Here is a 57,671-nt window from a genome sequence, read left to right on the forward strand (position 1 = left end):
GGGTCCTGCCGTACGCCTCGAGGCAACGATCAGACGGTGGTGACGGCCTGGTCGTACTCCAGGCGCGGGCTGCGCGGGAACCAGGCGTCCTGGCCGGGGTGGCCGATGTTGACGACCATCAGCGGGGTGTGGTCGTCGTCGAGGAACTCCTTGCGGATGCCCTCGAGGTCGCAGCCGGTCATCGGGCCGGCGGCCAGGCCCGCGGCGCGCACGCCGATGATGAAGTACGCGGCCTGGAGGGCGGCGTTCAGGGAAGCCTGGCCCTCGCGCATCGAGCGGTCGCCGGCGAACATGTCCTTGGCCCCGGGGAAGTGCGGGAAGAGCTGCGGCAGCTCCTCGTGGAACTCGTTGTCCGCGGAGAGGACCGCGACCAGCGGGGCGGCGGCCGTCTTGGCCTGGTTGCCCTCCGCCATGTGCTGGACGAGACGCTCGCGGGCCTCGGGGGAGCGGACCAGGGTGACGCGCAGCGGCGAATTGTTCATGGAGGTCGGGCCGTACTTGACCAGGTCGTAGATGGCCTGCACCTGCTCGTCGGTCACCGGCTCGTCGGTGAAGGTGTTGGCGGTGCGCGCCTCGCGGAAGAGCAGGTCCTGGGCGGCGGAGTCAAGAACGAGAGACATGCGTGAACTTTCTGGGGGGAGCGTCAGCTCCGCGCGATCGGCGCGAAGCCCTTGACGGGAAAACATTACGACAAGAAAGTTCAAAGTTCAATCAAAAGTGGAATGGGGTGACCTGCTTCACGGTTCCGCTCTCCGGGTGACGCGGATCACGCCGATTCCGCGCTCACTTCACCGCACACCCGCAGTCCTGCAAGTAGTACGCCACCACTTGCACGGACACGGAGAGGACCACCCCGACATGACCGACACCGTCAAAGGCCCCGCCGCCTACTTCCCGTCGATCGAGAAGAAGTACGGCCGTCCGATCGCGGAGTGGAAGAAGCTGATCCGCTCCTCCCCGCTCGTCAAGCACATGGAGCTGGTCGCCTGGCTCAAGACCGAGCACGGCCTGGGCCACGGTCATGCGAACGCCCTCGTCGCCCACACGCTGGCCGAGGACAACGCCAAGTAGCCCCGACCGCCGGGGCGGGCCGGGGCGGGACCGCCCCGGCGGACCCGGATGCGGGCGGACCCGGATGCGGGTTCGCCGGGCGCGCGGGCTACAGCTCCCCGTCCCCGTTCTTCGCCCCTCCCGCTCCAGCGGTCTCCTCCGCGAGTGCCGCGTCCAGCCGGGCCCGTGCGCCGTCCAGCCGGCTCCGGCACACCCTGGCCAGCTCCTCGCCCCGCTCCCACAGCGCGAGCGACTCCTCCAGCGTCGTACCGCCCGTCTCCAGGCGGCGTACGACCTCGATCAGCTCGTCCCGCGCCTGCTCGTACCCGAGAGCCTCGGCCGCGGCCTCCGCCTGCCCCGTCTGCTCCGTCTTGCTGGTCATCCGCCCACCCTACGCATCGACTCGGACACTGAACTCACCCTCGGACACCCGTGCCCGCAACGCCTCACCGGCCTCCACCTCGCCCGGATCACGCACGGCGTTTCCGTCGGCCCGCTGCAGCACGGCGTACCCGCGCTTCAGCGTCGCGGCGGGGGACAGGGCCACCACGCGCGCGTGCGTGTGCGTCAGCTCGGAGTCGGTCCGGTCCAGCTGGTGCCGCAGAGAGCGCCGGGCCCGGTCGAGCAGCGCGCCGACCTCCTCGGCCCGCCCGTCGATCATCCGGTGCGGTTCCTCCATCGAGGGCCGGGCCAGCGCCTGCGCCAGCCCCCGCTCCTCCCGGTCGACGAACGCCTGGACGCAGCGTCGCGCACGGTCGCGCAGCAGCCGCACCCGCTCGTACTCCTCCCCCACGTCCGGGACGACCCTCTTGGCGGCGTCCGTCGGGGTGGAGGCCCGCACGTCGGCGACATGGTCCAGGAGCGGATTGTCCGGCTCGTGCCCGATCGCGGAGACGACCGGCGTACGGCAGTCCGCCACCGTCCGCACCAGCTGCTCGTCGGAGAAGGGCAGCAGGTCCTCCACGCTGCCCCCACCCCGCGCCACGACGATCACGTCCACCTCGTCGATCGCGTCCAGCTCCTTCACGGCCTGGGCGACCTGCGGCACCGCGTGCACGCCCTGCACGGCGACATTGCGCACCTCGAAGCGGACGGCGGGCCAGCGGCGGTGGGCGTTCTCCAGCACGTCCCGTTCGGCGGCCGAGGCGCGTCCGCAGACCAGCCCGATCAGCCGCGGCAGGAACGGCAGCGGCTTCTTCCGCTCGGGGGCGAAAAGGCCCTCCCGCGCGAGGGACTTCTTCAGCTGCTCAAGCCGCGCGAGCAGCTCCCCGACCCCGACCGGCCTGATCTCGGCGGCCCGCAGCGACAGCTGCCCGCGCGGGGCGTACCACTCGGGCTTGCAGTGCACCACGACCCGCGCGCCCTCGCTGACGACGTCGGCGACGGCGTCGAACACCTGCCGGTAGCAGGTCACGCCGACGGAGATGTCGTACGAGGCGTCCCGCAGCGTCATGAACACCACCCCGGCGCCCGGCCGCCGCGACAGCTGGGTGATCTGCCCCTCGACCCACACCGCGCCGAGCCGGTCGATCCACCCCCCGATGAGCCGGGACACCTCACCGACCGGGATGGGCGCTTCCGCAGACGTGTTGACAGCCATGCCGCGAGACTAGTCCGAGCCGCCGACATCGCAGGCCGCCACCGCGCGGCCCCCGTGCCCGGACACCGCTCGGCCCATGCGCCCGGTGCGCCCGTACGCCCTGCTCGCCGCCCCCGTGCACCCGGAACCCGGACCGGTCCGGGGCCTCCCCGTGGACGCGATCACGGGGCTGTCGGATGTGGCCCTTACGATGGGACGCATGACCGCTTCGCCTGGCCGCCGTGTCCTGCTCGCCGCCCCCCGGGGCTACTGCGCGGGCGTGGACCGCGCCGTGATCGCCGTCGAGAAGGCCCTGGAGCAGTACGGGGCCCCCGTCTACGTCCGGCACGAGATCGTGCACAACAAGTACGTCGTGCAGACCCTGGAGAAAAAGGGCGCCGTCTTCGTCGAACGGACGGAGGAGGTGCCGCCGGGCAACATCGTCATGTTCTCCGCGCACGGCGTGGCCCCCGTCGTCCACGAGGAGGCCGAGCGCGGCCGGCTCGCCACCATCGACGCGACCTGCCCGCTGGTCACCAAGGTGCACAAGGAAGCGGTCCGGTTCGCGAGCGAGGACTACGACATCCTCCTGATCGGGCACGAGGGCCACGAAGAGGTCATCGGCACCTCCGGCGAGGCCCCCGACCACATCCAGCTCGTCGACGGCCCCGAGGACGCCGCCAAGGTCGAGGTCCGCGACCCGTCGAAGGTCGTCTGGCTCTCCCAGACCACGCTCTCCGTCGACGAGACCATGGAGACCGTCGACGCGCTCAAGGGCAAGTTCCCCCAGCTGATCTCCCCGCCCAGCGACGACATCTGCTACGCCACGCAGAACCGTCAGCTCGCGGTCAAGCAGATGGGCGCCGAGGCGGACCTGGTGATCGTGGTCGGCTCGCGCAACTCCTCCAACTCCGTGCGACTCGTCGAGGTCGCCAAGCTCGCGGGCGCCCGCGCGGCGTACCTGGTGGACTTCGCTGACGAGATCGACGAGGCCTGGCTGGAGGGCGTCTCCACGGTCGGCCTGACCTCGGGCGCCTCGGTGCCGGAGGTCCTGGTCGAGCAGGTTCTGGAATGGCTCGCGCAGCGCGGCTTCGAGGACGTCGAGATCGTCAAGGCCGCCGAGGAGTCCATCATCTTCTCGCTGCCCAAGGAGCTGCGCCGCGACCTGCGCGAGGAGGCGGCGACCCTGGTGGCAGAGCGCGGTGGCACCGGGCCGGGCGGGGCCTCGGCGTAGTGCGGCCGGCGTAGCGCGGGTCGGTGTGGTGCGCTGACGGGCGAGGAACCGGGGGGATGTGACGGCGTCACGTCCCCAATCCTCACCCTGTGTCCGATTGGTGACGGCGTCCGGTTCGGTGACCGTTCATGGTCCGGCTTAACGTGGTCCCATGCAGATCTTCGGTGTGGACATCGGCGGGTCCGGGATCAAGGGTGCCCCGGTCGACCTGGACAAGGGGGACCTGGCGCAGGAGCGCTGCAAGGTCCTCACCCCGCACCCGTCCACGCCGGACGCGGTGGCCGACGGGGTCAAGGAGGTCGTCGACCACTTCGGCTGGACCGGCCCGGTCGGGGTCACCTTCCCGGGTGTGGTCACCGACGGCACCACGATCCGCTCGGCGGCCAACGTCGACAAGAGCTGGGTCAACACCGACGCGCGTGTCCTGCTCGGTGACCGCCTCGGCGGTCTGCCCGTGACCGTGGTCAACGACGCGGACGCGGCGGGTGTCGCCGAGGTGCACTTCGGCGCCGGCCGGGGCCGCCGGGGCACGGTCATCCTGCTGACGTTCGGTACGGGCATCGGCAGCGCCGTGTTCGTGGACGGCGTCCTGGTCCCCAACACGGAGCTCGGCCACCTGGAGCTGCACGGCCACGAGGCGGAGAAGCGGGCCTCCAGCAAGGCCAGGGAGGACCACGAGCTGACGTGGGAGCACTGGGCGCGCCGGGTGCAGAAGTACCTGGCCCACGTGGAGATGCTGTTCTCACCGGAGCTGTTCGTGATCGGCGGCGGTGTCAGCCGCAAGTCCGAGCGGTTCCTGCCCCACATCCAGGGCATCAAGGCCGAGATCGTCCCGGCGCAGCTGCAGAACAACGCGGGCATCGTGGGAGCGGCGATGCGGGCGGCCACGGGCAGGTAGGCACCGGGGCGCCCGGGGACCCTTTTTCCGGAAGGCCCGGCGCGTCCGGGGGTCAGGCCTGGGCCCGGCTCCGGGCGGCGGCGGTCCGCCGGTTGATCGTACGGATCGTGCGCATCCGCCGGCCGAGCACGATCGCACAGGTGATCAAGGTCCCCCCGTACAGCCAGCCGGCCTGGGTGGCGAGCCCCGTCACCATGCCCATGAGCCGGCCGCCGGTCCCGCCGTCGCCTTCGTCGGCGACCGGGACCAGGCCCAGGGCGAAGGCGATCGGGACGACCACGGGCGCGGTGAGCAGGTCCCCCGTGCGCACCCACAGCGCGGTCAGCACGCACACCGGCAGGAACAGCACGCCGTACGCGGTCGAGGACATCCCGAACAGCAGCGCGACGAGGAACCCGAGCGCCAGCATCACGAGCCCGCAGAAGAGGCCTCCGCCCAGCCCGGTGAGCCGGGGATTCGGCAGTCGCCGGCTCGCGGGGGAGGGGGCGGGCCGGGGGACCGGCGCGGGCCTGCGTTGTGCCGGGCGGGTGGGCCGGGCGGAGCGCGCGACACCGCCCCCGGGGGACCGCCCTGCCTGCGGAGGCAGCGGAGGCAGCGGAGGCAGCGGGGGCCGGGGCGGCCCGGGCGGCCGGGTCGGTTGGTCACGTCGCGGTCCGTGCTGAGCAGGTCGCGTGCTGTGTTGCTCCACTGGACCAACTTAGGTCTGTTTATGTGCTGAACGGGCTGTCAGACACGCCGGAGAGTGAGGGTTGTCCATGCGTTCGATTTGCTGACGGGGTGGGCGGCGGGTACGCCGTAGACTGGTGGATCGGCCCACGCAGCCCAGTCGGCCAGTCCTCAACCTCACGTACGGGAAGTCGCAACGTGTCGCTCACGATCGGAATCGTCGGTCTGCCGAATGTCGGCAAGTCGACCCTGTTCAACGCCCTGACCAAGAACGACGTGCTGGCGGCCAACTACCCGTTCGCCACCATCGAGCCGAACGTCGGCGTGGTCGGTGTCCCCGACGCCCGGCTGACGAAGCTCGCGGAGATCTTCGGCTCCCAGCGGATCCTCCCGGCCACGGTCGACTTCGTCGACATCGCGGGCATCGTGCGCGGCGCCAGCGAGGGTGAGGGACTCGGCAACAAGTTCCTGGCGAACATCCGCGAGTCCGATGCCATCTGCCAGGTCATCCGCGCCTTCCAGGACGAGAACGTCGTCCACGTCGACGGCAAGGTCTCGCCGAAGGACGACATCGAGACGATCAACACCGAGCTGATCCTCGCCGACCTGCAGACCATCGAGAAGGTCCTGCCGCGCCTGCAGAAGGAGTCGCGGATCAAGAAGGACATCGCGCCCAAGGTCGAGGCGGTCGAGGAGGCCAAGGAGATCCTGGAGAAGGGCGACACGCTCTTCGCGCACGGCATCCTCCAGGGCAGCGAGCGCGCCGAACCCCTGCACGACCTGCACCTGCTCACCACCAAGCCGTTTCTCTACGTCTTCAACGTCGACGAGGACGAGCTGACCGACGAGGACTTCAAGAACGAGCAGCGCGCCCTGGTCGCCCCCGCCGAGGCGATCTTCCTCAACGCCAAGCTGGAGGCGGACCTCGCCGAGCTGGACGAGGAGGACGCCATGGAGCTCCTGGAGTCGGTCGGTGCCGAGGAGCCCGGCCTCGCCACCCTCGCCCGCGTCGGCTTCAACACCCTCGGCCTGCAGACGTACCTGACCGCGGGCCCGAAGGAGTCCCGCGCCTGGACCATCAAGCGCGGCGCCACCGCCCCCGAGGCCGCCGGAGTCATCCACACCGACTTCCAGAAGGGCTTCATCAAGGCCGAGGTCATCTCCTTCGCCGACCTCGTCGAAACCGGCTCGGTCGCCGAGGCCCGCGCCAAGGGCAAGGCCCGCATGGAGGGCAAGGACTACATCATGCGCGACGGCGACGTGGTGGAGTTCCGCTTCAACGTCTGATTGGACGTGGGTAAACGGCCTGACCTGTGAGAAAGCAGGTCGGGTCGTTGTGCTGTCCGCAGTAGTCCGTAGGACCTGGAGCAGCTACGTCTCGTAGACCGTGGAGCGGTGTCCGATGCGTGCGACCCACGCCGTCGGCTCCCCGTTGTCGATCGTGTAGACGACACGGTAGTCGCCGACCCGTAGGCGGCGGCGCTCAGGCTGGGATACGAGTGCGGTGGTGGTGAAGCCGAAGGGGTCTCTCTCCAGCTCCGTCAGTTCGGCCAGGATGCGAAGCGCCGTGTCACGCGGGATCTTGCGCAGCTCGGCCTGGGCCTCGGGCCGGAACACCGCGCGGTGGTCACTCACTGCGTGCCAGCGTCTCCCTCATCACGTCCTCGATCGGAACGCCGGCGGCCGGGCTCGCCATGCGCTCGTCGATGATGCGGTTGATCTCGCGCTCTTCCCACTCCTGGTACCTGCGCAGCACTTCGATCGAGACCACGGCGGCGACCTGCTTACCGCGACGGGTGATCACAGTGGGCACGTCGTCGCGGTCGGCCCGTTCGACGACTTCGGCCAAGTGGGCGCGTACGTCGCGGATGGACTCTATGGGCAGCGGCTGAGTCATGCCTCAAGAGTACCGAGTGTGCCATGTGTACACAACGCCTGCGGGCCCCGGTCGGTGCCGGGGGCAACGGTGGCAGTATGCGGGGACATGGCGAGAGGGGCCGGGGCGGGATGGGGCGCAGTGAGCGGGAGGCGGTTGCCGCAGGAGAGCGGCTGTACGAGGCGGCGCAGGCGGTGGCCGGTGACCACGGGCGGGCTGTCGAGGCGGTTCGGACGGCGCTGAAGCCGATCTGCGATACAGCGGTGGAACAGGCGCTGGACGCCATCCCGGTGGCCCGGTTGAAGGAGGTCACCGAGGGTCGGCTGAGGCTCGGGGAAGTCGAGAGGAGCGGGCTACGGTCGGTCCGGCAGGTACTCGATGCCGGTTCCTACCGGTTGCGGCAGATTCCTGGCGTGGGGCAGCGGACCGCCGATCAGGTCATCGCGGCGGCACGTCAGATATCTGATGCCGTTCGGGAGACCATCGCCGTCCACATCGACGTGGAGCGGCCGGAGCCGCGAACCACCTCACTCGTCATGGCCCTGCACGTGCTGGTGGAAGCGGGGCCCGATGCGCGGCGAGCCGTCGACACGGCCGTGGCTCTCTCGGAGCGGCTCGGGCCGCTGCTGGCCGAGGCCAAGCCGGCCGCCGGGCGGCTGCGGATGCTGCTGGTGGGGCAGGCCAAACGAGCTCGGGCACTGGAGGCCGTGGCAGAGGTCCGCAGGCTGACCGAGGAAGCAGTGCAGGACGGTGTGCCGGAGCTGCTTGCACAAGCCTCGGTGGATCTGCTGCGCGGTACCTCGACCGAGGTCGCGGCCTGGGTCGACTTCGAGCTGCGTTCCGCCGAGTACTACAGCCTGCTCGCGGAGATCTCCGGCCGCAGACCCGACACTGCCGCTGCCGAGGGGTTCCTGCCCGACGAAGTTGCCGAGCGGGTCCGCGACCAGATGCTTGATGCCACTCACCGGCGGGTGTCGCTGCGCGGCTATCAAGCCTTCGGGGCGCGCTTCGCCCTGGCGCAACGCAAGGTGATTCTTGGCGACGAGATGGGGCTCGGCAAAACCATCCAGGCCATCGCTGCTCTGGCTCATCTCGCTGCCGAGGGGCAGAGCCACTTCATGGTCGTCTGTCCGGCCAGCGTCCTGATCAACTGGACGCGCGAGATCGAGGCCCGCAGCAAGCTGCGCGTGATGCCTCTTCACGGCCCCGACAGGCAGGAAGCGTTCGCCGACTGGAAGGGCCGGGGCGGCGTAGGGGTGACTACCTTCGACGCCTTGCGCGGTTTCCCGGCCCCCGGAGGCGGCGAGCTGGGGATGCTGGTCGTGGACGAGGCGCACTACGTGAAGAATCCGAAGACGCGTCGTTCCCAGGCCGTGACCGAATGGTCCGGGCGCTGCGAACGCGTTCTCTTCATGACCGGCACGCCCATGGAGAACCGAGTCGCCGAGTTTCGCAGCCTTGTGCGGATTCTTCAGCCGCACCTGGCAGGGATTGTCGGTGACCGTGACGGAGTGGCCGGCTCCAAGGCCTTCCGGAAGGCCGTCGCCCCGGTCTATCTGCGCCGCAACCAGCAGGATGTTCTGACCGAACTGCCCGCGCTCCAGCAGACGGACGAGTGGGAGGAGCTGAGTGCGTCGGACGAAGACGCCTACCGCGAAGCCGTGCGCGCCGGCAACTTCATGGCGATGCGCAGAGCGGCGTACGCGCGCCCCGAGCAGTCGGCCAAGCTGAACCGGCTGCGCGAGATCGTCGAGGACGCCGCCGAGAATGGGTTGAAGGTGGTGGTGTTCTCCAACTTCAGGGATGTCCTTGGAGCGGTGAAGGACATGCTGGATGGCGCGCGGAGCAATGGTGGCGGTCAGGTGTTCGGTCCGGTCTCGGGAAGCGTGCCGCCCGCGCGCCGTCAGTATTTGGTGGACGAGTTTGCCGCCGTGCCGGGTCATGCGGTGCTGGTGGCGCAGATCGAGGCGGCGGGGGTGGGGCTCAACATGCAGGCCGCGTCCGTCGTGATCATCTGTGAGCCTCAGATCAAACCGACCATCGAACACCAGGCGGTGGCGCGGGCCCACCGCATGGGGCAGGTGCGTCCGGTCCGGGTGCACCGACTGCTCACCACCCGCGGGGGGGACGAGCGGATGGTGGAGATGCTGAAGAACAAGAGCCGCCTGTTCGACGCGTACGCACGTCGCAGCGCAGTCGCCGAGTCGACGCCGGACGCGGTCGACGTTTCGGACACGGCGATGGCCCGTCGGATCGTCGAGGAGGAGCAGGCGCGGCTGGGAGCGGTCCGCGAAGAGTCCGCAGGAGACCCGTGAGCGACCGTCGGAACCCGACGCACGCCAACGGGGAAATGCCTGGGTCAGGGTGTTGCGCGTGCGGCTCCGCCACAGGTCAGGATCGGGACGCAGGCGTTCCGCTTCGGCGTGTGAGTGGATGATTCGGGCTGGGACACGGCTTCGGCGGTGACCTTTCCGGTGACGTCGTGGACAGGGGGGAGAGGACTCGCCCGGTGCGGGGCGGGCGGGTCCGCTCGTTCACGGTCGCTCAGGGGCCATCTCCTCCGCCCGGACGCGATGCCGGGTGTCGATGAAGGAGTACGGGGGCCAAGGGCCCAGGAAGCGGATGCGGACGGCGGGCTGCCGGGCCCGCAGCTCGGTCAGTACGGTGCCGACGGTGTCGATGTCCTCCCGCCGGACGAGCAGGGCGGCGCACAGGACGTCCGTCTCGCCCGCGACACGGTGGGTGGGGCCGCGGTCGCGGTAGTCCTCGGCGACGGTCAGCAGACGGTGCCTGGTCTCGGCGTGCAGGGTGTCGGCGAGCTGTCCGGCCGCGTTGCGGGCCTGGTGCTCCCGCTGCTTGGCCATCAGCCTGCGCATGCCGGGTGACAGGCCGTCCGGCCGGCCCTCCGGTGTGTCCTCGCCCGCCTCGCCCGCGGTGACGGCCGTACGGTCCACGGTGATGTCGACCCGCAGTTCGCACCGGCCGGCCAGGCCCTCCAACTGGCCACCGATGTCCGCCGCCTCCTCGGTGATCCACTCCGTCAGGCGCCGTTCGGCGCTCCGCCCGGCCGCGGGCCGGTCCTCGGGCGACGGTTCGTCGGCGACCAGGACGTTGAAGGTCATCGGCAGGATGCTGCCGGTGCGTTCCCACACGGTTTCCACCGCTCGGCTCTGCTCCTCCACCCAGCGGCGCACCTGGTCGTCGCTGCCCTGGAGAGGGGCCGGCGGAGCGTCGTGCACCAGTGCCGCGACGGAGGTGCCGGGAACGCGCACCAGCCGCAGGGGGCGACCGTCGATGCCGGTGACGCCGTCGGCCGCGTCCCGCCGGTCCGGTCGGTCCGGTCGGTCCCGCCGGTCCTGCTGGTCCGGTCGGTCCGGGAGCAGCGCGTACACGTACAGCGCCGTGTGCTCGGTCATCCGTCTGTCTCCTCCGCCCAGCGCCGCGGGTTGATCAGCTTGTCCACGACGTCGTCGACGACCTCGTCCAGGCCCCTGTGCAGGTCGGCGACCGAGGAGACGATGCCGTGGTCCTCCTTGATCTGCTCCATCGCCTCGTCCAGTTCCAGCAGGGCGTTCGCCAGGCGTTCGGCCTCCTGCGGGGTCAGGTCGTGGCCGTTCATGCGGCGCAGCGCCTGGCGGTCCAGCGCCTCCTGGATGACCTCCACCAAGGTGACCACCAAGGACAGCACCCCGTGTTTGAGGCTCTTCTCGTCGACGGTCAACGGCATGTCGGCTCTCCATCCTCCTGCTGTCGTGCCTCCTGTTGGCGTGCCCGGTCGCTCATCCGGTCGCCGCCACGGGCCCCGTCGCGCGCAGCCGTTCCGTCCAGGCCGCCGGATCGTCCGCGGCCAGTCTCACCTCGTCGCCCGCGGCGGTGTGCACCGCGATGACGCTGTCCTTCCCGGCGGGGCCGTACGCGGGTGCCCGCCGCACCGCGGTGATGTCCGCCGTGGACAGTACGAGCGCCGGCCGGGAATCCACGGGGGACTTCCAGATCAGCCTGTCGGCGGTCAGCCGTCCCTGACCGCCGCGCCACAACGGCCCGCCCCGGCGCGGTTCGTGGTACCACAGGTGCCCCTCGGCGAGAGACGGTTCCTCCTCGACGGGGGGCGTGAACGCGAAGGGGAGGGCGGGCGTCGCGCGGCCCGCGCACGCCTCGGTGAGGAGGGCGTGCAGCTCTCCGGGCTCCCGGGCCGAGAGGCGTTCCTGACTGCCGTCGGCCAGAGTGACGTCCAGGCGCAGCCGTTCCTCGCCCCCGACCGTCCTCTCCGGTTCGAGACGTACGGCGGTGACGGCGTCGAGTCCGGTCTCCCACAGGATCTCCCGTGGTTCGTCACGCAGGACGACGAGGCGCCGGTCGGTGAGGTGGACGGTGCCGGGCCGCCATCCGTGGTAGAGGCCCTCCGTCAGGAGGTGGCCGCCGCTCATCCGGCAGACGATGTTCTCGTCCTCCCCCAGCTCGAGGGCGCGACGGGCGACGGACCGCTCGGCCCAGGCGCGGGTGTCCTCGTCCCAGTGGCGCATCATCCCGTACTCCAGCATCGTCTCCATCCCGGCGATGGCCGCTCGGAGGGAGACGCCGATCAGCGGGATGTCGGCCACGGCGACGATCAGGTCCAGGTGCAGGACCGCGCCTTTGTTCAGCAGGACTTCCACCAGGTCGTCCAGGGTGACCCGCGGATCCCGCGTGGGGCGCATCGGGGACAGGTCAGCCGTCACGCCGTTGCGCCTCGCCCTCGGTCGGGGACGGTTCGGCCGCCCGGTGGTCCTGGTCCTCGCCCTCGTCCCCGCCCTCGTCCTCATCGTCGGCGGCGGGCTCCTCCCGGTGCTCGGCCAACGCCGCCGGCTGTGCGTGCTCGGGGCGGCTCTGCAGCTGGGCCTGCGCGCTGCGCCACCCGCACCAGGGGCACCACTCGTGCAGCAGTTGCTCGACCGGGGCGCGCTTGCCGCAGGCCGGACAGGTCTCCTTCTCCTCGCGCGTGTCACGCCACGCGGCGGTCTCCGTGTCCGTGCCGGACGGGAACTCCAGCCCGTAGCGGGCAGCCGTCTCGAAAGAGGCCAGCGCCGCGCGCAGACGGATGCCCAGCAGTTCCACCCCGGCCACCGAGACCATGATGTCGGCGTTGAGCACGAGGCCCTTGTCCAGCAGGGTTTCCACCACGTGCGCGAGGCTGCCGTCGCCGTCCCGCCGGGGCTGCATCGGGGACAGGCCCGCACTCGGGACCCCGCCCTGCGACGGGCCGCGCCGCGAGACCGTGGACGGGAACCCGCTGTCGCTCGGGGTGATCCTCTCGGGGTAGCTGCTCATTCCGCGCGTCTGTCCGCTCTCCTGTCACTTACACACCCGGGCCCGGGTGTGAGGGTGCGGGCCCGAGGGGCTGGATGCCGTCGCGGACGTGGCCGGCGGACCAGGGTTCGAACGGCTCCTGCCCACGCTGCGCGACGGTGCCCGCCGGGTCATCGCCGGAGCCGTCGCCGGGCCCGTCGTCACCTTCGACCCGCGTCGCCTGTACCCGCACAACCTCAGCCTCATCGGCTCCTCGACGCACACCCGCGCCCACTTCGCGTCCTGGGCGGACCTGGCCCGGACCGGCACCGTACGGCCGCGCATCGCCGGCGGCCATCGACTGACCGAACTCCACGCCGCCCAGGAGGAATTCCGGCGCGGCACACACGTAGGAAAGATCACCGTCACCCCGTGAGGACCGTCGGCACCTCGCGACCGCGGAAAGGACCTTGCGCGCTGCTCTGCCCGTACGAACCGAAGCCCGCCGGTTCCCCCTGACCGGACGGTGTCGTCGTGGTCGGTACCTCGGCAGCCCCCCCGTACCGCGCCGGCCGTGGTCGGCGGACGGGGCCGGCCCCGTCGGCACGTGCCGAAGCAGGCGATGTCGATTTAGCGCAATTCGGGCACCTTGCTCGCGATGGGATGTCCGTAACGGGGAGTCCGCGTCAGTGGTGCCGGCCGTTTTTCGGGGCGTCGTCGCAGGGTGGGCGGGCCGTGTCGGGCGTCCGATCCGCTTCCCGTGAATTGTTTTTTCGTGGTGTCAGTTTCATTGACGCCATGTAAAGCGAATGGCTACCTTGACATCAGCCACAAGGGTGCGGTGCGCCCCTGCGGAGTTCCCACCCCGGACACGTGAGGCAGGCATGAGCGTCGAGAGCAACACTGTGAACACCGTCCTCGGCCCGGTGGCGGCCGAGGATCTGGGCGTCGTGTCGGTCCACGAGGCGCTGCTGTCGGTGGTGCCGGGTGCGGAGCACGCCTACGACGTCACCTTCGACCGTGCCGAGATCTTCGAGACGCTCGCCGCCAAGCTGAAGGACTTCCGCGCCCACGGCGGCGGCACCGTCGTCGACAGCACCGGCATGTTCCACGGCCGGGACGTCCGGCTGTACGAGGCCCTCTCCCGTACGACCGGCGTGCACATCGTCGCCTCGACGGGCCAGGGCCCCGAGGAGATGCTCGGCGGCTACTTCCTGACGCCGCAGACCAACCCGCCGACGCCGTGGCCGGCCGAGAAGTTCGCCGACCTCTTCACCAAGGAGGTCGCCGAGGGCATGGTGGTGCCCCGCGTGGAGCGACGCGGCTCCGCCGGCCTGGTGGCCACCACCGCGACCCTCGAGGGCATGACCGCGACCGACGAGAGCCTGTTCCGCGGTGCGGCCCGGACCGCTCTGAGCACCGGCGTCGCGGTCTCCATCCGCTACGGCGCCGACGCCCTCCACGACCTCGACGTCGTCCTGGACGAGAAGCTGTCGGCCGACCGCGTCGTCGTCGGCGGACTCGACCGCAAGGACGCCGTCGCCGCCGGCGCGCCCCTCGGGATCGCCCGACGCGGGGCCTACGTCGCCCTGGACCACGTCGGTGCGCAGGACGACACCCACATCACCGATGACGAGCGCGCGGCTCTGGTCGCCGACCTCGTGCAGGCCGGCTTCGGCAACCGGATCCTGCTCTCGAGCAGCGCGACCGGTGTGGCGAAGGGCCACCCCGGCAACGACCTGCCGTACAGCTACGTCCTGACCACCTTCGTCCCGCTCCTGAAGGCACAGGGTCTCAGCGACGAGGACACGCGGCGGATTCTCGTGGAGAACCCGCGCGACCTGCTGTCGGCGCGCTGAGCGCCAGCACGAGCGACCATCAAGTTTCTTTTCTCAAAGGTGAGTGTTGTGTCGAGAGTGAACACCGTTCTGGGGCAGATCCCGGCCGAGGAGCTGGGTCTCGTGGCCATCCACGAGCACATCGGCTACGGCATGCCCGGCTCCGAGCTGGACACGAAGTGGTGGAAGACCCCCGAGCAGCGGTACGAGGAGACCGTCCCGAAGCTGCGGACGTTCCACGAGTACGGCGGCGGTACCTTCGTCGACGCGACCGGGATCTGCAACGGCCGTGACGTCGACTACTACAAGTCGCTGTCCGCGAAGACCGGCGTCCACATCGTCGCCTGCACCGGCTTCGTCGGCGGCGACACCGCCCTGCCGCACTTCGCCCGGGCCGACGTGGACTACCTGACCCGCCAGTTCGTCCACGAGATCACCGTCGGCATCGGCGACACCGGCAGCCTCGCCGGTGTCATCAAGGTCGGGGTGAGCCGCGGTGGCCGTATGACGGACCTGGACAAGCGCATCTACCGGGCCGCCGCCCGCGCCTCGCTCACCACGGGCGTGCCGATCCTGACCCACCTCGCGATCGACGCCGAGAACGCGATCGCGATCTTCAACGAAGAGGGTCTCCCCCTGGACCGCGTCCTGTTCGGGCACGTCGACGACGGCGTGAACGCCGACAAGACGCGCGACGTCTGGATCGCGGAGCAGGGCGGGCGCATCGGCTTCGACACCTTCGGCTACGAGACCGAACTGCCGGACCCGCCGTTCTGGGCCCGCCCCCGCCAGGAGCGGCTGGACCACTTCCTCCGCTTCATCGGCGACGGCCGGCTGCACCAGGTCCTCGCCTCCGCCGACGCCAACTGCAGCCCCCTGGGCTGGCCGGGCGTGAAGGGCCACACCGTCAACTACATCTTCGAGGACCTCATCCCGGACCTCCGTGCCGCCGGTCTCGACGAGGCCGCGATCAAGACGATCTTCGTCGACAACCCGGCCGACTTCCTGACCCTCCAGAAGTCCTCCTGACCCTCCCAGGTCTTCCCGACCCTTCAGAAGTAAGAGAGAACCAGCCATGCAGCACTCCGAGCTGAAGAACCTGAAGATAGCCGTTGTCGGTGCGGGGTACGGCGGTGCGGCGGCGGCCAAGGCCCTCAGCCTGCTGGGCGCCGAGGTCGACGTCTACGAGCAGGCGAACCAGATCCGGGAGGTCGGTGCCGGTATCGGTCTGCGTCCCGTCACCATGAACCGGTTCCGCCAGTGGGGCATCTTCGACGCGATCGCGAAGGTGACCTCGCCGAGCGAGTACTTCGAGATCCTCACCGCCACCGGTGACCCGATCATGAAGGAGGCGTGGCCGGTCGACGGCGAGCAGACCCACACCCACCTGGTCCACCGCGGCGACTTCATCGAAGCCCTGCTGGGCGTGCTCCCCGAGGGCATGGTGCACCTCGGTCACAAGCTGGAGAGCATCCAGGACAACGGCGACCGCTCCGTCCTGACCTTCGCGGGCGGCAAGACCGTCGAGGCCGACCTGGTGGTCGGTGCCGACGGCATCAAGTCGGTGGTGCGCAGGGAACTGTTCAGCGACAAGGGCCCGGTGTTCTCGGGCGAGCACGCCTACCGCGCGGTCATCTCCGTCGACGACGCCCACGGGATGGTCACCGACGACAACCTGCGGATGTACATCGGCAAGGGCACGAAGATCTACCTGCTGCCGCTGCGCCACCGCGGCCAGGTGTCGTTCGACATCACCGCCCTGTGCCCGGACGGCGCCTGGAACCCCGAGGTCACCAAGGACGACATCCTGGCGACGGTGGAGGGCTTCGACGAGCGCCTCGTCAGCATCACGCGCGGCCTCGACATGGACACCGTGAACATCCGCGCGGTCTACGACATCGACCCGGTCGACACGTGGCACTCGGACTCCGTCGTCCTGGTGGGCGACGCGGCCCACTCGATGCTGCACCACCAGGGCCAGGGCGCGAACTCCGCCATCGAGGACGCCGGCGCCCTCGCCGACGCCCTGCGGGACGCGGACTCCCTGAAGGAGGCGCTGGCCCGGTACCAGGCCATCCGCAAGCCGGAGACCGACAAGCTGCAGGCCATCTCGCGCCAGGGCTGGTCCGAGGAAGAGATCGACGACGTCTTCCCCGGCCAGAAGCCCGCCGACGCCGCGCCCAAGGAGTAACGGAATGCCCCTGCACCCTGAGATCGCCACGTTCCTCGCCGGCCTGCCCACCCCGCCCGAGGGCCCGCTCGACCCGGCCGCCATGCGCGCCGGGGACGAGGCCCACGTCGCTCCCCTCGAGGAGCGCCTGCCGCTCCACGCGGTCGAGGACGTGACCGCGCGGACCGCGTCGGGCGAGGTGCCGGTACGGATCTACACGCCGGTCGAGGCCGACAGCCACGGCGTGCTGGTCTACTTCCACGGCGGCGCGTTCTTCCTCGGCAGCCTGGAGACGCACGACCACGTCGCGCGCTCGCTGGCGAAGGAGACCGGGCTCAAGGTCGTCTCCGTCGGCTACCGCCTGGCGCCCGAGGCCGCCTTCCCCGCCGGTCTCGACGACTGCTCCGCGGTCGTGCGCTGGGTCGCCGAACAGGGCGAGAGTCTGGCCTGGGACGGCACGACCCTCGCCGTCGCCGGCGACAGCTCCGGCGGCACCTTCGTCGCCGCCGTCGTGGCCAAGGCGCACGACGACGGTTTCGACCGGATCACGCACCAGATCCTCTACTACCCCTCGCTCGACCTGGACTTCGACGTCGACCGCTACGCCTCGCTGCGGGAGAACGCCGTGGGCTACGGCCTGGAGACGGCGGGGCTGAAGCCCTTCAACGCCTTCTACATCGACAGCGGCGCCGACCCCGCGGACCCGCTCGTCTCGCCGATCAAGCGGGCGGACCTCACCGGGCTGCCGCCGGCCCTCGTCGTCACCGGGGAGTACGACCCGATGCGCGACGAGGGCGAGCTCTACGGCCGGCGACTGCGGGAGGCCGGCGTGGAGGCGACGGTGAGCCGGTACGAGGGCGCGGGCCACGGATTCGTCCAGCACTTCTCCTGGATCCCGGAGTACCACAGGGTCTTCGAGGAGACGCGCGACTTCCTCGGCCGGCGCTGACCCGGCCGACCGCGTACGAGTTCAGAAAGAGGACCATGACGCACGCAGCCCCCGTCCATCCCCTGGTCTCGCCGTGGGGCCGGTTCGGTCTCTACAGCTTCTTCATCGACGCACCCGAGCCGGCCGTCGTCGACACCGGGATCGGCTCCTCGCCCGCCGAAGGGATGGCTCCCGCCCTCGAGGCGATCGGGCGCCGGATCGAGGATGTGCGCTGGATCCTGCTGACCCACGGTCACATCGACCACGTCGGCGGGGCGTACGCCCTGTGGGAGCTCACCGGGCGGCGGGCCCAGGTGGTGATCCACGAGGCCGACGCGCCGATGCTCCGCTCGCGGCGGGCCCACGTGGAGGAGTACCTCGCGGGCCGAGGCCGGTACCTCGGCGACCCGGAGGGAGAGGCGAAGGTGACGGCCGCCGCGAACGCCGTCATCTCCGGCGAGATGGAGCCCACCCTGCTCGTCAAGGGCGGCGAGACCCTCTCCCTCGGCGGCGGCGTCACCGTCTCGGTGCACTCGATACCGGGCCACACGCCCGGATCGGTCGCCTACGTCGTCGACGGGCAGCGCTCGGTGTTCGTCGGCGACTCCGTCCAGGTCCACGGGGCCGCCAACGGCTTCCCGGGCTACACGGACCCGGCCGCCTACCGCGCCAGTCTGGAGTACCTGCGGGACGAGATCCGTCCGCGGCACCTGTACCTCGGACACCCGTACCGCCGCGCCGACGGCACGCCGTACGGCGTCGAGCTCGACGCCGTCCAGGCCCAGGAGGCCATCGAGCAGAGCCTCGCCGTCGAGGGCCGGGTCGCCTCGGCCGCCTGCGGCTGCCTGGAGGCCGGCCTGCGGGAGACGGACTCGCCGTACTCCCCGTTCGCCCGTACCGCCGAGGAGCTCGGCTACACCGGCGACCCCACGCTCGAGCCGTCGCCGTTCTTCACTTCACTGCACGGCTACCGCACGCAGCACAACCAGAACTCGTACAGCACTGTCCTGGGGGACGCCCCCCAGACCCCCGGAGGAGCTTCACACTCATGACCGACTTCCAGACGATCCGGTCGGGCCGGCAGGAGATCGCCGTCCGCAAGGATCTCCGAGTGCCGATGCGCGACGGTGTCATGCTGGCGGCCGACACCTACAGCGGCGTCGACGACAAGCCGCGTCCGGCGCTCGTGGCGCTCAGCCCGTACGGCAAGGAGCTGCAGGCCCTCGCGCTCACCACGCCGCCGCAGCGGCGCCCCAGCCCGATGTGGGACGGCTGCATCGAGGCCGGTGACATCGCGCGCGTGGTCCAGGAGGACTACGTCCACGTCATCGGCGACCTGCGCGGCTCCGGCGCCTCCGAGGGCGAGCACATCGGCAACTACAACGCCGGTGGTGTCTCGCTCGGACAGGACGCGTACGACTTCATCGAGTGGGTCGCCCGGCAGCCGTGGTGCGACGGCAACGTCGGCATGATCGGCATCTCCTACTTCGGCTCGATGCAGGTGCTGGCGGCGGCCGAGCGGCCGCCGAGCCTCAAGGCGATCTTCGTCAGCGGCGGTCACTACGACTTCTACGAGACCACCTACCACGGCGGCGTCATGTGGTTCATGCCGCGTGCCGCCCGTGAGGGCCGCGGTGGCGACTCCGGCTGGGCCTTCACCGACGGCGTCAAGTCCCGCATGCTCGAGACCTTCTCCCCCGAGGAGATCAAGGAGCGTGTCGCCAAGCGGCTGCAGGACCCGGACGTGGCCGCCTGGCCCAACCTGGTCCATGTGCTGAACTACCCGAAGAACCACGAGGCCTGGTTCGACATCGTGATGAACGAGGTCGACGGCGACTGGTACGAGGAGCGCAACCCCATCACGCTCGCGCCCCGGATCGACATCCCGGTCTGGCTCCAGATCGACCAGGGCCGCGGCTGGACGATGGACGGCACCATCGAGGTGTACAAGGCGCTGAAGGGTCCGAAGAAGCTCGACATCGGCCCCTACCCGCCGATGCAGTCGCGCCCCTTCATCGAGGAGCACGACAAGATGTTCCGCTGGTACGAGTACTGGCTCAAGGGCATCGACAACGGGATCATGGACGAGCCCGCCGTCACCGTCCACGTCGAGGGCTCGCGCGAGACCGTCACCGGCGCCCAGTGGCCGCCGAAGGACGTGGAGCACAAGTCGCTCTACTTCCGCCCGCGCCGGGGGCTGTCCTTCGAGCCCGAGCTCATGGGCGCCGAGTACGCCGCACCCGACGGCTTCTACCAGGCGCCGCTGACGGTGACCGACAAGGTGGAGATCCTCAGCTGGAGCACCGCCCCGTTCACCGAGCCCACCGAGATGATCGGTCAGGGCGCGGCGCACCTCTTCGTGGAGATCGACCAGCCCGACACGAACTTCATCCTGCGCATGTGGGACGAGGCCCCGAACGGCAAGCGTCAGCTCATCACGACCGCCTACCTCAAGGCCTCGCACCGCGAGCTCGACGAGGAGCGCACCACGGAGGGCGACCCCCACCACCCGCACACGCGTGCGGTGCCGGTCGAGCCGGGGAGGATCGAGGAGTACGTGCTGCGCGTCTACCCGTTCGGGGCGACGTTCCTGCCGGGACACAAGCTGGTCGTGGAGCTCTCCAACGCCGAGCCGCTGGCCGACGAGCACAACGCCCTGCTGCCGCCGGACGCCTTCCACCTGCCGGTGGGCCGCCCCGTCACCCACAAGATCTACCGCGACGCCGCGCACCCTTCCCGGCTCGTGTTGCCGTTCACGAAGGTCGCGGTGCCGGACGCGACACGGTAGGGCTCTGCCCGCACCCCGAAGGAGAGCGGCGCAGCGGTTCTTGACGCGCCCTCATGACACCGGCCGGTCGGCCGCCGTACCCTCGGCGGCCGGCCGGCCGCTCGGGTCGTGCACGGCTCGCCACACCGTCTCGGCGCTACCGCTCTCCTGGGCTCCCTGGGCTCCAAGGGCTCCCTGGGCTCAAAGGCTTCAAGGGCTCCATGGGCGGGGGAGGCCGGCGGGTCGGTGAACATGTCCCCTGCGTGGCGATGGTGTTTCGTCCATGTGGGCCCTCTTGTGCAATTCCTGTGGAGCCCTCAATCTTTCGGCTGACGCACGCAGTTGTTCCGACGATAGTCATTGTCATGATCGCGTCATAAGCGATCGGCTGCGCCACACGCGCGGTACGTGCGTCGACGGCACCACCCCCCCCCACGGCAACGCACCCCGACTGAGGAGGAACCCTCACATGGCGTTGATGCGTCACCCCCACCGAAGACTGGCCACTCTCGGCGTCGCGACCAGCGCGGCGCTCATGGCGGGCCTCGTCTCCGCGCTCCCCGCCGGCGCTGCCCCGGCCGCCGCCGAAGGCAGCATCCAGTACGAGGGCGCTGCGAACGCCGTCAGCGACAGCTTCATCGTGACCCTGAAGGCGGACCGGGCGAAGGCCGGCTCCGCCGAGGGCCGCGCCGTGGCCAAGAAGTACGGCGCCGACATCGAGCGGACCTACACCAAGGCGCTCAACGGGTACGAGATCGAGGCCTCCGAGGCCGAGGCGAAACGTCTCGCCGCCGACCCGGCCGTCGCCTCGGTGGTCCAGAACCGTACCTTCCACATCACCGGTACCCAGACCAACCCGCCCTCCTGGGGTCTGGACCGCATCGACCAGGCGAGCCTGCCGCTGAACAGCTCGTACACCTACCCGGACTCGGCCGGGCAGGGCGTGACGGCGTACATCATCGACACCGGTGTCCGCATCTCGCACAGCGACTTCGGCGGCCGTGCCTCCAACGGCTACGACGCCGTCGACAACGACAACGTCGCCCAGGACGGCAACGGCCACGGCACCCACGTCGCGGGCACCGTCGCGGGCACCGCCTACGGCGTGGCCAAGAAGGCCAACATCGTCGGCGTCCGCGTGCTGAACAACTCCGGCTCCGGCACCACCGCCCAGGTCGTCGCCGGCATCGACTGGGTCGCGCGGAACGCGGTCAAGCCGGCCGTCGCCAACATGTCCCTCGGCGGCGGCGCCGACAGCGTCCTCGACGCGGCCGTGCGCAACGCGATAAGCGCCGGCGTCACCTTCGTCGTCGCGGCCGGCAACGAGTCCACCAACGCCTCCACCAAGTCCCCGGCCCGGGTGACCGAGGCGATCACCGTCGGCGCCACCACCTCCACCGACGCCCGCGCCAGCTACTCCAACTACGGCTCGGTCCTGGACATCTTCGCCCCGGGGTCCTCCATAGCCTCCACCTGGAACACCAGCGACACGGCCACCAACACCATCTCGGGTACGTCCATGGCGAGCCCGCACGTCGCCGGTGCGGCCGCCCTGCACCTGGCCGCCAACCCCTCGGCCACCCCCGCGCAGGTCTCCTCCGCGCTGACCTCCGCCGCCACCAGCGGCGCCGTCGGCAGCCCGGGTACCGGCTCGCCCAACCTCCTGCTGCGGGTCGGGCAGGGCGGCACCACCCCGCCGCCCACCGGTGACCGCTTCGCGAGCACCGAGAGCGTCGCCATCGCCGACAACTCCACCGTCGAGACCTCGGTGACCGTCTCCGGCGTCTTGGGCAACGCGCCCTCCGCCCTGGGCGTCGAGGTGGACATCACCCACACCTACATCGGCGACCTCCGGGTCCAACTGGTCGCCCCCGACGGCACGGTGTACACGCTGAAGGCGTCCGGCACCGGCGGCAGCACGGACGACATCAAGACCACGTACACGGTCAACGCCTCCTCAAAGACCGCGAACGGCACGTGGAAGCTGCGGGTCACCGACACCGCGACATGGGACACGGGCCGGCTGAACGGCTGGGCCCTGCAGTTCTGATGTGACGGGGCCGGCCCGCGGGCAGGTGCCCGGCCCTCGTCTCGTTCCTCGTCCTCGTCCTCGTGGTCGGGCTCCGGGTCGGTGATCCGGCCGTCCGCCACGGGGACGAGGCAGGTGTGCGAGAGGTGCGACGGGCCCGGTCCGGTCCGAACAGGGGTGCCCCCCACGGCCCCGTCCGGCCGCGCTTACGATGCGCGGAGCCGCATGTCGGCCCGCACCAGCGCATGCACCTCTCCGCAGCAGCACGGCAGAACCAGGAGCACGGTACTCGTGTCCATACCCCCGCCCTCCGGGCCCCAGCAGCCCGAGGGCTCCCAGGGGCAGCACCCCCAGGGCCAGTACCCCACTCCCCAGCCCCAAGGAGCGTATCCACCACCGCAGTTCCCCCAGGGTCCGCAGTTCCCCCAGGGTCCGCACAGTCCCCAGGGTGCGTACGGCCCTCAGGGCTCCCACGTCCCCTACGGCCCGTACGGGTTCCGGCCACCGCCCCCCACCAACGGTCTCGCCATCGCCTCGCTCGTCTTCGGCATCCTGTGGATCGTGCCGTTCCTCGGGCTCGTGCTGGGGCTCGTCGCGCTGCGGCAGATCCGCCGGCGGGGGGAGCAGGGCCGGGGCATGGCGATCGGCGGGGCCGTGATGTCCGCCGCCGGGATGGTGGCGTGGGTGGGGATGGTCCTCTCCGGCGCCGCGGCCGACTTCTGGGACGACCTTCAGAGGGTGGGCGTCAACGAGATCCTGACCCTCGAGAAGGGCGAGTGTTTCGACTCGCCCGGCGGCCTGATGGGCTGGGCGTCCGAGGCCGACCGGGTGCCGTGCGCGGGGGAGCACGACGGAGAGGTCTTCGGCGTCGTCCTCCTGTCCGACGGCGCCTACCCGGGCGCCGACGACATCGCCGAGACCGCCGACGACCGGTGCTACGCCCTCCAGGACGCCTACGCCATGGACGGCTGGGCCCTGCCGGCCGACGTGGACGTGTACCACCTCACCCCGTCCAGGGACAGCTGGCGCTACGGCGACCGCGTGATCACCTGCGTGTTCGGCAACCGGGACGAGAACGCCACCCTCACCGGTTCGCTGCGCCGGGACGAGACCACGCTCGACGCGCACCAGGTGGCCTATCTGAAGAGCACGCACGTCATCAACGCGGCGCTGGAGAAGGCTCCCGAGACGGATTACGTCCAGGACGACCTGCCCGGCCACCGGACGTGGGCCCGGGAGGTGTCCGAGGCGCTCGCCGAGCAGAGCGCGATGCTGCGGGAGCACAAGTGGCCCGCCGGTGCCGAGGGGCCGGTGAAGGACCTCGTCGGCGACCTGGAGAAGGCCGAGACGGCCTGGTCGAAGGCCGCCGGGACCGACGATCCGGACACCTTCCTCGAGCACTACGACCGGGGCTGGGACCTCGTCGACCCGTACCGGTCGGTCGCCCCACGCGCGGCTCTGGGGCTGGCCGTCACACCGCCCACGCTCGACGGGAGCGAAAAGGAAGGGGAGGTCGAAGGCGAGGACGGGACGGAGGACGGGACCGGGGACGGCGGTGCCGATGAGGACCGTATCGAGGTGTGAGGCCCGCCATAGCGGGGAGAAAGAGCCTGCGTAAAGACCCCCGCCGGGATCTGTCATCACATCGAGTGATTCTTTGGCCTTCGCTTGCCTGGTACAACCTGCGGTTGCCACGCTGTCGCTGTCTGTACAACCTGATGGGAGCGGCCAGTGACATTCGGTGAGCAGCCGGCGTATCTGCGCGTCGCGGGTGATCTCCGTAAGAAGATCGTCGACGGTCGGCTGCCCCCGCACACCCGCCTCCCGTCCCAGGCGAGGATCCGTCAGGAGTACGGCGTCTCCGACACGGTCGCGCTGGAGGCGCGCAAGGTGCTCATGGCGGAGGGTCTCGTGGAGGGCCGCTCCGGTTCGGGGACGTACGTCCGTGAGCGGCCCGTGCCCCGGCGCGTGGCCCGTTCCGGGTTCCGTCCGGAGCGTGGCGCCACCCCGTTCCGGCAGGAGCAGGCGGACGGGGACGTGCGCGGCACCTGGGAGTCGAGCAGCGAGCAGGCCGACGCCTGCGGGGCCATCGCCGAGCGGCTCGAGGTCGAGCCGGGGGACAGGGTGATGCGCACCCGGTACCTCTTCCGGGAGGCCGGCGAGCCGATGATGCTCTCCACTTCCTGGGAGCCGCTCGCCCTGACCGGCCGGACGCCCGTGATGCTGCCCGAAAAGGGCCCCCTCGGCGGCATGGGCGTGGTCGAGCGCATGCGCGCCATCGACGTGATCGTGGACAACGTGACCGAGGAGGTCGGCGCCCGCCCCGGCCTCGCCGAGGAACTGGTGCTGCTCGGCGGTGTTCCCGGCCATGTCGTCCTGGTCATCCAGCGCACGTACTACGCCTCGGGCCGCCCGGTCGAGACGGCCGACGTGGTGATCCCCGCCGACCGGTACCGGGTCGCGTACCACCTCCCGGTGAAGTAGCCGAACCGGCGGCCGTCACGGACCGCGACCCCGAGCCGTCGCCGACCCCGAAGCGCTCCCTCTGCGCCCCGTCCGGGCGTCCGCTCGCCCGGACGGGCGGCGGCATGCCCGTTCGGGCACCGTACGAATCTGGCCGTTCTCGCAGGTGACCCCCGAGTCGCGGGCGTGGGGGCGGCATGCCCCTGACCGGATACGTCGAACTCACGTACGGCGCATTCGCCGCGATGCGCCCCCTGCGTACTGGCTAATTGCGTATCTCTTTGTGTAAAGCCATATTCGCTGCGTGAAGGTAAGGCGTAGGCTCGGGCATATGCGGACTGGGGATTCCTTATCGGGTGGGGCGCGGCACGGGGCGCGGACGGGAAGCGGAGGGGCGCGATGAACGACAGCACGGCCACGCTTCCCTGGCTCGTGGTGCGACAGGACGACAACGGCAACCGCTATCGCGTGGGCCGGTACGCGACCCGCGCCGAGGCGCAGAAGATCGCGGACAGTCTCGACGGCCGCGGGCACAAGCAGCTGTACTGGGTCGAGCGCATCGGGCGGAACGCGACACCCGCCGACTGATCTCCCGAGGGCCGAGCGCCCCCGTCGGCCGGCCGCGCCCCGCTAAGGTCCTGCCTGACCAGGTTTCCCATGGCGAAGGCGGAGTGATGTCGGCCCTGATCGACACAGTGGCGTGGGTGCGTGTGGAGGGCGGCAGGATCCTCTGCGCGCGGCCACGGGGAAAGGACGTCTTCTACATCCCCGGCGGCAAGCGCGAGGGCGCGGAGAGCGACCTGGAGACCCTGCTGCGTGAGATCGAGGAAGAGCTGACGGTTCTGCTCGACCCGCAGACCGCTGCCCATGTGGGGACGTACGAGGCCGGCGCACCCGGCCTCCCGGACGGTGCCGTCGTGCGGATGGCCTGCTACACCGCCGAGTACCGGGGGGAACTGATCCCGAGCAGCGAGATCGAGGAGGTGGCCTGGTTCTCGTACGCCGACCGGGACCGGGTGCCTCCTGTCGACCAGTCGCTCTTCGACGACCTGGCCGCTGCCGGCGAACTCGCGTAGCCCACCTGCTTCGCGTAGCCACCCGTTACCGCCCCTGTCCCCTGTCCCCACCCGAGGGTCGTACTGCCTGCTCGCAGATCCTCATGGGTGTCCGGGGGTACGCGTGTCCCTACGGCTCCGTCAGTTACGGTGCCGAAGGTTGGCTTCCGCGGCACCGCGGCGAACGCGAACAAGGGTCCACGGACGCACCCCGGACGACGCCCGAACTGCCCTGGCCGGCCCAGGGGGAATGGGCGTGGGGGCGTCCGGGTGGCGGCTCGCCCGGACCGTCGCGCGGACCGGGCGGTCGGGTGTCGTCCCCGGTACGGCTCTCGACACCCTGATGAGGGGGCCGGCCGGATTCGTCGTGGAGGGGCGCGGTGCGGGCGGCCGCAGCGCCCTGCCCCGCGGACCCCTGCGCCCGGACGAGCACGGTGACCCCGTCTACGGTCCCCGGGACACGCCCGACTTCGCGAGGATGGCCGCTCTCGGTCTGCCGTTCTGGATCGCGGGCGGCCCGTGCGGACCGGGGCAGGTCAGCCGGGCCGGGGTGGCGGGCGCGGCGGGCGTTCAGGTCGGCAGTGCCTTCGTGCTCTGCGGGGGTCGGGCCCGGGGGAGGGGCGGGGCGGGAGCCGAACGAGCGTGAACTCACGGGCGAGCTGATGGCGCGTGATGATCCGGCGGTCTCCCGACCTCCTTCTCGTTCCAGGTCGCCGGCCTGCCGGGCACCCTCGCCGACGCGGGGACGAGTGCCGTCCGTACCCGCGTCGGCGACCTGGGCTGTCTGGGGACCCTGTACCTGACCGGCCGTGGCACCCTCGGCCACCGCTGCCCGGCGGAGCCCCCGAGGAGGCGGAGGGTCGGCAGCGGCTGTGTAACCGGCTGCTCGCCGCGGCCGGGGTCGTGCCCCGCGTCGTGGTGAGGGGGATCAGGCGTGACGCGTTCCGGTACGAGGCCCCTGCCGATCTCCGAGGAGGCGGCGGTCCACGAGGTGCCCCGCTGAGGCGGGTTGAACGCCCGGTCCGGCGGAGCCGCCGTCCCCGGCCTGCGGATTCCGACGCCTCGACCGGCCGCACCACCCGGCGGGACGCCATCGCGGCCGGACTGGGCCGGCGCTGCCCGAGGGGCGTGGTGGGCCACCCGTCGTCACCATCGGCCAGGATCCGGGCTTCCTGCGGCACATCGCCCCGGACGGCGGTGAGTGCGGCCCCGAGGCGGGGGTGCGCCGGCTGTCCGCCGGACTGGTGGAAGAAGCCTCCGCGCCGTGTGAGCACCGGAGCGCGGATCAGCCGGTGGCGACCGGGGCGCGGCGGCGCGGCAGGGCGGTGAGGCGGGGCGGTGAGGCGCGGAAGCCGTCCCGCGCGGCGGCTGCCATGATGCGCCATCGCGGACGGTAATCGGCCCTGAAGGTCGGGTATAAGGCTATTAGTCCCTATGAAGCCCGATATGGGTTGACTCGCCGACCGGGAAGTGACGGAAGTGATCCACGTGATCGACATCGAGGGCGACCACGCCACGTGGACCTTCCCCGCGGACCCGGGCGCCGTGGGCGCCGCGCGCTCCATGGTCCGGGCCCAGCTGCACGACTGGGGCCTCGACGGCGTCGGTGACCTCGCGGCCCTGCTGGTCAGCGAACTGGTCACCAACGCCCTGCGGCACGCCACCGGCCCCATAGAGGTCTGCCTGCTGCGCCCCTCCGACCTCGACCGGGTCCTGCGCGTGGAGGTCTCCGACCCGCTGCCGGAACTTCCGCACGAGCGGGCCGCCCGGCCCGAGGACGAGGGTGGACGCGGACTGCAGCTCGTCGCCCGCACCACCCGCCGCTGGGGCACCCGGCCCGGCGACGTCGGCAAGACCGTGTGGTTCGAACTCACGGTGCCGAAGTGAGCGTTCGCCCCCGGCTGAAACGAGGTGCTGTGCCGCTACTCGCCGGTGTACGCACGGGCCATCTCTGTCGAACGGACGGTTCAAGCCCCTGATGGTTGCCGGTGAAGGGGGTTCGATGCCGTGTCCGCTGGTTAGAAGACTGGGAGTGTTCTCACAGTCCGGACCGAAAAGCATCGGGACCGTGCTGTGATCGTGAACACCGTGTTGTGCGGCGCCGTAGTGCTGGATACTGCGGGCAGCCGCCCCCGGTGACCGGTGCCGGACGCGGTGAGCTGGAGGGGACGGTTCGCGTGAGCGAGATACCAGCGAAGGCCACGGGGTCCAAGGACCCGTCGGACGGCGCGAGGACCGAGGCCGCGGACGGCCTCTCTTCCGGCGATGCCTCGTCCGCTCACTTGTCGGCCACGGACGACCCGGCCCCGGGCACCTCGGCCACAAGTACCTCCTCCGTCGGCGTCACGTCCGGTGGGACCTCGTCCTCCGCCACTCCTTTCCGCGACCTTCTGCCCGCCGGTGACATCCCGTCGGCCGGCGGGACGTGGCAGGTCAGTCCTCCCGGATCCATGTACGACTACATCAGGGTCGCGTCCTTCTCCATCGGCCCCGACGGACTGGTCGACCAGTGGGGCCTGCGCGCCGAGCAGATCTTCGGCATCCCGGCGGAGCGGGCCGTCGGGATGGACCCCATCGCGGCCTTCATCGACCCGGACCGGCGCGAGCAGGGCCAGCGCAAGATGGCCGAGATCCTCGACGGCCGGGAATGGACCGGGGTCGTCCCCTTCCGGCTCCCCGGGACAGGGGAGGGCGGCGAGCCCGGCGGGGAGGCCCTCGCCGAGGTCTACGTCATGCCGACGCGCACCGAGGAGGGCGAGAGGGCGGCCGTCTGCATCGTCGTCGACGTGCGCACCCTGCGCAGCATCGAGACGGATCTCGCCGCTTCGCAGGCCATTTTCGGCCAGTCTCCTTTCGGGTTCCTGCTGATCGACCCCGACCTGCGGATTCGCCGCGCCAACGAGCGGTTCGCGTCCATCTTCGGCGGTACGCCCGACGACCACCGGGGCAAGAACGTCCACGACTATCTGCCGCGCGGTGAGGCCGAGCGGGTCGACGCGACCATGCGCAGGGTGCTGGACACCGGCGAATCCATCACGGACATGCACGTCACGGGTTTCGTGCCGGGCACCGACGGGCGCCGTCACTGGTCCATCAACCTGTACCGCGTGCACAGCGGCAGCGGCCGCCCCATCGGCATCGCATGGCTGGCGACGGACATCACGGCCCGCCGCGCCGCCGCCCGTGAGGCCGCCGCCGCGCGGCGCAACCTCGCCCTGCTCAACGAGGCCGGTGCCCGGATCGGCAACTCCCTCGACCTGGAGACCACGGCCCGCGAACTCCTCGACGTCGTCGTCCCCGGCTTCTGCGACCTGGCCACCGTCGACCTCTACCAGGGGCTGCTGGCCGGCGACGAGACCCCGCCGGGCCTCGCCGACGGCAGCGCGGAGGTGCGCCGTGTCGCCTTCGCCAGCGCCGTCTCCGACGCGCCGTTCAGCGTCACCGGGGAGCCCGTCAAGCTCGGCGCCGTCCACCACTACGCGTTCAACTCGCCGTGCGCGGACGCCCTGCGCACCGCCCGCCCGCGAGCCGTGCCGGGCGAGGAGGGCGGGCTGGTGCGGTCCACGCTCGCCGTGCCGATGGTCGCCCACGACACGGTGGTCGGCCTCGCCCAGTTCGCCCGGACCAAGGGCAGCGAGCCGTTCGGGGATCGCGACCGCGACCTCGCCGTGGAGCTGGCCGCGCGCGCCGCCGTCTGTATCGACAACGCCCGCCTCTACCGGCGCGAGCACGAACGCGCCCTGATACTGCAGCGGTCTCTGCTCCCGCCCGGCGACCCGGAAGCGTCCGGTCTCGACATCGCCTGCCGGTACCTGCCCGGCAGCGCGGCGACCGGCCGGGCCGGCGAGGTCGGCGGTGACTGGTTCGACGTGATCGAACTGCCCGGACACCGCACCGCGTTGGTCGTCGGGGACGTGATGGGGCGGGGCCTGCGCGCCGCGGTGGCGATGGGCGAACTGCGCACCGCCGTCCGCACCCTGGCCCAGCTCGACCTCGAACCCGCCGAGGTCCTCTCCCAGTTGGACGAGATCGCCCGGGGCCTCGGTGCCCCCGGTGGGGTCCAGCAGGCGACCCGGGCCGCCCGCCGCCCCCGGGAGGCCGACCTCTCCGAGATCTACCTGGCGACCTGCGTCTACGCCGTGTACGACTCGGTGACCAGGCGGTGCACCTTCGCCAACGCGGGCCATCTGCCGCCCGTCCTGGTCGAACCCGGCGAGTCCGCACTGATGCTGGACGTCCCGCCGGGACTGCCGCTCGGCGTCGGCGGGGAACCCTTCGAGGAGGTCGAGGTCGAACTGCCCGAGGGCGCCCTGCTCGCGCTCTACACGGACGGGCTGGTCGAGAGCCGCGACCATCCCCTCGACGAGGGCCTCCAGGCCTTCGTGGGCGCCCTCACCGACCCCGTCCGGCCGTCGAGCGGGGCCCCCTACGACGGCTCGGTGCCACCGCGCGCCGACACCCGGAACCTGGAGGACGTCTGCGACCACGTCCTCAACACCCTCGACACCCACCACGGCGAGGACGACATCGCGCTGCTCATGGCCAGGGTCCAGGGGCTGCCCGCCGACTCCGTCGGTGACTGGGCACTGCCGCGCGAACCCCGCAGCGTGGGCCGCGCCCGCGAGTACGCCCGCACACAACTGCTCGCCTGGGACCTGGAACCCCTCGTCGACACCACGGAACTCCTGGTCAGCGAGCTGGTCACCAACGCCTTGCGGTACGGCGAGGGCGAGATCAGACTCCGTCTCCTCCTCGACCGCACCCTGGTCTGCGAAGTCTGGGACGCCGGCCTGGTCCAGCCGCGCCGCCGCCGCGCCCGCGACACCGACGAGGGCGGCCGCGGCCTCCAGCTCGTCGGCCTGCTCAGTGCGGCCTGGGGCTCCCGCCGCACCCCCCGCGGCAAGACCGTCTGGTTCGAACTCCCCCTCCCCGGCGCCGACACCGTCCTCACCGACCCCGCAGAGGCCCTCCTGAGCCTCTTCTGACCTCGCCCGTCCGTCCCGCCCGGCCCCGCTCCGGAGCCGGGCGGCCCGTCCCCCTACCCTCGCCGTATGCACACGACTCCGACACGCCTGGTGGCCGGCGCCCTCACCCTGCGGCCCTGGAGCCCGGAGGACTCGGCGGGTCTGGCCGAGCTGTACCGGGACGAGGCGCTGCGCCGCTGGACGAGCGAGGCCGTGCACGACGAGGCCGGCGCGGCGCGCTGGGTGACGGCGCAGCAGCGGGGCTGGGAGGCGGGGGACCGCCTCGCGTTCGCCGTGGAGGAGACGTGGGAAGAGACGCCGGAGGAGACGCGAGCACCCGACACCGCGGCGCGGCTCGTCGGCAACGTCGTCCTCAAGTACCCGGCCAGGGGCTCGGGTTCCGCCGAGGTGGGCTACTGGACCGCCGCCCACGCGCGGGGCCGGGGAGTGGCCCCGCGCGCTCTGACGGCGCTGACCGACTGGGCGTTCACGGCCTTCGCCCACGAGGGCCTGACCCGCCTGGAGCTGCTGCACCAGGTCGACAACGTGGCCTCCTGCCGTGTCGCCGAGAAAGCCGGTTTCGCATGGACCGGCACCCTCCCCGCCGCACCTCCCACCTTCCCCCTGGACGGGCACGCGCACGTACGCCGGGCGCCCACCGCCGCCTGACCGCAACCGCGGCGCCCCCATCCTCGTCCTCCTCTCCAAGATCAGCCGCGGGCCCGGACGGGGGCGGTGGCGGAGGGGACGCGCGATGTCACGCACGGAGCGTACGGAGCCCATGGGGCCTACGGATCCCGGGCCCGCGGAGTCCGCGGAGTCCGCGGAGTCCGCGGAGCCCACGGAGCCCACGGAGCGTACGGACTCCGCCGAGCCGGACGAGTCCGGCCCCGACGACGCGGAGAACACCCGGCACGGGCGGGGGAAGGGCACACCGCTCCGGCGTGGGAAGCGCCGGCTCGCATGGGCCGCGTTCGCGGTGATGCTCGTGGTGCTGGTGCCGTTGCTGACCGCCGGGACGGTGCTGCGGGTCAACTTCACCGGTGACCCGGCCGACGGGACGTACACCCGCGGCCGTGACGCCATCTGGCTCGGGCACGCCTGGGTCGACGGGCGGAAGAAGGACGCCGACATCACCGCCCTCGCCCGGCAGCTCGACGGCACCGGAATACGCGACCTGTACGTCCACTCGGGGCCGCTCGAGCACGACGGAAGCCTGCCGAAGTCTGCCTACCCGCAAGCCCGTTGGCTGATCGATTCGGTGCACCGGGAGATACCCGGCGTCCGGGTCCAGGCCTGGCTCGGCGACATCCTCGCCCCCGAACACCCCGAGGCACTGCACCTGGAGCGCGCCGAGTCCCGCGCCGCGGTCCTCCGCTCCACCCGGGAGATCCTGGACACCGGCTACGACGGCGTCCACTTCGACCTGGAGCCCCTGCACTCCGGCGACGGCGACTACCTCACGCTGCTCGACGCCCTGCACGAGGAGACGGGCTCCCGCGCCGTCCCCCTGTCCGTCGCCGCCCACCAGATCGACCCGCTCCCCGGCTTCCACTCCTTCTGGGGTGCGGTCACCGGCCACCCCAAGTGGTGGTCACAGGAGTTCTTCGGGCAGGTCGCGAGCCGCGTCGACCAGATCGCCGTCATGTCGTACGACACCATGCAGCCGCTGGAGGGCACCTACGGCGGGTACGTCGCCCAGCAGACCGCGCTCGCGCTGGAGGCCACCCCGCCCGGCACCGACCTGCTCATGGGCCTGCCCTTCTTCAAGGAGAACCGGTTCGGCCACTGGGCCCACGCCGAGACCGTCCCCGCCGCCGTCCGCGGTGTGCGGCTCGGGCTGTCCCGCGCCGACGCCGACCGGCCGGACTTCGGCGTCGCCCTCTACGTGGACTTCGCGGCGACGGATGCGGACTGGGCCGCGTACCGGAAAGACTGGGTGAACACTCCATGACGGCAGACCGGCGGGACCTGGAGTGGGCCGAGCGGATCGTGGCGCCCGGCGGCATCGTCGTCCTGGACGACTTCGGGCACCCGAAGTGGCCGAGGAACAAGAAGGCCTTCGAGAAGCACATGGCCACCGCCACCAGGCCGGCCTTCCTCGGCCAGGTGGCGCACTCCGGCCGTCTGCGGGCGGCGCACACCTCGGCAGGAACTCCGGCAGGAACTCCGGCAGGAACTCCGGCAGGAACTCCGACAGGAACTCCGGCGCGCACCCCGGCGGCCACCTCCGGAACCGACTGACCGGCGCCCACGCCCTGAGCTCCACCCCCTGATTCCCCGAGCCCCTGATTCCCCGAGCTCCTGATTCTCCGAGCCCCTGGCGCCCCCGGGCCCCCGCGCCCGGGGGCGCCAGGGACGTCGAGGGCCCGGGGTGTCAGGACGGCGCCGACCGGCGCCGGATCTTGTTCCCGAGCCAGACGAGCGGATCGTACTTGCGGTCCACCGCCCGTTCCTTCAGCGGGATCAGCGCGTTGTCCGTGATCCTGATGCCCTCGGGGCACACCTCCGTGCAGCACTTGGTGATGTTGCAGTAGCCGAGCCCGTGCTCGTCCTGCGCCGTGCGTTTGCGGTCCAGGCCGGCCGCGTCGGCCGCGTCCAGCGGATGCATGTCCAGCTCCGCCACCCGCATCAGGAACCGCGGCCCGGCGAACGCCCGCTTGTTCTCCTCGTGGTCGCGGACCACGTGGCAGACGTCCTGGCACAGGAAGCACTCGATGCACTTGCGGAACTCCTGCGACCGTTCCACTTCCTCCTGCGTCATCCGGTACTCGCCGGGCCCGACCCCCTCCGGCGGCACGAAGGACGGCACCTCGCGGGCCTTCGTGTAGTTGAAGCCGACGTCCGTCACCAGGTCGCGGACCACCGGGAAGGCCCGCAGCGGGGTCACGGTGACCGTCTCGTCCCGGTCGAACACCGACATCCGGGTCATGCACAGCAGCCGCGGGCGGCCGTTGATCTCCGCCGAGCACGAACCGCACTTGCCCGCCTTGCAGTTCCAGCGGACGGCGAGGTCGGGGGTCTGGGTGGCCTGGAGCCGGTGGATGATGTCGAGGACCACCTCGCCGTCGTGCACCTCGACCCGGAAGTCCTCCAGACCGCCGCCCCGCACGTCTCCCCGCCACACCTTGAAGCGGGCCTCATAGCTGCTCACTCGTACAGCTCCTCTTCGGTGAGGTACTTGACCAGCTCCTCCTTCTCGAAGAGGGCGAGCAGGTCGGGGCGGATGGGTTCGGTGGTCTCACGGGTCAGGACGATCTGGCCGCGCTCCGGGGCGGTGGCCGCGACGCCGCCTGTCGGATCGGCCATCGCACACAGCAGGTTGACGTTGCGCCAGGTGCGTTCCATCGCGGAGTGGTCCTCGCGGGTGTGCCCGCCGCGCGACTCGGTACGTTCCAGCGCGGCCCGCGCCACACACTCGCTGACCAGCAGCATGTTCCGCAGATCCAGGGCGAGATGCCACCCCGGGTTGAACTGCCGGTGCCCCTCGACACCGGCCCGCCGGGCGCGTACCCGCAGCTCGGCCAGCTTCCGCAGGGCCTGCTCCATCTCGTGCTCGCGACGGATGATGCCGACCAGGTCGTTCATCGTCTGCTGGAGCTCCTGGTGCAGGGTGTACGGATTCTCCGGCATCCGCGACGGCGGCCCCCCGGCCGGCTCTCCGGACGTCCCCGCCCCCGCGCCCGTCTTCTCCTCCGTCTCCGCTTCCGTCTCCGCCGAGAACGGTCGCAGCGCCTCCGCGGCGGCGGCGTCCACCTGGGCGTCGTCCACGCGGGGCCGCTCCTGCCCCTGCCCCGCCGCGTGCTCGGCCGCGTGCCGGCCCGCCCGGCGCCCGAACACCAGCAGGTCGGAGAGGGAGTTGCCGCCCAGCCGGTTGGAACCGTGCATGCCGCCGGCCACCTCACCGGCCGCGAACAGACCAGGTACCCCGCGCGCCGCCGCCGTGTCCGAGTCGACGGCGATGCCGCCCATCACGTAGTGGCAGGTGGGCCCGACCTCCATCGCCTCCGCCGTGATGTCGACGTCCGCCAGCTCCTTGAACTGGTGGTACATCGACGGCAGCCGGCGCTTGACGACCTCGGCCGGCATCCGGGTGGACACGTCCAGGAAGACCCCGCCGTGCGGGGAGCCGCGGCCCGCCTTCACCTCGGCGTTGATCGCGCGGGCGACCTCGTCGCGGGGGAGCAGTTCGGGGGGACGGCGGTTGTGGTCCGGGTCGTCGTACCAGCGGTCGCCCTCCTCCTCGGACTCGGCGTACTTCTCCTTGAAGACGTCCGGCACGTAGTCGAACATGAACCGCTCGCCCTCGGAGTTGCGCAGCACCCCGCCGTCGCCGCGCACCGACTCGGTGACCAGGATGCCTTTCACCGACGGCGGCCAGACCATGCCCGTCGGGTGGAACTGCACGAACTCCATGTTGAGCAGCGGGGCCCCGGCCAGCAGCGCCAGCGCGTGACCGTCGCCCGTGTACTCCCACGAGTTCGACGTCACCTTGAAGGACTTGCCGATGCCGCCCGTCGAGAGGACCACGGCGGGCGCCTGAAGGACGAAGAAGCGCCCGGACTCCCGCTCGTAGCCGAAGACACCGGAGACGTGGCGGCCGTTCTTGAGCACGCGGGTGACCGTGCACTCCTGGAAGACCTTCAGCCGGGACTCGTAGTCCCCGGTCTCGCGGAAGTCCTCCTGCTGGAGGGCGACGATCTTCTGCTGGAGGGTGCGGATCAGCTCCAGGCCGGTGCGGTCGCCGACGTGCGCGAGGCGCGGGTACTCGTGGCCGCCGAAGTTGCGCTGCGAGATCCGGCCGTCCTGCGTCCGGTCGAACAGCGCGCCCCAGGTCTCCAGCTCCCACACCCGCTGGGGTGCCTCCTGGGCGTGCAGTTCGGCCATCCGCCACTGGTTGAGGAACTTCCCGCCGCGCAGGGTGTCGCGGAAGTGAACCTTCCAGTTGTCGCCGGCGTTGACGTTGGCCATGGCGGCGGCGATCCCGCCCTCGGCCATCACGGTGTGCGCCTTGCCGAACAGCGACTTGCAGATCACCGCCGTACGGGCGCCCCGCTCGCGTGCCTCGATGGCGGCGCGCAGCCCGGCGCCGCCCGCACCGACCACGACGACGTCCCATTCCTGCCGGTCGACCACGGTCATCTCAAAGGCCCCACTCGTCGGAAACCGTCATAACCTGCCAGAACTCACAGACTGCTCAGAGGGTCAGAAGAACCGCGGATCGTCGAAGGCGCCGGACGCGACGAGATAGACGTAGAGGTCGGCGACCGCCACGCTCACCAGCGACGCCCAGGCGAGTTGCATGTGCCGGGCGTTCAGCCGGCTCACCCACTGCCACATCCGGTAGCGCACGGGATGCCGGGAGAAGTGTGTGAGCTTGCCGCCCACGATGTGCCGACAGGAGTGGCAGGAGAGGGTGTACGCCCAGATCAGCGCGATGTTGACCAGGAAGACGAGGGTGCCGAGCCCCATGTGGCCCCACGCGTGGTGCTCGTCGCGGAAGGCGAGGACGGTGTCGTAGGTCAGCACCCCGGCGACCAGGAGTGCCGCGTAGAAGAAGTACCGGTGGATGTTCTGCAGGACCAGCGGGAAGCGGGTCTCCCCGGAGTACTTCTTATGCGGCTCGGCGACCGCGCAGGCCGGCGGGGACGCCCAAAAGCTCCTGTAGTAGGCCTTGCGGTAGTAGTAGCAGGTCAGGCGGAAGCCGAGCGGGAAGATCAGGATCAGAATCGCCGGCGAGAGGCCCCACCAGCTTCCGAACAGCTGCCAGTCGGGCCCGCCGTGCATCGGCTCGCAGTTCTCGGCGAGGCACGGGGAGTAGAACGGCGAGATGTACGGCGCCGCGTAGTAGTCCGCGTTCGAGAGGGCCCGCCAGGTCGAGTAGACGACGAAGGCGAGCAGACCGGCCGCGGTGGCGGCCGGGGCCGGCCACCAGCGGTCGGTCCGCAGATGCGGAGCGGCGATCGCGGCGCGGGTACCGGTTCTCACACCGGTACGTCGGGGTTGGGGGTCTGTGGCGGGAGGTTCCGTACCAGTGGCCACTTGTCCGCTCCGGTCGGGGTCAGGGGGTGTGACGGGTCCTGCGAGGTGGGGGACGGGGTGGGGGATCAGGGGGCGTGGCGGTCGCGCGCGCCGAGTCCCTCGTCGTCCGTGTCCACCCACAGGGACGGGTCGTACGGCGTGTCGGAGATGGTGACGAGATCGGGCCGCTTCGGTACGCCGGCCGTGGTGGTGGTCGTCTCCCGGAGCAGCGCGACGCTCTCGCGCAGATGGTTGGTGTCGGATCGGACGCGGCGCATCTCCAGGCCGTCGCTGCCGAGCTGCTTCTCCAGGCGCCCCACCGACCGGATCAGGTCGTCGAGACTGCGCTGGACGGATGCCAGTTCGTCGTGCACGGACATGACTTGCCCTCACTTCTCGCGGGTCCTTCAGGGTCCTTCAGGCCCAAGGCGGCAACGTTCATGCGCCTGCGAGTGTCGCGCGTCACACCTTGCGCTGTGAAGGGATGTGCATCGATTGGCCGAGGCGCACGGGTGAAGCGCGCGGTGCTGTACGCCGTACGGGTGCCCTTCCGATCCGTGGCCGTCGTGTCGCTCTTGGTTGCCGAACCCTTTCCTCTTCAGTGGCCGCATGCATCAGATGAGATCTAAATAACAACAAAACTGATCATAACGCCCGCGCTTCACGGAGGTAACCAGAGATGTCCCACGACGGCGTCGGCCCGCGCGCGGTCATGCGCTCGGTCGCCTTCCTCACCGCGGGCGCGCTCGTCGTGCCCGCGCTGGCCGGATGCAGCTCCGACGACGACCCGGCCGGCCGGCCCCTCGCCGGCGGGGACATCGCCCGCGCCGAGCGCGCGAGGATCGCCGACGGCGGCACCCTGCGCTGGGGCGTGGACACCGTCCCGGGCACCCTGAACACCTTCCAGGCCGATGCCGACGCCACCACCACCCGGATCGCCCAGGCCGTGCTGCCGTCGATGTTCCGGATGGACAGCCGGGGGCGTCCGGCGCGCAACCCCGACTACCTGGAGTCCGCCGAGGTCGTCGAGACCGAGCCCAGGCAGGTCGTCCTCTACAAGCTCAACCAGCAGGCCGTCTGGAGCGACGGCCGGGAGATCGGCGCCGCCGACTTCGCCGCCCAGTGGCGCGCCCTGTCCGGCAAGGACTCCGCCTACTGGACCGCCCGCAACGCCGGTTACGACCGCATCGAGAAGATCGAGCGCGGCAAGGGCGACCTGGAGGTCAAGGTCACCTTCAGCCGCACCTACGCCGACTGGAAGTCGCTGTTCGCACCGCTGTACCCGAAGGACGTCATGGGCACCCCGGACTCCTTCAACGACGGGGCCCGCAAGAAGCTGAAGGTCACCGCCGGCCCGTTCGAGGTGAAGAAGGTCGACCACGAGGGCGACGAGGTCACCCTCACCCGCAACGCCCGCTGGTGGGGCGAACCGGCCCGGCTCTCCACGATCGTGCTGCGCGAGGTGCCCCGCGCCGAACGCATCGCCGCGCTCACCGCCGGAACCCTGGACCTGGCCGAGATCGACGCCACGGCCGCCCGCCGCATCTCCGTCGCCGCCGGCCCGCGGGGCACGAGCCCGAGCCTGAGCGGGAGCCCGAGCCCGAGCCCGAGCCCGAGCACGAGCACGAGCGGGAGTGCGGGTGCGAGCGGGGGCGCGCCGGGGAGCGACGACAAGGGGAGTGCGCCCCTGATGGGCCCCGGAGCCGCGGGTGCCGGGGCCGGACGGGCCGCGGCGAAGGCCCTGCGTTCCTGGGCCCTCGCGAACGGGTCCGACGAGGAGGCCGCCGACGAGGAGATCTCCGCCCGCGAGAAGCAGCGCGAGGCCGCCGCGGAACTCACGCGTGAGCGGCGGGCCCTCAGCGGCTTCGAGGTGCGCAAGTCGCTGGAACCCGCCTACACCCAGCTCGCCCTCAACGGATCCGAGGGCCCTCTCGCCGACGAACGGGTCCGCCGCGCCGTGGCCCGCGCCTTGGACCGGCGGGGCCTGGCGGAGGCGGTCCTGAAGCCGCTCGGCCTGCCCGCCGAGCCCGTCGGCAGCCACCTCGCGCTCGCCGGGCAGGCCGCCTACGCCGACAGCAGCGGCGCCCTCGGCGACCAGGACGCCAAGGAGGCGCGGGCCCTGCTCGCGGACGCCGGCTGGGTACCGGGCGGCCCGGTGAAGAAGAAGGAGGAGGACAAGGCCGCCGGCGGGAAGGGCGAGAAAGCGGAATCGTCCGACAAGGACTCGGACAAAGACTCCGGCGACGATTCCGCGAACGGTGCCGACGGCGACGGCACATACGTCGTCGGAGAGGACAACGCCAAGGACGCCAAGGACGCCAAGGACGCCAAGGACGCCAAGGACCACGGTGGCACCGAGGACGACGGTGGCACCGAGGACGACGGGAGCAACGGTGACGGCCCTCTCGCCCAGGACGGCATCCAGCACACGCGGCTGAAGCAGGGCAGCCCCCCCGGCGCCTACGCCCCCGTGGGCACCGCCGCCCCGGCCCAGGCCGAGAGCGCCCCGCTCGCCAAGGACGGCAAGGCGCTCACGCTCGACTTCGTGCTCCCCTCCGGGCCCGGCTCGGAGGTACTCAGCGCCGTGGCCGACCGGATCACGAAGATGCTCGAGCGGGTCGGAATCCGTACGGAGATCACCAAGGTCGACGACGAGAGCTACTTCACGGACCACATCGCCTCCGGGGAGTACGACCTCGCCCTCTACTCCTGGCCCGCGACCGCCTTCCCCGCCACCGACGCCCGCCCCGTCTACGCCAAGCCGGTCCCGGCCGCCGACGGCTCGCTGAACGTCGGGCAGAACTACACCCGCGTCGGCACCGACCAGGTGGACCAGCTCTTCGACCAGGCCCTCGCGACGCTCGACGACGCGAAGCGCGCCGCGCTGATCCGCAAGGCGGACGCCCGCATCTGGGCGGCGGCCGGCTCGATCCCCCTCTACCAGCGCCCCCAGCTCACCGCCGCCCGCAAGGACCTGGCCAACGCCGGCGCCTTCGGATTCCCCACCCCGGTCTACGAGGACATGGGCTATCTGAAGAAGAGCGCGCGAGGCCCGGCCGGGACCCCGGGGGAGAAGTCCACCGAGCCGTCCGTCTCCGTCTCCGCCTCCGTCTCGGACTCGGACTCGGATGGGGACGCGGAGTCGGATGCGGAGTCCTGATCAGTTCTGATCACCCCGGGTGACGGGCCCGGTGGGCCGGTCCGGACGAGGAGGGCGAGCCCCCGGTGCCGGGGGCCCGTACCATGGGGAGAGGCCGTGGCGTGTTCAGCCCGGCAGGGCCCGCGCACCACAGCCGTCTGCGCAGGGCGCTTCTCACCATTCCGGGAGTACGCCAACTCATGGCTTTGTCCATCCAGCGTCACGACATCCGCAACGTCGCCATCATCGCCCACGTCGACCACGGCAAGACCACCATCGTCGACGGCATGCTCAAGCAGGCCGGTGCCTTCGCCGCCCACCAGCTCGACCAGGTCGACGAGCGCATGATGGACTCCGGCGACCTGGAGCGTGAGAAGGGCATCACGATCCTCGCCAAGAACACGGCGGTGAAGTACCACCCCAAGGACGGCGGGGACCCGATCACGATCAACATCATCGACACCCCCGGCCACGCCGACTTCGGTGGTGAGGTCGAGCGCGCCCTGTCGATGGTCGACGGTGTCGTGCTGCTCGTCGACTCCTCCGAGGGCCCGCTGCCCCAGACCCGCTTCGTGCTGCGCAAGGCGCTCCAGGCGCGGCTGCCGATCATCCTGTGCATCAACAAGACGGACCGGCCGGACTCGCGTATCGACGAGGTCGTCAACGAGGCCTACGACCTGTTCCTCGACCTGGACGCCGACGAGGAGCAGATCGAGTTCCCGATCGTCTACGCCTGCGGCCGTGACGGCATCGCCTCGCTGACCAAGCCGGCGGACGGCACGGTCCCGACGGACTCGGACTCGCTCGAGCCGTTCTTCTCCACCATCCTGTCGCACGTCCCGGCCCCCACGTACGACGAGGGCGCCCCGCTCCAGGCCCACGTCACCAACCTGGACGCCGACAACTTCCTCGGCCGGATCGCCCTGCTCCGCGTCCACCAGGGCGAGCTGAAGAAGGGCCAGACGGTCGCCTGGATGAAGCGCGACGGCTCCGTGCAGAACGTGCGGATCTCCGAGCTGATGATGACCGAGGCGCTCACCCGCAAGCCCGCCGAGAAGGCCGCCCCGGGTGACATCTGTGCGGTGGCCGGCATCCCGGACATCATGATCGGCGAGACCCTGGCCGACCCGGAGAACCCCGTCCCGCTGCCGCTGATCACGGTGGACGAGCCCGCGATCTCCATGACCATCGGCACCAACACCTCGCCGCTGGTCGGCCGCGGCAGCACCGGCAAGGGCGCCGACGCGAAGGCGGCCGTGAAGGACCGCAAGGTCACCGCCCGCCAGGTCAAGGACCGTCTGGACCGCGAGCTGATCGGCAACGTCTCGCTGCGCGTCCTGGACACCGGCCGTCCCGACGCCTGGGAGGTGCAGGGCCGAGGCGAACTGGCGCTGGCGATCCTGGTCGAGCAGATGCGCCGGGAGGGCTTCGAGCTCACCATCGGCAAGCCGCAGGTGGTCACCCGGGAGATCGACGGCAAGGTGCACGAGCCCGTCGAGCGGATGACGATCGACGTGCCCGAGGAGCACATGGGCGCGGTCACGCAGCTCATGGGCGTCCGCAAGGGCCGCATGGACAACATGTCGAACCACGGCTCCGGCTGGGTGCGCCTGGAGTTCGTGGTGCCCTCGCGCGGTCTGATCGGCTTCCGTACCGAGTTCCTCACGCAGACCCGGGGCACCGGTATCGCGCACTCCATCCACGAGGGCCACGAGCCCTGGTTCGGGCCGCTCACGACCCGTAACAACGGCTCCCTGGTCGCCGACCGCGCCGGCGCGGTCACCGCGTTCGCGATGACCAACCTGCAGGAGCGCGGTGTGCTGTTCACCGATCCCGGCACCGAGGTGTACGAGGGCATGATCGTCGGCGAGAACTCCCGCGCCGACGACATGGACGTCAACATCACCAAGGAGAAGAAGCTCACCAACATGCGGTCGTCCTCGGCCGATTCGTTCGAGGCGATCGTCCCGCCGCGCAAGCTGTCGCTGGAGCAGTCCCTGGAGTTCTGCCGCGACGACGAGTGCGTCGAGGTGACCCCGGAGTCCGTGCGTATCCGCAAGGTGAACCTGGACGGCCGCGAGCGCGCTCGCGCCGCGAGCCGCGCCAAGCACGGCTGACACGTCGGCTGACACCCCGCCCCGCGCACGCGGGCACATACGGCACCGGGCACCCCTGAGCGCAGGGGTGCCCGGTGCCGTTCGTACGGGTGGTGGAACCCGCGCCGGATCAGCGAACGGAAACGCGCAGGAACACGCCGGAACGGCACGGCGCGCTGTCACGGCGTTATGTCACGGCGCGGTGTCGGGGCGAAGTGGAGCAAACGAAGAGTGTAGGGATAACCCTTGATCCTGTCGGGAGATGCCCCTGTAGTGGGCATTGCCCACTACCCTTCTCCCGAAGCGGACGGTCGTCGCGTCGGCGTGGTCGAATTCACGCCCATTACGCGGCCCGACGGTCAACGACCCTGCCGCCCAGGCGTGTTGAGTGCATGAAAGTCCTTTGAGGACCTTGCACGGGGACCGCGCTATTCGCAATGGATTTTTCTGAGACGCGCGTCCGGTATGCGGACACGCACCCCCGGTAGATGTGTAACAAGTCCGTTTCGCAGGGATCTCCGACGAAACCCTTTGTCCGGATTTTGGAAGATGTGGTACCTAGCTGTGATCGAACCGAGACCTCGTGGGTGTGGTTCGGTCTTGTCGCATGGCAGATAGTTAGGCGCGTAGAACTCGGCCGAACGGGTCACGCGTCATCGATGCGGGCCCGCGGGCCAGGGAGCACCTGACGATCTCCGACGCCGGCGACGGGCGGTGAACGAGGACATGTCGTGTGCTCCCCTTTGCGGTGAACCAGCGGATTCATGAGGAGGAGCCCATGCGAGGTGCCACAAGCGCCATATGGGTCGCGTCGTCCCCGATGGCAGGTGCAGGCCCCGTGGGGACGTTCAGTCCCGTTCCCGTCCATGTTCCCGCTCTCGTGGCCGAGGCAACGATCCGGCGTCGCGAACTTCCTTGACTGCCCCGGCCCGTGACCGGCCGGCGTCGGTCACGGGCCAGGGTCCCCCAGCGGTGGGGTCGACCTCCAGTCGCTGTTCCAGTCGCGCGCTTCGAATGACGTACGCCGTGCGAAGGTCGTCGGACCACTTGTGCACTCCCGACGGCCTCCAACACCTGTGAAACGGACGAATCATGACGAGTCCAACCGAGATCGAGGGTGCTGAGGCCTCTTCCGTCTTGGACATAGAGAGCGAGCCGCAGGGCGACGCCCAGGAGCCGAAGAAGCTCGCGGGCCGCAGTCCCGGCCAGTTGATGTGGCAGCGTTTCAAGCGCGACCGCACCGGAGTGATATCCGCGTACGTAGTGATCTTCTTCTTCGTGGTCGCCGCGCTCGCACCGCTCATCGCGAAGGTGTACGGCAAGAATCCCTACACGCTCTACGCCCAGGAGCCGGACTTCCCGTTCCTTCTGGACGACTTCGCCATGCCCACCGGTTCCTTCGGCGGCATGTCGGGCGATTTCTGGTTCGGCGTCGAGCCCAAGCTGGGCCGTGACGTGTTCACCATGCTGCTGTACGGCATGCGGACCTCGCTGTACATGGCCGTCGTCGTCACGATCCTGTGTGTCGTGACCGGCGTGCTCATCGGCATGGTCAGCGGCTACTTCGGTGGCCGGGTGGACTACTGGGTGGGACGGGTCACGGACTTCTTCCTGGCCTTCCCGCAGCAGCTGTTCTTCATCGCCTTCATGCCCGTGGTGACCGCGATGTTCGTTTCCCCGCAGGACGAGACCCCCACCTACCTGCGGGCCGTGGCGATCATCCTGGTGATGTGGTTCCTCGGCTGGATGGGTTTGGCCCGTCTGGTGCGCAGCTCCGTGCTGTCGCTGGCGGACCGGGAGTTCGTGGAGGCCGCCAAGGTCTCCGGTGCCTCTCCCTGGCGCATCGTGCGCAAGGAGATCCTGCCGAACGTCGTCACGCCGATCCTGGTGCAGGCCACCTACATCCTGCCGAGCACGATCCTCACCATCGCCTTCCTCTCGTTCATCGGCGTCGGCTTCGTCGAGCCGACCCCGGACTGGGGCCGGATGTTCGCCATCGGTGCCGAGGTGTACGAGCAGGACCCGATGTTCATGTTCTTCCCCGGCATCGCGCTGGTGGCCTTCGTGCTCGCCTTCAACCTTCTCGGAGACTCCGTCCGGGACGCATTCGACCCCAAGACCGGACGCTGAACCGTCCACTGGTGGGTGGGGGAGCTGCCGCCCCCGTTCCGGCTTTCGGACCGTCAGGCAGCACTCGTGGACAACTAATGACAGGTAGGTGCATCCGCATCATGAAGCCCATCAGAACGCGTACCGTACGTGCCATAGCCGTCGCCCTCGTGGCCGGCTCGCTGACCCTGACCGCTTGCTCCAGCGAAAGCGGCAGCAACAACAAGGGCAAGGACGACTCCAAGTCCCAGAAGGACGCTGCCGAGCAGCAGGACCCGGTCGCCTACGGTGACGCTGCCGCGTCCAGCGGTCCGGCCGAAGAGGTCGCCGGTGCCACGTCGGGTGGCTTCATCAACGTGTACATGCAGTCGGATCTGACCCACATGGACCCGGGGCAGATCTACGTCAGTGACGCCGGCCAGTTCTCCAACCTGGTCCACCGCAGCCTGACGAACTTCCAGGAGGACGAGGACGGCAACCTGACGGTCGTCGGTGACATCGCCACCGACTCCGGCACGTCCTCCGACGACGGCAAGACCTGGACGTTCGAGCTCAAGGACGGCGTCAAGGACGAGGACGGCAACGCCATCACCTCGGCCGACGTCCGCCACACCATCGAGCGCCTGTACTCCAAGGTCATCTTCGACGGTCCGACCTTCGTCCAGTCCTGGCTCTCGGGCAACGACTACCGCAAGGCGCTGCCGGACGGCCCCTACAAGGGCAAGCACCTGCCGGACTCCGTGCTGGAGACCCCGGACGACAAGACGGTCGTCTTCCACTTCGACCAGCCCCGCCCGGACCTCCCGCAGGCCCTGGCCATGGCCGGCTACTCCATCGTGCCCGAGAAGGCGGACACGAAGGAGAAGTACGACAAGGCCCCGAAGTCCCTCGGCCCCTACAAGATCGCCGAGCACAAGCCGGGCAAGTCGATGAAGCTGGTCAAGAACGACCAGTGGGACGCCAAGACGGACTCGGTGCGTCACCAGTACGTCGACGGATACAACTTCAGCAGCACCATTGCCCAGGCCAGCCAGACCAAGCGTCTGATCGCCGACCAGGGCGAGGCCAAGAACGCCATCCAGTTCACCGACCCGGTGGACCCGGCCCAGATGTCCACGGTCATCGGCAACGCGGACGCCAAGAAGCGCACCATCCAGGGCTTCCAGCCCTACGTGTGGCAGATGTCCTTCAACCTGGACCGGATGAAGGACAAGAAGATCCGCGACGCGATCACGTACGCGATCCCGAACCAGTCCATGGTCCAGGCGGACGGCGGTCGCTACGGCGGTGAGGTCGCCGGCGGTCTGCTCGCCCCGACCCTGCCGAACTACGACCCTGAGTACGACCCGTTCGGCAAGCTGAAGAAGCCCAACGGCGACCCGGAGAAGGCCAAGGAGCTGCTGAAGGAGGCGGGTGTCAAGGAGGGCACGAAGCTCTCCTACGCCTACTCCAACACCCCGCGCGGCCAGGCCCAGATGGTCATCATCAAGGACGCGCTCAACAAGATCGGCTTCGACGTCCAGGCGAAGGAGATCGACCGCGCCAGCTTCTACGAGCAGATCGGCAAGCTGAAGAACCCGTACGACCTCTACATGACCGGCTGGGGCCAGGACTGGTCGTCGCCGTCCACGGTCATCACCCCGGTCTACGACGGTGAACTCGTCGCCGACGGTGCGTCGAACTACTCGCACATCAACGACAAGCAGGTCAACGACCTCATCAAGAAGGCTCTGATCCAGGAGCCGGAGGAGGCCGCCAAGACCTGGGAGAAGGCTCACCACCGCATCGTGGAGGAGATCAACCCGGCCGCCCCGGTCTACTACTCGAAGCAGATCCAGCTCTACGGTTCGAACATCGGTGGCGCCAGGTACAGCAACGAGTCGAGCTACATCGACATCAACGACCTGTACCTGAAGAAGCCGTAACCCGTCAGCTCGGCTGACCGCGGGGGTGTGCGCCAGGCGGAGCGCACCCCCGCGGCCGGTACCCCCTCCCTGCCGCCGCGTTTCGAAGAGAGCATCCACCCGCCATGCTTCAGTTCCTCATCCGCAGGCTGATCGGCGCCGTCGTCATCATGTTCCTGATCGGCGCCTTCACGTTTTTCCTGTTCTATACGATCCCTCAGGACTTCGCCCAGCTGTCCTGCGGCAAGAACTGCTCCCCGGAGAACATCGCGGTGATCCGCGAGAACCTCGGCCTGGACAAGCCCATCACCGCCCAGTTCTGGGAGTTCATGAGGGGGATCGTGGCCGGGCGGGACTTCGCTCAGGGACACTGCTCCGCGCCGTGCCTGGGGATGTCCTTCGACAGCGGCGAGTTCGTCTGGGACTCGATCATGGACCGCTTCCCGCTGACGCTGTCGCTGACCGTCGGTGGTCTGGTGATCTTCCTGGTCGTGGGTCTCGGCGCGGGTCTGCTCGCCGCGTGGAAGCGCGGCACGGCGGCCGACAAGGCCGTCAGCGGTGCTTCGATCGTGCTCAGCTCGTTCCAGATCTACTTCCTCGGCCCCATCGCCCTCGGCATCTTCGTCTACCAGACCGGCTGGATGGACAACCCGAAGTACAGTCCCTTCACCGAGAACCCGTTCACCTGGGCCGCCAGCCTGATCATTCCGTGGGCCGTGATGGCCACGATCTTCACCGCTCAGTACACCCGTATGTCCCGCTCGACCATGATCGAGCAACTGCAGGAGGAGCACGTCCGCACCGCCCGTGCCAAGGGCATGAGACAGCGGTACGTCTTCTTCCGCTACGCCTGGCGCGGCTCGCTGATCCCGATCGTCACGATCCTCGGTATGGACCTCAGCGCACTGCTGTCCGGTGCCGTGGTCACGGAGTTCACCTTCGACCTGGCCGGTATCGGACGTCTCGCGGTCGATTCGTCACTGACGAAGGACCTGCCGGTGACGATGGGCGTCATGCTGTTCGGGGCCTTCTTCATCCTGATCCTGAACATCATCGTCGACCTCGCGTACGCCTACATCGACCCGCGCGTGCGCCTCAGCTAGGAGAGACACCGTGACCACTCTGACCAAGACCGAAGGCGGGACGGCCCCGACCGGGTCGGATGCCTTCCTCTCGGTCCGCGACCTGCGGGTGCGGTTCTCCACCGAGGACGGCACCGTCAAGGCGGTCGACGGACTGTCCTTCGACGTCGAGCGCGGCAAGACGCTCGGCATCGTCGGTGAGTCGGGCTCCGGCAAGTCCGTCACCAACCTGACCGTGCTCGGCCTGCACAACCCCAAGACCACCACCGTGGAGGGCCAGATCCTCCTCGAGGGGCGGGACCTGGTCACCACGGCCGAGAAGGACATGGAGAAGCTCCGCGGCAACAAGGTCGCGATGATCTTCCAGGACCCGCTGACGGCGCTCTCGCCGTACTACACGGTGGGCCGGCAGATCGCCGAGCCGTACATGAAGCACACCGGGGCCTCCAAGAAGGAGGCCCGGGCACGGGCGATCGAGATGCTGGCCAAGGTCGGCATTCCGCAGCCCAAGACCCGGGTGGACGACTACCCGCACCAGTTCTCCGGCGGTATGCGCCAGCGCGCCATGATCGCCATGGCGCTGATCTGCGACCCCGACCTGCTGATCGCCGACGAGCCGACCACGGCCCTGGACGTGACCGTCCAGGCGCAGATCCTCGACCTGCTCAAGGACCTCCAGCAGGAGTTCGGCTCGGCCATCATCTTCATCACCCACGACCTCGGCGTCATCTCCGACATGGCCGACGACCTGCTGGTGATGTACTCGGGCAGGGCCGTGGAGCGCGGCGGCGTCCGCGAGGTGCTGCGCGCGCCCAAGCACCCCTACACCTGGGGTCTGCTCAGCTCGATGCCGCGCCTCGGCGGCGACACCTCGCAGGCACTCGCCCCGATCCCCGGATCGCCGCCCAGCCTGCTGAATCCGCCCTCCGGCTGCCCCTTCCACCCGCGCTGCGCCTTCACGGGCGAGGTGCGGGGCGACCTGTGCAGCACCGAGCGTCCGCCGCTCGGCGAAGGCCGTGCCACCGCCTGCCACCTGACGGCGGAGCAGAAGCAGACCATCTTCATCGACAAGATCCAGCCCCGGCTGCGCTAGGGAGATCCGAGACATGAGCGACAACCTCACCCTCCCCGCACCGCAGGGCTCCGCCGGCGCGTCGACCGAGACGCTGCTGAAGGTCGAGGGCCTCACCAAACACTTCCCGATCTACGGCGGCTTTCCGATCAAACGGAAGGTCGGCGCCGTGCAGGCCGTCGACAAGATCGACCTGACCGTCGGCGTCGGAGAGAGCGTCGGTCTGGTGGGTGAGTCGGGCTGCGGAAAGTCGACCACGGGCCGGCTCCTCACCCGGCTGCTCGAGCCGACCAGCGGGAAGATCGAATACGCGGGCCGGGACATCACGCACGCCTCGCGCCGGCAACTGGCGCCCGTGCGGTCCGAGATCCAGATGATCTTCCAGGACCCGTACTCCTCGCTGAACCCGCGCCAGACCGTCGGCACCATCATCAGGTCGCCGATGGAGGTCAACGGGATCGACCCGGCGGGGGGCCGGGAGAAGAGGGTCCGTGAGCTGCTCGAGCTCGTCGGCCTCAACCCCGAGCACTACAACCGCTTCCCGCACGAGTTCTCCGGCGGTCAGCGTCAGCGCATCGGCGTGGCCCGTGCCCTCGCGCTCAACCCGAAGCTCATCGTGGCGGACGAGCCGGTCTCCGCGCTGGACGTGTCGATCCAGGCCCAGGTCGTCAACCTGCTGCAGAAGGTCCAGGAAGAGCTGGGCATCGCCTTCCTGTTCATCGCCCACGACCTGGCGGTGGTCCGGCACTTCTCGCAGCGCCTGGCCGTGATGTACCTCGGCAAGGTGGTCGAGGTCGGCGACCGGGACTCCATCTACAACCGGCCCCGGCACCCCTACACCCACGCCCTGCTGTCGGCCGTGCCCGAGGTGGCCATGGACGACGAGAGCGAGAACCGGGAGCGCATCCGGCTCGCCGGGGACGTGCCCTCGCCGATCATGCCGCCGTCCGGCTGCCGTTTCCGCACGCGCTGCTGGAAGGCGCAGGACAAGTGCGCCACCGAGGAGCCGCCGCTCGTCCGGATCTCCGGCAACAGTGAGGGGCACCTGACCGCCTGCCACTTCCCGGAGGACCCGACCACGGAGGCCCGCGACGAGGACATCGTCCTCGACCCGGCGCTGAAGGCCCTGGAGGGCGAGTCCGCCGGGAAGGAGTGACTCGGAGCACGAGACCCGAAGCACCGCCGACGGCTGCTGCCCGCCCCGGAAGGGGCGGGCAGCAGCCGTCGGCGGTGGCGGTCCTGGGGCCGCACACGTGGCAGACCCGGTCATGCACACGTGCATACGGGGGGAGTTGTCCCCATACAGGTGTCGTGCAAGTGCGGCCCGCGCTTTTTGTGCCGATATTGACGTAAAGCGTCAACGCGCCCCTGCGTACGCACGAGGAGGCACTCCATGCGCGGAGCCACGCACGCCGGATGGGCCGTATGCGCGGTGGCGGTCGTCCTCGCGGCGACGGCCTGCGGGGGCGGCAGCGGCAGCGGTGACGCCGGCGCGGTGCTGAGTGCCTCCTGGGGCGACCCGCAGAACCCGCTGGAGCCGTCCAACACCAACGAGGTGCAGGGCGGCAAGGTCCTCGACATGATCTTCCGGGGCCTCAAGCGCTACGACCCGAAGACCGGCAAGGCCCAGGACATGCTCGCCGAGTCCATCGAGACCAAGGACTCGCAGAACTTCACCGTCAAGGTCAAGAACGGCTGGACCTTCAGCAACGGTGAGAAGGTCACCGCCAAGTCCTTCGTCAACGCCTGGAACTACGGCGCGAGCCTGAAGAACAACCAGCGCAACGCCTACTTCTTCGGCTACATCGAGGGCTACGACAAGACCCACCCCGAGAACGGCGGCAAACAGACCGCCGACACCCTCTCCGGGCTCAAGGCCGTCGACGAACTGACCTTCACCATCAAGCTCACCCAGAAGTTCTCGACCTTCCCCGACACCCTCGGCTACGCCGCCTTCGCCCCGCTGCCCCGGGCCTTCTTCGACGACCACGCCGCCTGGGTCGCCAAGCCGGTCGGCAACGGTCCGTACGCCGTCGACACGTACACCAAGGGCTCGCAGATGTCCCTGCGGAAGTGGGAGGGCTACCCCGGCGACGACAAGGCGCAGAACAGCGGCGTCGATCTCAAGGTCTACACCGACAACAACACCGCCTACACCGACCTCATCGCCGGCAACCTCGACCTGGTCGACGACGTCCCCGCCGCCCAGTTGAAGAACGTCAAGAGCGACCTGGGCGACCGCTACCTCAACACCCCCGCCGGCATCATCCAGACCCTCGCCTTCCCCTTCTACGACAAGGCATGGAACAAGCCCGGCTCGGAGAAGGTCCGCAAGGGCCTGTCGATGGCGATCAACCGCGGCCAGATCACCGAGACCCTCTTCGTGAAGACCCGCACCCCCGCCACCGACTGGACCTCCCCGGTCTTGGGCAAGGACGGCGGCTTCCAGGACGGGCTGTGCGGTGACGCCTGCGAGTACCGGCCCGACCAGGCGAAGAAGCTCATCCAGCAGGGCGGCGGCCTGCCCGGCGGCAAGGTCACCATCACCTACAACGCGGACACCGGCTCCCACAAGGACTGGGTCGACGCCGTCTGCAACTCCGTCAACAACGCGCTGGACAACGAGCGCGCCTGCGCCGGCAACCCGGTCGGCACCTTCGCCGACTTCCGCAACCAGATCACCCAGCAGAAGCTGAGCGGCCCGTTCCGCGCCGGCTGGCAGATGGACTACCCGCTCATCCAGAACTTCCTCCAGCCGCTCTACTACACCAACGCCTCCTCCAACGACGGCAAGTGGTCCAACAAGAACTTCGACGAGTTCGTCAACCGGGCCAACCAGGAGACCGACACCGCCAAGGCCGTCGGACTGTTCCAGCAGGCCGAAGGGGTCGTCCGCGACAACATGGCCGCCATCCCGCTGTGGTACCAGAACGGCAGCGCGGGCTGGTCCGAGCGGCTGTCCCACGTGAGGCTCAACCCCTTCAGCGTCCCCGTGTACGACCAGATCAAGGTGAGCTGATCCACCATGGGGCGCTACGTCGTCCGGCGCCTGCTCCAGATGATCCCGGTGTTCATCGGGGCCACGCTGCTGATCTTCCTCATGGTGAACGTGATGGGCGATCCCATCGCCGGCCTCTGCGGCGAGCGGCAGTGCGACCCCGCGACGGCCGCCCAGCTGAAGAAGCAGTTCGGCCTCGACAAGCCCGTCTGGCAGCAGTACCTGACCTACATGGGGAACGTCTTCACCGGTGACTTCGGTACGGCGTTCAACGGCCAGGAGGTCACCGAGCTGATGCTGACCGCGTTCCCCGTCACCATCCGGCTCACGCTCATCGCGATCCTCTTCGAGATCGTCATCGGCATCGCCCTCGGCGTGGTCACCGGACTGCGCCGGGGGCGCCCCGTCGACACCGGCGTCCTGCTGCTCACCCTCGTCGTCGTCTCCGTCCCCACCTTCGTCACCGGTCTGCTGCTCCAGCTGCTGCTGGGGGTGGAGTGGGGGTGGATCAGTCCGTCGGTCTCCTCCGAGGCCCCGTTCGGCGAGCTGATCGTGCCCGGCCTGGTGCTGGCCTCCGTCTCCCTCGCCTACGTCACCCGGCTGACCCGTACCTCCATCGCCGAGAACCGGCGCTCCGACTACGTCCGCACCGCCATCGCCAAGGGGCTGCCCCGGCACCGGGTGATCACCCGGCACCTGCTGCGCAACTCACTCGTCCCGGTGGTCACCTTCATCGGCGCCGACATCGGCTTCCTCATGGGCGGCGCGATCGTCACCGAGCGGATCTTCAACATCCACGGCGTCGGCTACCAGATCTACCAGGGCATCCTGCGGCAGAACACCCAGACCGTCGTCGGCTTCGTGACCGTCCTCGTGCTGGTCTTCCTCATCTGCAATCTCGTCGTCGATCTTCTGTACGCCGTACTCGACCCGAGGATCCGCTATGCCTGAACAACACTTCGACCCCGACCAAGCCATCGCGGGGGCCGGCATGGGCGGCTCCATGGACCTGGGCTTCGACGAGGCCGAGACCCTGGAGAGGGCGCCCGGCGGCCCGGACGGCACCGGCCCGCCGGGCAAGCCGCGCTCCCTGTGGTCGGACGCCTGGCGCGACCTGCGCCGCAACCCCGTCTTCATCGTCTCCTCCCTGGTGATCCTCTTCCTGATCGTCATCTCCCTGTGGCCCTCGTTGATCACCTCCGGCAGCCCGCTCACGTGCGACCTGGCCAAGGCCCAGGAGGGCCCCCGGCCCGGCCACCCCTTCGGCTTCAACGGACAGGGCTGCGACGTCTACACCCGTACCGTCTACGGCGCCCGTACGTCCGTCACGGTCGGTGTCTGCGCCACGCTCGGCGTCGCGGTCCTCGGCAGCGTCCTGGGCGCCCTGGCCGGCTTCTTCGGCGGGGTGGGGGACTCGGTCCTGTCCCGGATCACCGACGTCTTCTTCGCCATCCCGGTCGTCCTCGGCGGCCTGGTGCTGCTGTCCGTCATCACCAGCAACAGCGTCTGGCCCGTCATCGGCTTCATCGTGCTGCTCGGCTGGCCGCAGCTGTCCCGGATCGCCCGCGGCTCGGTCATCACCGCCAAGCAGAACGACTACGTCCAGGCCGCGCGGGCGCTCGGCGCCTCCAACTCCCGCCTGGTGCTGCGCCACATCGCGCCCAACGCCATCGCCCCGGTCATCGTCGTGGCGACCATCGCGCTCGGTACGTACATCTCGCTGGAGGCGACCCTGTCCTACCTCGGCGTCGGGCTGAAGCCGCCCAGCGTCTCCTGGGGCATCGACATCTCCTCGGCCTCGCCCTACATCCGCAACGCCCCGCACGCGCTGCTGTGGCCCTCCGGCGCCCTCGCGATCACCGTCCTGGCGTTCATCATGCTCGGCGACGCGGTGCGCGACGCCCTCGACCCGAAGCTGAGGTGAGCCGCCGCCATGCTGCTCGAAGTGCGTGACCTGCACGTGGAGTTCCACACCCGGGACGGCGTCGCCAAGGCCGTCAACGGCGTCAGCTACGGCGTCGACGAGGGGGAGACGCTCGCGGTGCTGGGCGAGTCCGGCTCCGGCAAGTCGGTGACCGCGCAGGCGATCATGGGCATCCTCGACGCGCCGCCCGGCCGGATCACCGGCGGCGAGGTCGTCTTCCAGGGCCGCGACCTCCTCGGCCTGAAGGAGGAGCAGCGCCGCAAGGTCCGGGGCGCCGAGATGGCGATGATCTTCCAGGACGCGCTGTCCTCCCTCAACCCGGTGATCTCCGTGGGTGACCAGCTCGGCGAGATGTTCGTCGTGCACCAGGGCATGTCGAGGAAGGCCGCGCGGGCGAAGGCCGTCGAGCTGATGGACCGGGTGCGCATCCCCGCCGCCCGGGAGCGGGTCGGGCAGTACCCGCACCAGTTCTCCGGCGGCATGCGCCAGCGCATCATGATCGCCATGGCGCTGGCCCTGGAACCGGCCCTGATCCTCGCCGACGAACCGACCACCGCCCTCGACGTCACCGTCCAGGCCCAGGTCATGGAACTCCTCGCGGAACTCCGGCGCGAGTACCGCATGGGGCTCATCCTCATCACCCACGACCTCGGCGTCGTCGCCGACGTCGCCGACCGGATCGCCGTCATGTACGCGGGCCGGATCGTCGAGTCGGCCCCCGTGCACGACATCTACAAGGCCCCCGCCCACCCGTACACCCGCGGTCTGCTGGACTCCATCCCCCGCCTCGACCAGAAGGGCGGGGAGCTCTACGCCATCAAGGGACTGCCGCCCAACCTCATGAGCATCCCGCCCGGCTGCGCCTTCCACCCCCGCTGCCCGATGGCCCGGGACATCTGCCGCACCGACGAGCCGCCGCTGTACGAGGTCACCGAGTCGGACGCCGACCGCGGCAGCGCCTGCCACTTCTGGAGGGAGTGCCTGCATGGCTGAGTCGACGGGCGGGGCGGGCGGAAAGGCGGGCTTCGAGAAGGGCGGGGTGGCCGACGTGGCGGGCGTGGCGGGCACGGAGCCCGCCGGAGAGCCGATCCTGGAGGTCTCCGGCCTGGTCAAGCACTACCCGCTGACCCGAGGCATCCTGATCCGCAAGCAGGTCGGAGCCGTGAAGGCCGTCGACGGGGTCGACTTCACCCTCGGCCGGGGCGAGACCCTGGGCATCGTGGGCGAGTCGGGATGCGGCAAGTCGACGGTCGCGAAGATGCTGGTCCACCTGGAGAAGCCGACGGCCGGCGTGATCCGCTACAGGGGCGAGGACATCACCAAGTTGTCGGGGAAGGCGCTCAAGGCCGTCCGCCGCAACATCCAGATGGTGTTCCAGGACCCGTACACCTCCCTCAACCCCCGGATGACGGTGGGCGACATCATCGGGGAACCCTTCGACATCCACCCCGAGGTGGCGCCCAAGGGCGAGCGGCGTCGACGGGTCCAGGACCTGCTCGACGTGGTCGGCCTCAACCCGGAGTACATCAACCGGTATCCGCACCAGTTCTCCGGCGGCCAGCGCCAACGCATCGGCATCGCGCGCGGGCTGGCGCTGCGCCCCGAGGTGATCGTCGCCGACGAACCGGTCTCCGCGCTGGACGTCTCCGTCCAGGCCCAGGTGATCAACCTGATGGACCGGCTCCAGAGCGAGTTCGACCTGGCGTTCGTCTTCATCGCCCACGACCTGTCGATCGTCCGGCACATCTCCGACCGGGTCGGCGTGATGTATCTGGGCCGGATCGTCGAGACCGGCACCGACACCCAGATCTACGACCACCCGACCCACCCGTACACACAGGCCCTCCTGTCCGCCGTCCCCGTACCGGACCCGGCGGCCCGGGAACACCGGGAACGGATCATCCTCACCGGCGACGTCCCGTCCCCCACCAACATCCCCTCCGGCTGCCGCTTCCGCACCCGCTGCTGGATGGCGCAGGCGCGCTGCGCCGAGGAGGTGCCGCTGCTGGCGGTCCCCGAGGTGTTCCGCAAGGCCGGCGGCCCGGCGGCCCACGACTCGGCCTGCCACTTCGCCGAGGAGAAGCAGGTGGTGCCGTAGGAGGGGCGGCCACCGCAGCTCTGGCACGTCGACGCGGTGTGCGTCCAGGGCGTCCTGATGCCGGTCCAGGGCCTGTCCCACGCTCGGCGCGCGGGACCGGCCCCGAACCGGCAGCGGGACCAGTTGGTCGCCACTCGTGTTGAAGCGTCCGACGGGTGGCACGGAGAAACGGACGGTGGCAACACCGGAACCGCACTCCGTGCCGCCGTCACAGGACGCCCCGTGCCCTCGCGGCCGGACAGTACTGGAGGGGGCCACAGCGGACGGAAACGCCCGGTCAGGAGGACATGCTTGTTTCCTCGTCACCCACCTGCCGCCGCGCGTAACGAGGCACCACGATCCAGGCGAAGGCGAACACCGTGATGCCTGCGGCAACTCCCCGCCACACGCTGACCAACGCGACTGCCCCCCCGACCGCCATGCCCATAACGAGGGCGATCACCGTCGCGTACCGCAGGGCCACACGATCGACGGCATGCGGGTCCGATGCGAACCGACGCCACAGCATCGGTCCCAGATACGCCAGCCATGCTCCGACGATCAGTGCGTAGAGGGCATTGGACAACACGTCCTCAAACACCCCTGAGCTCCCTTCTACTTGCAGTTCCGCTGACCCTTCTTATGCCGCTCGGGTTTCAAGGTCGGGCCGGTCACCTTCATTTTGACGCAGTTCCCAGCGAGCGCCTGAGGAAGTCGAGTTGGAGGCGGAGGAGGTTCTCGGCGACTTCCTCCTGCGGGGTCATGTGGGTGACGCCGGAGAGGGGCAGCACCTCGTGGGGGCGGCCGGCTGCCAGCAGGGCCGAGGACAGGCGCAGCGAGTGGGCGACCACCACGTTGTCGTCCGCCAGTCCGTGAATGATCATCATGGGGCGGTGCGGCGTGGCGGCGTCGACCAGGCCCGCGTCGTCGATCACCGAGTTGCGGCGGTAGACCTCCGGCTGCTCGTCCGGGTGGCCGATGTAGCGCTCCTGGTAGTGGGTGTCGTACAGGCGCAGGTCGGTGACCGGGGCGCCCACCACCGCCGCATGGAAGACGTCCGGCCGGCGCAGCGCCGCGAGGGCCGCCAGGTAGCCGCCGAAGGACCAGCCCCGGATGGCGACGCGGCTCAGGTCGAGCGGGAAGTCGGAGGCGAGGGCCTGGAGCGCGTCCACCTGGTCCTGGACGGTGATCGCGGCGATGTCGTCCTTGACGGCCTTCTCCCAGGCGGGGGAGCGGCCGGGGGTGCCGCGGCCGTCGGCGACGATCACCGCGAAGCCCTGATCGGCGAACCACTGCGAGGTCAGATGGGGATTGTGCGCGGCCACCACGCGCTGGCCGTGTGGGCCGCCGTAGGGGTCCATGAGGACGGGGAGGGGAGTGTCGCCGTGGTAGTCCGTCGGCATAAGCACGGCGCACGGGATTCGGCGTGCGCCCCCTTGGGTGAGGGTCATCCGAGGGGACATACCGGGGTCTTCGGCGTACGAGCGGACAGTCACCGTCGGTTTCCCGTCACGTAGGATCCGCGCCCGCGCCCCCGGCCGGTCCGGTGTCGCGGACACCAGGACGGTCACGCCCCCGGCGCGTACCGCAAAGTGCACGCCGGGCTCCTGGGAGACGCGCTCCACGCCCAGTTCGTTCACCCGGTAGACGTGCACCTCGCCGATCTCCGGATCACCCGTCGGTCCGGGTTCCGCTCCCGCCGACGCCGATACCAGCACGTCGTCGTCCGATACGTCCAGCACCGCGCGGACGTGCAACTGCGGGCCGGTCAGCGGGCGTTCGCCGACGGCGAGTCGTCGCGCGCCCCCCTCGTCCGTGATCCGGACCAACTGCCCGGAAGGGCTCCAGCACGGCACCCCTGCGAAAAGATCAAGCCAAACCGGATCTTCGTCGGCGTGCACCATCCGGGTGGCCCCGGTGTCCGGGTCCACCGCCAGGAACAGCTGGCTGCGCTGGTCGCGCGCCTGTACGAGCAGCAGTGGCGCACCCGCCGCTGACCAGTGCGCATGCGCCATGTACGGGTACCGCGCCCGGTCCCACACGACCTCCGTGCGCACCCCGTCCAGTCCGATCACGAACAGCCGCACCTCCGCGTTCGCGGTCCCCGCCGCCGGGTACGCCACCCGCTGCGGCTCCCGTTCCGGATGCGCCGGATCGGAGATCCACCACCGCTCCACCGGTGTGTCGTCCGCGCGCGCCACCAGCAGCCGGTCCGACTCGGGCGCCCACCAGAAGCCCCGCGAACGCCCCATCTCCTCGGCCGCGATGAACTCCGCCAGACCGTAGGTGACGTTCTCCGTCTCGGGGGTCGCCAGCACCCGGTCGTCCGCCCCCTCCGCTCCGACGACCCGCAGCGCCCCCTGCGCGACGTAGGCGACGTGACGCCCGTCGGGCGACGGCCGGGGGTCGATCACCGGTCCGGGAGTGGGCAGTTCACGTGCCGTCCCGGCCCGCAGCCCGGCCGTGA

General features: G+C 70.1%; 51 protein-coding genes (1 of these 51 running past the window's edge). 35 read left to right on the forward strand and 16 right to left on the reverse strand.

What is annotated here, in order from left to right; translation table 11 throughout:
- Window positions 1-29 precede the first annotated feature (29 nt).
- Window positions 30-620, reverse strand: a complete 591-nt coding sequence (locus tag ACFP2V_RS01870) for a malonic semialdehyde reductase (protein ID WP_381204502.1) — start codon at window positions 618-620, stop codon at window positions 30-32.
- Between the two features lie 238 nt (window positions 621-858).
- On the opposite strand from ACFP2V_RS01870, the gene ACFP2V_RS01875 reads away from it, so the two are divergent.
- Window positions 859-1,071 carry a DUF4287 domain-containing protein gene (locus ACFP2V_RS01875; RefSeq protein ID WP_381204503.1) on the forward strand — a complete coding sequence of 71 codons (213 nt, stop codon included), beginning with the start codon at window positions 859-861 and terminating at the stop codon, window positions 1,069-1,071.
- Between the two features lie 88 nt (window positions 1,072-1,159).
- Here the strand turns inward: ACFP2V_RS01875 and ACFP2V_RS01880 are convergent, their stop codons facing one another.
- The gene (locus ACFP2V_RS01880; RefSeq protein WP_381204504.1) at window positions 1,160-1,432 is read right to left on the reverse strand and encodes an exodeoxyribonuclease VII small subunit; all 273 of its coding nucleotides are present in this window, start codon (window positions 1,430-1,432) and stop codon (window positions 1,160-1,162) included.
- A gap of 9 nt (window positions 1,433-1,441) precedes the next feature.
- Window positions 1,442-2,650, reverse strand: a complete 1,209-nt coding sequence (gene xseA, locus ACFP2V_RS01885; protein ID WP_381204505.1) for an exodeoxyribonuclease VII large subunit — start codon at window positions 2,648-2,650, stop codon at window positions 1,442-1,444.
- Window positions 2,651-2,840: 190 nt separating this feature from the next.
- Between xseA and ACFP2V_RS01890 the strand changes: the two genes are divergently transcribed.
- Together ACFP2V_RS01890 and ppgK are read left to right on the forward strand one after the other, a co-directional pair.
- A complete protein-coding gene (locus tag ACFP2V_RS01890; RefSeq protein ID WP_381204566.1) occupies window positions 2,841-3,863 on the forward strand; it encodes a 4-hydroxy-3-methylbut-2-enyl diphosphate reductase in 1,023 nt (340 codons plus the stop codon).
- 151 nt (window positions 3,864-4,014) lie between these two features.
- Entirely contained in the window at window positions 4,015-4,761 is a 747-nt protein-coding gene (gene ppgK, locus ACFP2V_RS01895) for a polyphosphate--glucose phosphotransferase (protein ID WP_381204506.1), read from the forward strand.
- A gap of 52 nt (window positions 4,762-4,813) precedes the next feature.
- Here ppgK and ACFP2V_RS01900 read toward each other — a convergent pair whose 3' ends face one another.
- The gene (locus ACFP2V_RS01900) at window positions 4,814-5,449 is read right to left on the reverse strand and encodes a DUF6542 domain-containing protein (protein WP_381204507.1); all 636 of its coding nucleotides are present in this window, start codon (window positions 5,447-5,449) and stop codon (window positions 4,814-4,816) included.
- A 176-nt stretch (window positions 5,450-5,625) separates the two neighbouring features.
- On the opposite strand from ACFP2V_RS01900, the gene ychF reads away from it, so the two are divergent.
- Complete coding sequence (gene ychF / locus ACFP2V_RS01905; RefSeq protein WP_381204508.1) at window positions 5,626-6,714, forward strand: redox-regulated ATPase YchF; 1,089 nt, start codon at window positions 5,626-5,628, stop codon at window positions 6,712-6,714.
- A gap of 84 nt (window positions 6,715-6,798) precedes the next feature.
- Here ychF and ACFP2V_RS01910 read toward each other — a convergent pair whose 3' ends face one another.
- Both ACFP2V_RS01910 and ACFP2V_RS01915 read right to left on the reverse strand, forming a co-directional pair.
- A complete protein-coding gene (locus ACFP2V_RS01910) occupies window positions 6,799-7,062 on the reverse strand; it encodes a type II toxin-antitoxin system RelE family toxin (RefSeq protein WP_381204509.1) in 264 nt (87 codons plus the stop codon).
- A complete protein-coding gene (locus ACFP2V_RS01915) occupies window positions 7,055-7,324 on the reverse strand; it encodes a type II toxin-antitoxin system Phd/YefM family antitoxin (protein ID WP_266382467.1) in 270 nt (89 codons plus the stop codon). The genes ACFP2V_RS01910 and ACFP2V_RS01915 overlap by 8 nt, the downstream gene beginning before the upstream one ends.
- Window positions 7,325-7,434: 110 nt before the next feature.
- Between ACFP2V_RS01915 and ACFP2V_RS01920 the strand changes: the two genes are divergently transcribed.
- Window positions 7,435-9,618, forward strand: a complete 2,184-nt coding sequence (locus ACFP2V_RS01920; RefSeq protein WP_381204510.1) for a DEAD/DEAH box helicase — start codon at window positions 7,435-7,437, stop codon at window positions 9,616-9,618.
- 219 nt (window positions 9,619-9,837) lie between these two features.
- On the opposite strand, the gene ACFP2V_RS01925 is transcribed toward ACFP2V_RS01920, so the two are convergent.
- From ACFP2V_RS01925 to ACFP2V_RS01940, 4 genes are read right to left on the reverse strand one after another with little or no spacing between them, the layout of a single operon-like run.
- Entirely contained in the window at window positions 9,838-10,719 is an 882-nt protein-coding gene (locus ACFP2V_RS01925) for a GvpL/GvpF family gas vesicle protein (RefSeq protein ID WP_381204511.1), read from the reverse strand.
- Window positions 10,716-11,030, reverse strand: coding sequence for a gas vesicle protein K (locus ACFP2V_RS01930; RefSeq protein WP_381204512.1), 315 nt, complete (start codon window positions 11,028-11,030; stop codon window positions 10,716-10,718). Before ACFP2V_RS01930 ends, ACFP2V_RS01925 begins: the two co-directional genes overlap by 4 nt.
- A 52-nt stretch (window positions 11,031-11,082) precedes the next feature.
- A complete protein-coding gene (locus ACFP2V_RS01935) occupies window positions 11,083-12,021 on the reverse strand; it encodes a gas vesicle protein (protein ID WP_381204513.1) in 939 nt (312 codons plus the stop codon).
- The gene (locus ACFP2V_RS01940) at window positions 12,011-12,610 is read right to left on the reverse strand and encodes a gas vesicle protein (RefSeq protein ID WP_381204514.1); all 600 of its coding nucleotides are present in this window, start codon (window positions 12,608-12,610) and stop codon (window positions 12,011-12,013) included. Before ACFP2V_RS01940 ends, ACFP2V_RS01935 begins: the two co-directional genes overlap by 11 nt.
- A gap of 70 nt (window positions 12,611-12,680) precedes the next feature.
- On the opposite strand from ACFP2V_RS01940, the gene ACFP2V_RS01945 reads away from it, so the two are divergent.
- From ACFP2V_RS01945 to ACFP2V_RS02030, 18 genes are all read left to right on the forward strand, one after another.
- Window positions 12,681-13,004 carry a zinc-binding dehydrogenase gene (locus tag ACFP2V_RS01945; protein ID WP_381204567.1) on the forward strand — a complete coding sequence of 108 codons (324 nt, stop codon included), beginning with the start codon at window positions 12,681-12,683 and terminating at the stop codon, window positions 13,002-13,004.
- 448 nt (window positions 13,005-13,452) lie between these two features.
- The gene (locus ACFP2V_RS01950; RefSeq protein WP_381204515.1) at window positions 13,453-14,427 is read left to right on the forward strand and encodes a phosphotriesterase family protein; all 975 of its coding nucleotides are present in this window, start codon (window positions 13,453-13,455) and stop codon (window positions 14,425-14,427) included.
- A gap of 48 nt (window positions 14,428-14,475) precedes the next feature.
- Window positions 14,476-15,435 (forward strand): phosphotriesterase family protein, encoded by a 960-nt coding sequence (locus ACFP2V_RS01955; RefSeq protein WP_381204516.1) that lies wholly within the window; start codon window positions 14,476-14,478, stop codon window positions 15,433-15,435.
- 46 nt (window positions 15,436-15,481) lie between these two features.
- The gene (locus ACFP2V_RS01960; RefSeq protein ID WP_381204517.1) at window positions 15,482-16,597 is read left to right on the forward strand and encodes an FAD-dependent oxidoreductase; all 1,116 of its coding nucleotides are present in this window, start codon (window positions 15,482-15,484) and stop codon (window positions 16,595-16,597) included.
- Between the two features lie 4 nt (window positions 16,598-16,601).
- Window positions 16,602-17,525 (forward strand): alpha/beta hydrolase, encoded by a 924-nt coding sequence (locus ACFP2V_RS01965; RefSeq protein WP_381204518.1) that lies wholly within the window; start codon window positions 16,602-16,604, stop codon window positions 17,523-17,525.
- Between the two features lie 35 nt (window positions 17,526-17,560).
- Window positions 17,561-18,556: an MBL fold metallo-hydrolase gene (locus tag ACFP2V_RS01970; RefSeq protein ID WP_381204519.1), complete on the forward strand. Its 996-nt coding sequence runs from the start codon at window positions 17,561-17,563 to the stop codon at window positions 18,554-18,556.
- Window positions 18,553-20,292: a CocE/NonD family hydrolase gene (locus ACFP2V_RS01975; RefSeq protein ID WP_381204520.1), complete on the forward strand. Its 1,740-nt coding sequence runs from the start codon at window positions 18,553-18,555 to the stop codon at window positions 20,290-20,292. The genes ACFP2V_RS01970 and ACFP2V_RS01975 overlap by 4 nt, the downstream gene beginning before the upstream one ends.
- 448 nt (window positions 20,293-20,740) lie before the next feature.
- The gene (locus ACFP2V_RS01980) at window positions 20,741-22,321 is read left to right on the forward strand and encodes a S8 family peptidase (protein ID WP_381204521.1); all 1,581 of its coding nucleotides are present in this window, start codon (window positions 20,741-20,743) and stop codon (window positions 22,319-22,321) included.
- 270 nt (window positions 22,322-22,591) lie between these two features.
- Window positions 22,592-23,884, forward strand: coding sequence for a DUF4190 domain-containing protein (locus ACFP2V_RS01985; RefSeq protein WP_381204522.1), 1,293 nt, complete (start codon window positions 22,592-22,594; stop codon window positions 23,882-23,884).
- A 147-nt stretch (window positions 23,885-24,031) separates the two neighbouring features.
- Window positions 24,032-24,784, forward strand: a complete 753-nt coding sequence (locus ACFP2V_RS01990; protein ID WP_381204523.1) for a GntR family transcriptional regulator — start codon at window positions 24,032-24,034, stop codon at window positions 24,782-24,784.
- A 378-nt stretch (window positions 24,785-25,162) separates the two neighbouring features.
- The gene (locus tag ACFP2V_RS01995) at window positions 25,163-25,351 is read left to right on the forward strand and encodes an SPOR domain-containing protein (RefSeq protein WP_326754558.1); all 189 of its coding nucleotides are present in this window, start codon (window positions 25,163-25,165) and stop codon (window positions 25,349-25,351) included.
- 86 nt (window positions 25,352-25,437) lie between these two features.
- Window positions 25,438-25,839, forward strand: coding sequence for an NUDIX hydrolase (locus ACFP2V_RS02000; RefSeq protein ID WP_381204524.1), 402 nt, complete (start codon window positions 25,438-25,440; stop codon window positions 25,837-25,839).
- Between the two features lie 235 nt (window positions 25,840-26,074).
- Complete coding sequence (locus tag ACFP2V_RS02005; RefSeq protein WP_381204525.1) at window positions 26,075-26,464, forward strand: beta/alpha barrel domain-containing protein; 390 nt, start codon at window positions 26,075-26,077, stop codon at window positions 26,462-26,464.
- Window positions 26,465-27,297: 833 nt separating this feature from the next.
- On the forward strand, window positions 27,298-27,705 hold the full coding sequence (locus ACFP2V_RS02010) for an ATP-binding protein (protein WP_381204526.1): 408 nt from the start codon (window positions 27,298-27,300) through the stop codon (window positions 27,703-27,705).
- Window positions 27,706-27,995: 290 nt separating this feature from the next.
- Complete coding sequence (locus tag ACFP2V_RS02015; RefSeq protein ID WP_381204527.1) at window positions 27,996-30,803, forward strand: SpoIIE family protein phosphatase; 2,808 nt, start codon at window positions 27,996-27,998, stop codon at window positions 30,801-30,803.
- 66 nt (window positions 30,804-30,869) lie between these two features.
- Complete coding sequence (locus tag ACFP2V_RS02020) at window positions 30,870-31,451, forward strand: GNAT family N-acetyltransferase (protein WP_381204528.1); 582 nt, start codon at window positions 30,870-30,872, stop codon at window positions 31,449-31,451.
- Between the two features lie 112 nt (window positions 31,452-31,563).
- Window positions 31,564-32,736, forward strand: coding sequence for a glycoside hydrolase family 18 protein (locus tag ACFP2V_RS02025; protein WP_381204529.1), 1,173 nt, complete (start codon window positions 31,564-31,566; stop codon window positions 32,734-32,736).
- Window positions 32,733-33,026, forward strand: coding sequence for a class I SAM-dependent methyltransferase (locus ACFP2V_RS02030; protein ID WP_381204530.1), 294 nt, complete (start codon window positions 32,733-32,735; stop codon window positions 33,024-33,026). The genes ACFP2V_RS02025 and ACFP2V_RS02030 overlap by 4 nt, the downstream gene beginning before the upstream one ends.
- Window positions 33,027-33,159: 133 nt before the next feature.
- Here ACFP2V_RS02030 and ACFP2V_RS02035 read toward each other — a convergent pair whose 3' ends face one another.
- The 4 genes from ACFP2V_RS02035 to ACFP2V_RS02050 all read right to left on the reverse strand — a co-directional run bounded on the left by ACFP2V_RS02035 (window position 33,160) and on the right by ACFP2V_RS02050 (window position 37,183).
- The gene (locus ACFP2V_RS02035) at window positions 33,160-33,936 is read right to left on the reverse strand and encodes a succinate dehydrogenase/fumarate reductase iron-sulfur subunit (RefSeq protein ID WP_381204531.1); all 777 of its coding nucleotides are present in this window, start codon (window positions 33,934-33,936) and stop codon (window positions 33,160-33,162) included.
- Entirely contained in the window at window positions 33,933-35,924 is a 1,992-nt protein-coding gene (locus ACFP2V_RS02040; protein ID WP_381204532.1) for a fumarate reductase/succinate dehydrogenase flavoprotein subunit, read from the reverse strand. Before ACFP2V_RS02040 ends, ACFP2V_RS02035 begins: the two co-directional genes overlap by 4 nt.
- Before the next feature lie 63 nt (window positions 35,925-35,987).
- Entirely contained in the window at window positions 35,988-36,824 is an 837-nt protein-coding gene (locus ACFP2V_RS02045) for a hypothetical protein (protein ID WP_381204533.1), read from the reverse strand.
- Window positions 36,825-36,889: 65 nt separating this feature from the next.
- Window positions 36,890-37,183 (reverse strand): hypothetical protein, encoded by a 294-nt coding sequence (locus ACFP2V_RS02050; protein ID WP_381204534.1) that lies wholly within the window; start codon window positions 37,181-37,183, stop codon window positions 36,890-36,892.
- Between the two features lie 299 nt (window positions 37,184-37,482).
- Here ACFP2V_RS02050 and ACFP2V_RS02055 point away from each other — a divergent pair, with 299 nt between their 5' ends.
- From ACFP2V_RS02055 to ACFP2V_RS02110, 12 genes are all read left to right on the forward strand, one after another.
- Window positions 37,483-39,963: an ABC transporter family substrate-binding protein gene (locus ACFP2V_RS02055; RefSeq protein WP_381204535.1), complete on the forward strand. Its 2,481-nt coding sequence runs from the start codon at window positions 37,483-37,485 to the stop codon at window positions 39,961-39,963.
- Between the two features lie 179 nt (window positions 39,964-40,142).
- Entirely contained in the window at window positions 40,143-42,059 is a 1,917-nt protein-coding gene (gene typA / locus ACFP2V_RS02060; protein ID WP_381204536.1) for a translational GTPase TypA, read from the forward strand.
- A gap of 1,071 nt (window positions 42,060-43,130) precedes the next feature.
- Window positions 43,131-44,168 (forward strand): ABC transporter permease, encoded by a 1,038-nt coding sequence (locus ACFP2V_RS02065; protein WP_381204537.1) that lies wholly within the window; start codon window positions 43,131-43,133, stop codon window positions 44,166-44,168.
- Between the two features lie 101 nt (window positions 44,169-44,269).
- Window positions 44,270-46,072: an ABC transporter substrate-binding protein gene (locus ACFP2V_RS02070; RefSeq protein ID WP_381204538.1), complete on the forward strand. Its 1,803-nt coding sequence runs from the start codon at window positions 44,270-44,272 to the stop codon at window positions 46,070-46,072.
- Window positions 46,073-46,176: 104 nt separating this feature from the next.
- Window positions 46,177-47,154 (forward strand): ABC transporter permease, encoded by a 978-nt coding sequence (locus ACFP2V_RS02075; protein WP_381204539.1) that lies wholly within the window; start codon window positions 46,177-46,179, stop codon window positions 47,152-47,154.
- Window positions 47,155-47,164: 10 nt separating this feature from the next.
- Complete coding sequence (locus ACFP2V_RS02080; protein WP_381204540.1) at window positions 47,165-48,226, forward strand: ABC transporter ATP-binding protein; 1,062 nt, start codon at window positions 47,165-47,167, stop codon at window positions 48,224-48,226.
- 13 nt (window positions 48,227-48,239) lie between these two features.
- Window positions 48,240-49,361, forward strand: coding sequence for an ABC transporter ATP-binding protein (locus tag ACFP2V_RS02085; protein WP_381204541.1), 1,122 nt, complete (start codon window positions 48,240-48,242; stop codon window positions 49,359-49,361).
- 237 nt (window positions 49,362-49,598) lie between these two features.
- Entirely contained in the window at window positions 49,599-51,224 is a 1,626-nt protein-coding gene (locus ACFP2V_RS02090) for a peptide ABC transporter substrate-binding protein (protein ID WP_381204542.1), read from the forward strand.
- 6 nt (window positions 51,225-51,230) lie between these two features.
- On the forward strand, window positions 51,231-52,154 hold the full coding sequence (locus ACFP2V_RS02095) for an ABC transporter permease (RefSeq protein ID WP_381204543.1): 924 nt from the start codon (window positions 51,231-51,233) through the stop codon (window positions 52,152-52,154).
- Window positions 52,147-53,127, forward strand: a complete 981-nt coding sequence (locus tag ACFP2V_RS02100; protein ID WP_381204544.1) for an ABC transporter permease — start codon at window positions 52,147-52,149, stop codon at window positions 53,125-53,127. Before ACFP2V_RS02095 ends, ACFP2V_RS02100 begins: the two co-directional genes overlap by 8 nt.
- 9 nt (window positions 53,128-53,136) lie before the next feature.
- On the forward strand, window positions 53,137-54,120 hold the full coding sequence (locus tag ACFP2V_RS02105; protein ID WP_381204545.1) for an ABC transporter ATP-binding protein: 984 nt from the start codon (window positions 53,137-53,139) through the stop codon (window positions 54,118-54,120).
- Window positions 54,113-55,225, forward strand: coding sequence for an ABC transporter ATP-binding protein (locus ACFP2V_RS02110; protein WP_381204546.1), 1,113 nt, complete (start codon window positions 54,113-54,115; stop codon window positions 55,223-55,225). The genes ACFP2V_RS02105 and ACFP2V_RS02110 overlap by 8 nt, the downstream gene beginning before the upstream one ends.
- Before the next feature lie 277 nt (window positions 55,226-55,502).
- Here ACFP2V_RS02110 and ACFP2V_RS02115 read toward each other — a convergent pair whose 3' ends face one another.
- Both ACFP2V_RS02115 and ACFP2V_RS02120 read right to left on the reverse strand, forming a co-directional pair.
- Window positions 55,503-55,805, reverse strand: a complete 303-nt coding sequence (locus ACFP2V_RS02115) for a hypothetical protein (protein ID WP_381204547.1) — start codon at window positions 55,803-55,805, stop codon at window positions 55,503-55,505.
- A gap of 76 nt (window positions 55,806-55,881) precedes the next feature.
- Window positions 55,882-57,671, reverse strand: partial view of a S9 family peptidase gene (locus ACFP2V_RS02120; RefSeq protein WP_381204548.1) — the 3' portion only. The gene runs 346 nt beyond the window's last position; only the last 1,790 of its 2,136 coding nucleotides appear in the window; its start codon lies beyond the right edge, outside the window — the gene reads right to left on this strand; it ends in the stop codon at window positions 55,882-55,884.

It is taken from the genome of Streptomyces incanus (assembly GCF_042656345.1).
GTDB lineage: Bacteria > Actinomycetota > Actinomycetes > Streptomycetales > Streptomycetaceae > Streptomyces > Streptomyces incanus.

Coding starts and splice junctions, on each gene's coding strand:
- ACFP2V_RS02020 (WP_381204528.1), top strand. CDS start 30,870: ATGCACACGACTCCGACACGCCTGGTGGCCGGCGCCCTCACCCTGCGG.
- xseA (WP_381204505.1), bottom strand. CDS start 2,650: ATGGCTGTCAACACGTCTGCGGAAGCGCCCATCCCGGTCGGTGAGGTG.
- ACFP2V_RS01995 (WP_326754558.1), top strand. CDS start 25,163: ATGAACGACAGCACGGCCACGCTTCCCTGGCTCGTGGTGCGACAGGAC.
- ACFP2V_RS02100 (WP_381204544.1), top strand. CDS start 52,147: ATGCCTGAACAACACTTCGACCCCGACCAAGCCATCGCGGGGGCCGGC.
- ACFP2V_RS02105 (WP_381204545.1), top strand. CDS start 53,137: ATGCTGCTCGAAGTGCGTGACCTGCACGTGGAGTTCCACACCCGGGAC.
- ACFP2V_RS01915 (WP_266382467.1), bottom strand. CDS start 7,324: ATGACTCAGCCGCTGCCCATAGAGTCCATCCGCGACGTACGCGCCCAC.
- ACFP2V_RS01960 (WP_381204517.1), top strand. CDS start 15,482: ATGCAGCACTCCGAGCTGAAGAACCTGAAGATAGCCGTTGTCGGTGCG.
- ACFP2V_RS01970 (WP_381204519.1), top strand. CDS start 17,561: ATGACGCACGCAGCCCCCGTCCATCCCCTGGTCTCGCCGTGGGGCCGG.
- ACFP2V_RS02055 (WP_381204535.1), top strand. CDS start 37,483: ATGTCCCACGACGGCGTCGGCCCGCGCGCGGTCATGCGCTCGGTCGCC.
- ACFP2V_RS02090 (WP_381204542.1), top strand. CDS start 49,599: ATGCGCGGAGCCACGCACGCCGGATGGGCCGTATGCGCGGTGGCGGTC.
- ACFP2V_RS02095 (WP_381204543.1), top strand. CDS start 51,231: ATGGGGCGCTACGTCGTCCGGCGCCTGCTCCAGATGATCCCGGTGTTC.
- ACFP2V_RS02025 (WP_381204529.1), top strand. CDS start 31,564: ATGGGGCCTACGGATCCCGGGCCCGCGGAGTCCGCGGAGTCCGCGGAG.
- typA (WP_381204536.1), top strand. CDS start 40,143: ATGGCTTTGTCCATCCAGCGTCACGACATCCGCAACGTCGCCATCATC.
- ACFP2V_RS02085 (WP_381204541.1), top strand. CDS start 48,240: ATGAGCGACAACCTCACCCTCCCCGCACCGCAGGGCTCCGCCGGCGCG.
- ACFP2V_RS01950 (WP_381204515.1), top strand. CDS start 13,453: ATGAGCGTCGAGAGCAACACTGTGAACACCGTCCTCGGCCCGGTGGCG.
- ACFP2V_RS01875 (WP_381204503.1), top strand. CDS start 859: ATGACCGACACCGTCAAAGGCCCCGCCGCCTACTTCCCGTCGATCGAG.
- ACFP2V_RS01880 (WP_381204504.1), bottom strand. CDS start 1,432: ATGACCAGCAAGACGGAGCAGACGGGGCAGGCGGAGGCCGCGGCCGAG.
- ACFP2V_RS02050 (WP_381204534.1), bottom strand. CDS start 37,183: ATGTCCGTGCACGACGAACTGGCATCCGTCCAGCGCAGTCTCGACGAC.
- ACFP2V_RS01930 (WP_381204512.1), bottom strand. CDS start 11,030: ATGCCGTTGACCGTCGACGAGAAGAGCCTCAAACACGGGGTGCTGTCC.
- ACFP2V_RS01940 (WP_381204514.1), bottom strand. CDS start 12,610: ATGAGCAGCTACCCCGAGAGGATCACCCCGAGCGACAGCGGGTTCCCG.
- ACFP2V_RS01975 (WP_381204520.1), top strand. CDS start 18,553: ATGACCGACTTCCAGACGATCCGGTCGGGCCGGCAGGAGATCGCCGTC.
- ACFP2V_RS02075 (WP_381204539.1), top strand. CDS start 46,177: ATGCTTCAGTTCCTCATCCGCAGGCTGATCGGCGCCGTCGTCATCATG.
- ACFP2V_RS02070 (WP_381204538.1), top strand. CDS start 44,270: ATGAAGCCCATCAGAACGCGTACCGTACGTGCCATAGCCGTCGCCCTC.
- ACFP2V_RS02040 (WP_381204532.1), bottom strand. CDS start 35,924: ATGACCGTGGTCGACCGGCAGGAATGGGACGTCGTCGTGGTCGGTGCG.
- ACFP2V_RS02000 (WP_381204524.1), top strand. CDS start 25,438: ATGTCGGCCCTGATCGACACAGTGGCGTGGGTGCGTGTGGAGGGCGGC.
- ACFP2V_RS01980 (WP_381204521.1), top strand. CDS start 20,741: ATGGCGTTGATGCGTCACCCCCACCGAAGACTGGCCACTCTCGGCGTC.
- ACFP2V_RS01870 (WP_381204502.1), bottom strand. CDS start 620: ATGTCTCTCGTTCTTGACTCCGCCGCCCAGGACCTGCTCTTCCGCGAG.
- ACFP2V_RS02030 (WP_381204530.1), top strand. CDS start 32,733: ATGACGGCAGACCGGCGGGACCTGGAGTGGGCCGAGCGGATCGTGGCG.
- ACFP2V_RS01920 (WP_381204510.1), top strand. CDS start 7,435: ATGGGGCGCAGTGAGCGGGAGGCGGTTGCCGCAGGAGAGCGGCTGTAC.
- ACFP2V_RS02110 (WP_381204546.1), top strand. CDS start 54,113: ATGGCTGAGTCGACGGGCGGGGCGGGCGGAAAGGCGGGCTTCGAGAAG.
- ppgK (WP_381204506.1), top strand. CDS start 4,015: ATGCAGATCTTCGGTGTGGACATCGGCGGGTCCGGGATCAAGGGTGCC.
- ACFP2V_RS01890 (WP_381204566.1), top strand. CDS start 2,841: ATGGGACGCATGACCGCTTCGCCTGGCCGCCGTGTCCTGCTCGCCGCC.
- ACFP2V_RS01925 (WP_381204511.1), bottom strand. CDS start 10,719: ATGACCGAGCACACGGCGCTGTACGTGTACGCGCTGCTCCCGGACCGA.
- ACFP2V_RS02065 (WP_381204537.1), top strand. CDS start 43,131: ATGACGAGTCCAACCGAGATCGAGGGTGCTGAGGCCTCTTCCGTCTTG.
- ACFP2V_RS01965 (WP_381204518.1), top strand. CDS start 16,602: ATGCCCCTGCACCCTGAGATCGCCACGTTCCTCGCCGGCCTGCCCACC.